56 protein-coding genes and 2 pseudogenes (1 of these 58 running past the window's edge) are annotated in these 57,671 nt (G+C 45.1%); 3 read left to right on the top strand and 55 right to left on the bottom strand.

Annotated features, from left to right (window positions below):
* Window positions 1-78: hypothetical protein (locus tag VP98_RS19295; protein WP_231584198.1), on the top strand; the 78-nt coding region annotated here is incomplete at its 5' end.
* A 208-nt stretch (window positions 79-286) separates the two neighbouring features.
* On the opposite strand, the gene VP98_RS15175 is transcribed toward VP98_RS19295, so the two are convergent.
* The 23 genes and pseudogenes from VP98_RS15175 to uxaC all read right to left on the bottom strand — a co-directional run bounded on the left by VP98_RS15175 (window position 287) and on the right by uxaC (window position 19,528).
* The gene (locus VP98_RS15175; protein WP_046176256.1) at window positions 287-910 is read right to left on the bottom strand and encodes a HoxN/HupN/NixA family nickel/cobalt transporter; all 624 of its coding nucleotides are present in this window, start codon (window positions 908-910) and stop codon (window positions 287-289) included.
* Window positions 911-923: 13 nt separating this feature from the next.
* Window positions 924-1,739: an urease accessory protein UreD gene (locus tag VP98_RS15180; RefSeq protein ID WP_046176257.1), complete on the bottom strand. Its 816-nt coding sequence runs from the start codon at window positions 1,737-1,739 to the stop codon at window positions 924-926.
* Entirely contained in the window at window positions 1,736-2,353 is a 618-nt protein-coding gene (gene ureG / locus VP98_RS15185) for an urease accessory protein UreG (RefSeq protein ID WP_046176258.1), read from the bottom strand. Before ureG ends, VP98_RS15180 begins: the two co-directional genes overlap by 4 nt.
* Before the next feature lie 22 nt (window positions 2,354-2,375).
* Window positions 2,376-3,062 (bottom strand): urease accessory protein UreF, encoded by a 687-nt coding sequence (locus tag VP98_RS15190; RefSeq protein WP_046176259.1) that lies wholly within the window; start codon window positions 3,060-3,062, stop codon window positions 2,376-2,378.
* Window positions 3,055-3,501 carry an urease accessory protein UreE gene (ureE, locus tag VP98_RS15195; RefSeq protein ID WP_046176260.1) on the bottom strand — a complete coding sequence of 149 codons (447 nt, stop codon included), beginning with the start codon at window positions 3,499-3,501 and terminating at the stop codon, window positions 3,055-3,057. Before ureE ends, VP98_RS15190 begins: the two co-directional genes overlap by 8 nt.
* Before the next feature lie 12 nt (window positions 3,502-3,513).
* The gene (gene ureC, locus VP98_RS15200) at window positions 3,514-5,223 is read right to left on the bottom strand and encodes an urease subunit alpha (RefSeq protein WP_046176261.1); all 1,710 of its coding nucleotides are present in this window, start codon (window positions 5,221-5,223) and stop codon (window positions 3,514-3,516) included.
* On the bottom strand, window positions 5,220-5,543 hold the full coding sequence (locus tag VP98_RS15205) for an urease subunit beta (RefSeq protein ID WP_046176262.1): 324 nt from the start codon (window positions 5,541-5,543) through the stop codon (window positions 5,220-5,222). The genes ureC and VP98_RS15205 overlap by 4 nt, the downstream gene beginning before the upstream one ends.
* Before the next feature lie 16 nt (window positions 5,544-5,559).
* Entirely contained in the window at window positions 5,560-5,862 is a 303-nt protein-coding gene (locus VP98_RS15210) for an urease subunit gamma (RefSeq protein WP_046176263.1), read from the bottom strand.
* Window positions 5,863-6,186: 324 nt separating this feature from the next.
* Window positions 6,187-6,885, bottom strand: coding sequence for an urea ABC transporter ATP-binding subunit UrtE (gene urtE, locus VP98_RS15215; protein ID WP_046176264.1), 699 nt, complete (start codon window positions 6,883-6,885; stop codon window positions 6,187-6,189).
* The gene (gene urtD, locus VP98_RS15220; protein ID WP_046176265.1) at window positions 6,879-7,631 is read right to left on the bottom strand and encodes an urea ABC transporter ATP-binding protein UrtD; all 753 of its coding nucleotides are present in this window, start codon (window positions 7,629-7,631) and stop codon (window positions 6,879-6,881) included. The genes urtE and urtD overlap by 7 nt, the downstream gene beginning before the upstream one ends.
* Window positions 7,606-8,670: an urea ABC transporter permease subunit UrtC gene (urtC, locus tag VP98_RS15225; protein WP_046176266.1), complete on the bottom strand. Its 1,065-nt coding sequence runs from the start codon at window positions 8,668-8,670 to the stop codon at window positions 7,606-7,608. Before urtC ends, urtD begins: the two co-directional genes overlap by 26 nt.
* 11 nt (window positions 8,671-8,681) lie before the next feature.
* Complete coding sequence (gene urtB, locus VP98_RS15230) at window positions 8,682-9,584, bottom strand: urea ABC transporter permease subunit UrtB (protein ID WP_046176267.1); 903 nt, start codon at window positions 9,582-9,584, stop codon at window positions 8,682-8,684.
* A 61-nt stretch (window positions 9,585-9,645) separates the two neighbouring features.
* Entirely contained in the window at window positions 9,646-10,896 is a 1,251-nt protein-coding gene (gene urtA / locus VP98_RS15235) for an urea ABC transporter substrate-binding protein (protein WP_046176268.1), read from the bottom strand.
* Window positions 10,897-11,224: 328 nt separating this feature from the next.
* On the bottom strand, window positions 11,225-11,536 hold the full coding sequence (locus VP98_RS15240; RefSeq protein WP_046176269.1) for an iron-sulfur cluster biosynthesis family protein: 312 nt from the start codon (window positions 11,534-11,536) through the stop codon (window positions 11,225-11,227).
* A gap of 75 nt (window positions 11,537-11,611) precedes the next feature.
* Window positions 11,612-11,878, bottom strand: a complete 267-nt coding sequence (locus VP98_RS15245; protein WP_046176270.1) for a phosphocarrier protein HPr — start codon at window positions 11,876-11,878, stop codon at window positions 11,612-11,614.
* A gap of 71 nt (window positions 11,879-11,949) precedes the next feature.
* Window positions 11,950-12,147, bottom strand: coding sequence for a phospho-sugar glycosidase domain-containing protein (locus tag VP98_RS18635; protein ID WP_082087951.1), 198 nt, complete (start codon window positions 12,145-12,147; stop codon window positions 11,950-11,952).
* 213 nt (window positions 12,148-12,360) lie between these two features.
* Window positions 12,361-12,474, bottom strand: a complete 114-nt coding sequence (locus VP98_RS18640) for a PTS transporter subunit EIIB (RefSeq protein ID WP_082087952.1) — start codon at window positions 12,472-12,474, stop codon at window positions 12,361-12,363.
* Between the two features lie 25 nt (window positions 12,475-12,499).
* Window positions 12,500-13,384 (bottom strand): annotated as a pseudogene (murQ, locus tag VP98_RS15255) (N-acetylmuramic acid 6-phosphate etherase); the annotation flags it as partial.
* A gap of 202 nt (window positions 13,385-13,586) precedes the next feature.
* Entirely contained in the window at window positions 13,587-14,441 is an 855-nt protein-coding gene (locus VP98_RS15260) for a MurR/RpiR family transcriptional regulator (RefSeq protein WP_046176271.1), read from the bottom strand.
* 123 nt (window positions 14,442-14,564) lie between these two features.
* Entirely contained in the window at window positions 14,565-15,077 is a 513-nt protein-coding gene (locus tag VP98_RS15265) for a DUF3231 family protein (RefSeq protein ID WP_046176272.1), read from the bottom strand.
* Between the two features lie 117 nt (window positions 15,078-15,194).
* Window positions 15,195-16,679, bottom strand: a complete 1,485-nt coding sequence (locus VP98_RS15270; RefSeq protein WP_046176273.1) for a UxaA family hydrolase — start codon at window positions 16,677-16,679, stop codon at window positions 15,195-15,197.
* Window positions 16,654-18,114: a tagaturonate reductase gene (locus tag VP98_RS15275; RefSeq protein WP_197076610.1), complete on the bottom strand. Its 1,461-nt coding sequence runs from the start codon at window positions 18,112-18,114 to the stop codon at window positions 16,654-16,656. The genes VP98_RS15270 and VP98_RS15275 overlap by 26 nt, the downstream gene beginning before the upstream one ends.
* The gene (gene uxaC, locus VP98_RS15280; RefSeq protein WP_046176354.1) at window positions 18,083-19,528 is read right to left on the bottom strand and encodes a glucuronate isomerase; all 1,446 of its coding nucleotides are present in this window, start codon (window positions 19,526-19,528) and stop codon (window positions 18,083-18,085) included. The genes VP98_RS15275 and uxaC overlap by 32 nt, the downstream gene beginning before the upstream one ends.
* 143 nt (window positions 19,529-19,671) lie before the next feature.
* Between uxaC and VP98_RS15285 the strand changes: the two genes are divergently transcribed.
* Window positions 19,672-20,655, top strand: a complete 984-nt coding sequence (locus tag VP98_RS15285; protein WP_046176275.1) for a LacI family DNA-binding transcriptional regulator — start codon at window positions 19,672-19,674, stop codon at window positions 20,653-20,655.
* 684 nt (window positions 20,656-21,339) lie between these two features.
* On the opposite strand, the gene bglB is transcribed toward VP98_RS15285, so the two are convergent.
* The 21 genes from bglB to kduI form a co-directional block, all read right to left on the bottom strand.
* On the bottom strand, window positions 21,340-22,440 hold the full coding sequence (gene bglB, locus VP98_RS15290; protein ID WP_231584197.1) for a beta-galactosidase BglB: 1,101 nt from the start codon (window positions 22,438-22,440) through the stop codon (window positions 21,340-21,342).
* Entirely contained in the window at window positions 22,412-23,818 is a 1,407-nt protein-coding gene (locus VP98_RS15295) for a family 4 glycosyl hydrolase (protein WP_046176276.1), read from the bottom strand. Before VP98_RS15295 ends, bglB begins: the two co-directional genes overlap by 29 nt.
* Complete coding sequence (locus VP98_RS15300) at window positions 23,808-25,784, bottom strand: beta-galactosidase (protein ID WP_046176277.1); 1,977 nt, start codon at window positions 25,782-25,784, stop codon at window positions 23,808-23,810. The genes VP98_RS15295 and VP98_RS15300 overlap by 11 nt, the downstream gene beginning before the upstream one ends.
* Complete coding sequence (locus tag VP98_RS15305; RefSeq protein ID WP_046176278.1) at window positions 25,777-26,466, bottom strand: rhamnogalacturonan acetylesterase; 690 nt, start codon at window positions 26,464-26,466, stop codon at window positions 25,777-25,779. Before VP98_RS15305 ends, VP98_RS15300 begins: the two co-directional genes overlap by 8 nt.
* A gap of 21 nt (window positions 26,467-26,487) precedes the next feature.
* Window positions 26,488-27,261: a carbohydrate ABC transporter permease gene (locus VP98_RS15310; protein WP_407919227.1), complete on the bottom strand. Its 774-nt coding sequence runs from the start codon at window positions 27,259-27,261 to the stop codon at window positions 26,488-26,490.
* Window positions 27,262-27,381: 120 nt separating this feature from the next.
* Window positions 27,382-28,281 (bottom strand): carbohydrate ABC transporter permease, encoded by a 900-nt coding sequence (locus VP98_RS15315; protein ID WP_046176280.1) that lies wholly within the window; start codon window positions 28,279-28,281, stop codon window positions 27,382-27,384.
* Window positions 28,282-28,347: 66 nt separating this feature from the next.
* On the bottom strand, window positions 28,348-29,655 hold the full coding sequence (locus tag VP98_RS15320; protein ID WP_046176281.1) for an ABC transporter substrate-binding protein: 1,308 nt from the start codon (window positions 29,653-29,655) through the stop codon (window positions 28,348-28,350).
* Window positions 29,656-29,811: 156 nt separating this feature from the next.
* On the bottom strand, window positions 29,812-30,594 hold the full coding sequence (locus VP98_RS15325; protein ID WP_046176282.1) for a response regulator transcription factor: 783 nt from the start codon (window positions 30,592-30,594) through the stop codon (window positions 29,812-29,814).
* Entirely contained in the window at window positions 30,569-32,359 is a 1,791-nt protein-coding gene (locus tag VP98_RS15330) for a cache domain-containing sensor histidine kinase (protein ID WP_046176283.1), read from the bottom strand. The genes VP98_RS15325 and VP98_RS15330 overlap by 26 nt, the downstream gene beginning before the upstream one ends.
* Window positions 32,360-32,386: 27 nt before the next feature.
* On the bottom strand, window positions 32,387-33,022 hold the full coding sequence (locus VP98_RS15335) for a YesL family protein (RefSeq protein ID WP_046176284.1): 636 nt from the start codon (window positions 33,020-33,022) through the stop codon (window positions 32,387-32,389).
* Between the two features lie 80 nt (window positions 33,023-33,102).
* Window positions 33,103-33,930 carry a sugar phosphate isomerase/epimerase family protein gene (locus VP98_RS15340; RefSeq protein WP_046176285.1) on the bottom strand — a complete coding sequence of 276 codons (828 nt, stop codon included), beginning with the start codon at window positions 33,928-33,930 and terminating at the stop codon, window positions 33,103-33,105.
* Between the two features lie 120 nt (window positions 33,931-34,050).
* Window positions 34,051-34,689, bottom strand: coding sequence for a bifunctional 4-hydroxy-2-oxoglutarate aldolase/2-dehydro-3-deoxy-phosphogluconate aldolase (locus VP98_RS15345; protein ID WP_046176286.1), 639 nt, complete (start codon window positions 34,687-34,689; stop codon window positions 34,051-34,053).
* Window positions 34,690-34,697: 8 nt separating this feature from the next.
* The gene (locus tag VP98_RS15350) at window positions 34,698-35,645 is read right to left on the bottom strand and encodes a sugar kinase (protein ID WP_046176287.1); all 948 of its coding nucleotides are present in this window, start codon (window positions 35,643-35,645) and stop codon (window positions 34,698-34,700) included.
* 15 nt (window positions 35,646-35,660) lie between these two features.
* A complete protein-coding gene (gene kduD / locus VP98_RS15355) occupies window positions 35,661-36,425 on the bottom strand; it encodes a 2-dehydro-3-deoxy-D-gluconate 5-dehydrogenase KduD (RefSeq protein WP_046176288.1) in 765 nt (254 codons plus the stop codon).
* Window positions 36,426-36,443: 18 nt separating this feature from the next.
* A complete protein-coding gene (kduD, locus tag VP98_RS15360) occupies window positions 36,444-37,199 on the bottom strand; it encodes a 2-dehydro-3-deoxy-D-gluconate 5-dehydrogenase KduD (protein WP_046176289.1) in 756 nt (251 codons plus the stop codon).
* 15 nt (window positions 37,200-37,214) lie between these two features.
* Window positions 37,215-38,192 (bottom strand): zinc-dependent alcohol dehydrogenase, encoded by a 978-nt coding sequence (locus VP98_RS15365; protein WP_046176290.1) that lies wholly within the window; start codon window positions 38,190-38,192, stop codon window positions 37,215-37,217.
* 30 nt (window positions 38,193-38,222) lie between these two features.
* Entirely contained in the window at window positions 38,223-39,533 is a 1,311-nt protein-coding gene (locus VP98_RS15370) for a TRAP transporter large permease (protein WP_046176291.1), read from the bottom strand.
* Window position 39,534: 1 nt separating this feature from the next.
* Complete coding sequence (locus VP98_RS15375) at window positions 39,535-40,041, bottom strand: TRAP transporter small permease (RefSeq protein WP_046176292.1); 507 nt, start codon at window positions 40,039-40,041, stop codon at window positions 39,535-39,537.
* Window positions 40,042-40,059: 18 nt separating this feature from the next.
* Entirely contained in the window at window positions 40,060-41,097 is a 1,038-nt protein-coding gene (locus tag VP98_RS15380) for a TRAP transporter substrate-binding protein (protein ID WP_052712267.1), read from the bottom strand.
* Window positions 41,094-42,062: a C-terminal binding protein gene (locus tag VP98_RS15385; protein ID WP_046176293.1), complete on the bottom strand. Its 969-nt coding sequence runs from the start codon at window positions 42,060-42,062 to the stop codon at window positions 41,094-41,096. Before VP98_RS15385 ends, VP98_RS15380 begins: the two co-directional genes overlap by 4 nt.
* 19 nt (window positions 42,063-42,081) lie before the next feature.
* Complete coding sequence (gene kduI, locus VP98_RS15390) at window positions 42,082-42,912, bottom strand: 5-dehydro-4-deoxy-D-glucuronate isomerase (protein ID WP_046176294.1); 831 nt, start codon at window positions 42,910-42,912, stop codon at window positions 42,082-42,084.
* A gap of 190 nt (window positions 42,913-43,102) precedes the next feature.
* Here kduI and VP98_RS15395 point away from each other — a divergent pair, with 190 nt between their 5' ends.
* The gene (locus tag VP98_RS15395) at window positions 43,103-43,864 is read left to right on the top strand and encodes an IclR family transcriptional regulator (protein ID WP_046176295.1); all 762 of its coding nucleotides are present in this window, start codon (window positions 43,103-43,105) and stop codon (window positions 43,862-43,864) included.
* 31 nt (window positions 43,865-43,895) lie between these two features.
* On the opposite strand, the gene VP98_RS15400 is transcribed toward VP98_RS15395, so the two are convergent.
* The 11 genes and pseudogenes from VP98_RS15400 to VP98_RS15450 form a co-directional block, all read right to left on the bottom strand.
* Window positions 43,896-44,714, bottom strand: a complete 819-nt coding sequence (locus tag VP98_RS15400) for a polysaccharide deacetylase family protein (RefSeq protein ID WP_046176296.1) — start codon at window positions 44,712-44,714, stop codon at window positions 43,896-43,898.
* 24 nt (window positions 44,715-44,738) lie between these two features.
* Window positions 44,739-45,359, bottom strand: a complete 621-nt coding sequence (locus VP98_RS15405) for a YesL family protein (protein WP_046176297.1) — start codon at window positions 45,357-45,359, stop codon at window positions 44,739-44,741.
* On the bottom strand, window positions 45,356-46,072 hold the full coding sequence (locus tag VP98_RS15410; RefSeq protein ID WP_046176298.1) for a DUF1961 family protein: 717 nt from the start codon (window positions 46,070-46,072) through the stop codon (window positions 45,356-45,358). The genes VP98_RS15405 and VP98_RS15410 overlap by 4 nt, the downstream gene beginning before the upstream one ends.
* A gap of 33 nt (window positions 46,073-46,105) precedes the next feature.
* Complete coding sequence (locus tag VP98_RS15415; RefSeq protein WP_052712268.1) at window positions 46,106-48,430, bottom strand: helix-turn-helix domain-containing protein; 2,325 nt, start codon at window positions 48,428-48,430, stop codon at window positions 46,106-46,108.
* A gap of 144 nt (window positions 48,431-48,574) precedes the next feature.
* The gene (locus VP98_RS15420; protein WP_046176358.1) at window positions 48,575-49,459 is read right to left on the bottom strand and encodes a carbohydrate ABC transporter permease; all 885 of its coding nucleotides are present in this window, start codon (window positions 49,457-49,459) and stop codon (window positions 48,575-48,577) included.
* A gap of 27 nt (window positions 49,460-49,486) precedes the next feature.
* Entirely contained in the window at window positions 49,487-50,392 is a 906-nt protein-coding gene (locus VP98_RS15425; RefSeq protein ID WP_231584201.1) for an ABC transporter permease, read from the bottom strand.
* Window positions 50,393-50,536: 144 nt separating this feature from the next.
* Entirely contained in the window at window positions 50,537-52,054 is a 1,518-nt protein-coding gene (locus tag VP98_RS15430; protein ID WP_046176300.1) for an extracellular solute-binding protein, read from the bottom strand.
* Window positions 52,055-52,211: 157 nt separating this feature from the next.
* Window positions 52,212-54,803: pseudogene (locus tag VP98_RS15435) on the bottom strand (exo-rhamnogalacturonan lyase family protein).
* Window positions 54,748-55,029, bottom strand: coding sequence for a hypothetical protein (locus VP98_RS15440; protein ID WP_046176301.1), 282 nt, complete (start codon window positions 55,027-55,029; stop codon window positions 54,748-54,750). The pseudogene VP98_RS15435 and the gene VP98_RS15440 overlap by 56 nt, the downstream one beginning before the upstream one ends.
* A gap of 18 nt (window positions 55,030-55,047) precedes the next feature.
* A complete protein-coding gene (locus VP98_RS15445; RefSeq protein ID WP_046176302.1) occupies window positions 55,048-56,232 on the bottom strand; it encodes an oligogalacturonate lyase family protein in 1,185 nt (394 codons plus the stop codon).
* Window positions 56,169-57,671, bottom strand: partial view of a beta-galactosidase gene (locus VP98_RS15450; RefSeq protein WP_082087955.1) — the 3' portion only. It continues 561 nt past the right edge of the window; only the last 1,503 of its 2,064 coding nucleotides appear in the window; its start codon lies beyond the right edge, outside the window — the gene reads right to left on this strand; its stop codon occupies window positions 56,169-56,171. Before VP98_RS15450 ends, VP98_RS15445 begins: the two co-directional genes overlap by 64 nt.

Here is a 57,671-nt window from a genome sequence, read left to right on the forward strand (position 1 = left end):
GTACTGGCTCGTGCGGTGAAGTGGCATTTAGAAGACCGCGTGATTGTTCACGAAAACAAAACGATTGTATTCCAATAAGAAAAAAAGCCGTTTCTTTCTAGAATGGCTTGAGAATGTAGACAAAGTTAGAAAGCAGGCTGATTGAAAACGTTTGTTCTTCCAGGAACGCCGCCGGCTGGGAAGCGGAGTGACCGTTTGGGGGTCATGAGCATTCACAGCCGGCAAGTGACGCCGAAAGCAAGCGTTTGTCAACAGCCTGAGACTGCCCTTTAAAGCAGCCTGCTTATCAGGAAATCAATCCTGAGCCTGTCTGTACCATATAATACAGACCGTATACAATACTGATGGCCGATGTCAGCCGAATAAAAAAAACAGGGAGCGACTTACGGGTGGAGACAAGAAACGGCAAGCCCAGCACTGCTGTAAACAGAAACATCCCTGCAACTGTTCCTGCCCCGAAAATAAGAATAAATTGAAACGCCTCTAAGCCGGTGTCAGCTGTTGATGCCGTCAGCAGTACCATAGCCGCACTTCCGGCAAGCCCGTGAATAACACCAATTGCAAATGACCTTTTATGAAAATGCTGCTGTTCTCTTTCTTTAAAGTCAGCCCTGGCTTTGCGAATTCCGTTTAGGCCCAAATAAACGAGCATCACGCCGACAAAAAACTCAAGCAGTGAAGCTACAGTTTCTGGAATATGGCGGCCAAGCGCCACGGCTGTCACTCCGATTACCAAAAGAGTTGCCGTATGTCCAAGTCCCCAGAATACACCGGCCAGCGAAGAGTGGGACCATTTTTTTGTCCGGCTTGCAATTGTAGAAACGGCAATGACGTGATCCGGTTCTGTTGCATGCTTGATGCCCAGTGTAAATCCGAGGAACAAAATCGATAGAAGTCCGCCCTGGATCATTTTTCTTCTCCCCTTAATACTTTCTTAACAGCACTGGCTTCTGATCAAGCTTGGCGCGCAGCCAATTGGTACACTTCAAAATGATCTCCTCGATAACATGGGAGGCATTGGCTAAAATCCGAATGGTGCATCCGCTGTTTTTCAATTCGGAAAATCCAATGCGGGCCTGATTATCGTATAGTTCCAGAAGCGGTCCCAGCTCTTCCTGCCAGTTTTGCCCAAGCTGTGGCGAGACAATAAACAGCGAACCGGCATGCGTGTAATTTTCCATCTGCATTAACGAAAACAAGCCATGCTCATCCGGCTTTAAAAAAAGATGATCATACGCCTGAAGAACACCCTGTTCATAAATTTTGAGCTTTGAGCGAATCCATTCGTATCGAAAAGGCCGGCCGCTTTCAGACCAGCCCGGCGTCATACTGTCACTGTAAAGCAGCGTGGCTCCTTTTTCCATGTGTATAATGGTTTCCTGCTGAAAACGTGCTCGTTCATAGGCAATCAGCGGGTCGGGCACATACATAAACGCGCTGCCCTGTGCGAGTGAAACATTCATCGATTGAAAAACCGGTGCGTTCGGTGTTTTGTAGACCTTCGCTGCTGACTGTGTGGTCAAAGTCATTTTGGCGCCCTGCTCAAGAACCACATCTGTATGGTAGCGGTCGCCGCCGACATAGCCGCCGCCGACATGCAGGCTGTAAACAGTCGGTTCACTTTCTTCAAAATAAATGGGCCGTGCCACTTTAAACGCTCCGTCAAAATACGTATCTGCCACGACCGTTTTATCGCCCCGGCAGACCGCTTTCATGCGCAGTGTGCCGGTTATGCTCATGCTTCGAGCCCCATCAGGAGCGCATTTTCTTTAATCCACTTTACTACGTCATCAAGCCCGGCTTCTTCTTTTAAGTTTGTGAAGAAAAACGGCTTGTCCGCCCCCCGTGATTTTTTGGTGTCTTCTGCCATGATATCCAGGTTGGCACCGACATAAGGCGCCAGATCGGTTTTGTTAATAATGAACAGATCTGACTTTATCATTCCCTGTCCGCCTTTACGCGGAATTTTTTCTCCCTGCGCGACATCAATAATATAGATTGAAAAGTCTACAAGCTCCGGGCTGAAGGTGGCTGCGAGATTATCCCCGCCGCTTTCTACAAAAATAATATCCAGGTCAGGATGTGCTTCGTTTAACTCATCAATGGCTGCAAAGTTCATGGATGCATCTTCGCGGATGGCTGTATGCGGGCATCCGCCTGTTTCCACACCGATAATCCGGTCCTGCGGCAGCACTCCGTTTTTCATTAAAAACTGCGCGTCTTCTTTTGTGTAAATGTCATTCGTTACAACAGCCATGCTGAATTCATTATTCATTGCACGCGTTACTTTTTCAACAAGCATTGTTTTGCCAGCGCCAACCGGGCCGCCGATGCCAATCCGTACTGGTTCCATTTTTTTCAGCTCCTTTTATAAGTTACGACATAAACAGCCGAACCGGCAGCTGCTCATGCCGCATCTGGGCAATTTCAAGGCCCGGCATATTCATGCCAAGCTCCTCTTCTGTCATCGTTTCTGTTCGTTCCGCAATCTCCTGAATCAACGGCTGAAGCGCCAGAAGAATCCGCTGTCCATCCGTTTGTCCAAGCGGAACCGCGCGAACCGCATTTTGGATAAGTGAATGAACGCCTGAAAAAAGGTGCGCGGCAATGGCATCCTTTTTGTCCGCCTGCAAATGGTGTGCCGCCAGTGCAAACACTATGGACGGGTGGCCGTTCACTTTTTTCTGGCGAATTTGTTTAACGTACGTGTCAATAAATGGACTTTTATATAAATCAGCACAAAGCTTTGCCATTCGTTCTCCAATCCGCCGCGTTCCTTCCCGCGTTTCTTTTGGCAGCGCCAGTGCGGAAAGCATATGGTCAAGCTCTCTTAAATGATCAAACCGGCCGCTTTCAATATCTTCATAGGCGAGCCGGCAGGCAAGTGCATCTGTATAAGCCATTTGGTTCGTCATATACATGCGCATGGCGGCCTCAAAGGTGGCCGAGTCATGGATGGCGCCTTCATAAATGTATGTCTCCAATCCGAAAGAATGCGAAAAAGCACCTGACGGAAAATTGGAATCACACAGCTGCATGAAGGACAGCATCGGATTAATCATGGCTGTGCCCGATATGGCGGAACGCTTTTTTTACCTGGCGCTCCTCACGGCGAAATGGGATTTCCAGCTTCTGGAGCAGCTCTTCTACTAAATAGTCATACTGTACAATCATTTCATCGCCTTCAAACTGGGCGGGCAGGTGGCGGTTTCCGAGCTGGTGGGCAATGTCTCCCATCTGCCCGATGGATTCCGGCATAATCGTCAGTACATCGTCTGCTAATACACTAATAACGATCATGTTTTTTTCATCACGGTATAAAATGTCCCCGTTTTGCAGATCTTTCGGCTCCCGCAGCCGGATGCCAAGCTCCCGGCCATGGTCTGTTTTGACCCGCTGAATCCGCTTGACCAGTTCATCACTCGCCAGAAAAACCCGTTCTGTATGCGGAGCGCGGATATTATCTGTTTCAACATTTCCAATTACTTTTTCAATAATCATGTTTTCCCCACCTTAAAATAAGAAATAGCGCTGTGCCATTGGAACGGTTTCCGCTGGCTCGCACGTAATCAGTTCGTCGTCTACTTTTACTTCATAGGTTTGCGGGTCCACGTTAATGTCCGGCGTTTCTCCGTTGTATTTCATATCGCTTTTTTGCAATGTGCGGATGCCGCTGACCGGGCGGATCATTTTCTCGAGCCCCAGCTTTTCAGGAACACCGCGCTCGATCGCCGCCCTGGACATAAATGTCATTGACGTCTGGTACAGCGCTTTGCCAAAGCTTGCAAACATCGGCCGGTACAATGCCGGCTGCGGTGTTGGAATGGAAGCATTCGGGTCTCCCATTACGCTGTGCGCGATCAGCCCGCCTTTTAAAACAAGCTCGGGCTTCACTCCAAAGAAAGCAGGCTCCCATAAAACCAGGTCGGCAAGCTTTCCTTTTTCAACCGAGCCGACGTATTCTGAAATTCCATGGGTAATGGCCGGGTTAATGGTGTATTTTGCTACATAGCGCTTTGCCCGAAAGTTGTCTCCTTCGCCTGATTCCTCTTTCATTTTTCCAAGCTGCTTTTTCATTTTATCCGCTGTCTGCCAGGTGCGCAGAATCACTTCGCCAATCCGGCCCATAGCCTGAGAGTCCGAGCTGATCATGCTGAACACACCCATATCATGCAAGATATCTTCTGCTGCAATCGTTTCTTTCCGGATTCGTGAATCGGCAAAAGCGATATCTTCCGGCACGGATGGATCAAGGTGATGGCAAACCATCAGCATATCCAGGTGCTCATCCAGTGTGTTGACGGTGTATGGCCGCGTCGGATTTGTCGAAGAAGGGAGGATGTTTGGATAGCCTGCCGCTTTAATAATATCCGGCGCGTGCCCCCCGCCTGCTCCTTCTGTATGATATGTATGAATGACCCGTCCGCCGATTGCCGCGATAGTATCTTCCACAAAGCCGCCTTCGTTTAACGTGTCTGTATGAATCGCCACCTGAATGTCATGCTTGTCGGCTGCTTTCAAAGCCGTGTCAATCGCCGCGGCCGTTGTGCCCCAGTCCTCATGGAGTTTTAAGCCAATGGCGCCTGCCTCAATCTGCTCTTCAAGCGGCTGGAGCCCCGACGCATTTCCTTTGCCAAGAAAGCCAATATTCATCGGAAACGCTTCTGCCGCTTCAAGCATGCGGAAAATATTCCATTCACCCGGTGTACAGGTTGTCGCGTTCGTACCGGTAGCCGGTCCCGTCCCGCCGCCAATCATTGTTGTAATACCCGAGGCGAGAGCTGTTTCAATTTGCTGCGGGCAAATAAAATGAATATGCGCATCAATGCCGCCTGCTGTGACGATTTTTCCTTCTGCCGCAATCACTTCCGTAGAAGCGCCGATGACAATATCTACATTGTCCATCAAAAGCGGGTTTCCGGCTTTTCCAATTGCCGCAATCATTCCATCCTTGATGCCGATATCCGCTTTATAGATGCCTGTATAATCCAGCACAATGGCATTTGTCAGCACAAGATCGGCGGCATCTGCACGTCCGGCAAGCGGATGCTGTCCCATGCCGTCCCGAATGACTTTTCCACCGCCGAATTTCACCTCGTCGCCATAGACGGTGTAATCTTTTTCAATTTCGATAAAAAGCTCTGTATCTGCCAGGCGGACACAGTCACCAGTTGTCGGCCCGAACATATCCGCATACTGGCGTCGTGGCATATGAAAGCTCATGCATCTTCCTCCTTATCAAGCGCACCGTTCACGCGGTTATTTAGCCCGTAGACATGGCGTGTTCCGGAAAATGATACAAGGCCAACCGGCTTTCCATCGCCTGGTTCAAAACGAACCGCTGTACCTGCCGGAATATTTAGCCGCATCCCGAATGACTGCTTCCGGTCAAATTCGAGCGATGCATTTACTTCAGCAAAGTGAAAATGAGATCCAACCTGTACGGGCCGGTCGCCTCTGTTTGTAACAAAAACCGTTACTTCTTTTTTTCCTTCGTTGCATACAACAGCACTGCTTTGCAGCCTGTATTCACCAGGTATCATCTTTGCTCCCCCTTGCTTATCGTATCGGATCATGAACGGTTACAAGCTTTGTACCGTCCGGGAATGTCGCTTCTACTTGAATGTCTTCAATCATTTCCGGGATGCCTTCCATCACATCATCCCTTGTTAAAATCGTCGTGCCGAACTGCATAAGTTCCGGAACCGATTTTCCGTCACGCGCTCCTTCCATTACTTCGTAAGTGATAAGCGCGATCGACTCTGGATAATTTAACTTGACGCCTCTGTTCTTACGCCGGCGTGCCAGGTCCGCCGCCACTACAATCATCAACTTTTCCTGCTCACGTGCTGTCAGCTTCACGAAAGACCCCTTCTTTCTTCTTAATTCACCACTCATGTTATATTTTATAACATCATTATAGCTGGTTTTATCCAAAAAAGGAATCAATCTTTTCTGAAAATTGTTTTTTCAATAAAAAAAGAAGGATTTTATCCTTCTTAGAGAGAGTGTAGACAAAGTTAGAAAGCAGGCTGATTGAAAACGTTTGGCTTTCTAGGAACGCGGCCGGCTGGGAAGCGGAGTGACCTTTTGGGGTCATGAGCATTCACAGACGGCAAGTGACGCCGAAAGCAAGCGTTTGTCAACAGCTTGAAAGAAGGATTTTATCCTTCTTACTTATTTCCCCTATACAACCAGATGTTTTTTCACCATGTCTTTGTGCACATTGTCCGTTATCCCTTCACTTACAATTGTTCCGTGATCCAGAATGTAATAGTAGTCCGCACAGGCAAAAGCGAGATCAAGGCTGTGCTCGACAAGAATGATGCCCATTTCCCCCGTTGAAGCAATGTCCACAATCACATCCTGTATCAGCTGCACAATCGATGGCTGAATGCCTTCCATCGGCTCATCCAAAAGAAGCATTTTCGGCCTGCCGACAATGGCTCTTGCAATTGCCAGCTGCTGCTGCTGACCGCCGCTTAAGTCACCGCCCTTGCGGTGCAGCATTTCACCTAAAACCGGAAACCACTCAAATATCTGGTCTGGCAGGCCCTTTCTTTCTTTACTTGGCAGTGCTTCAAGACCAAGCAAAAGATTTTCTTCCACTGTTAAAGAAGGAAATATTTCTCTTCCCTGCGGCACATACGCAATACCGCTTCTTGCCCGAAGCTCCGGCGCTTTTTTTTGAATTTTCTCTCCCATCCATTCGACCGATCCCGCAGCCGGTTTCAGGAGGCCGGCAATTGTCTTGATAAGGGTGGACTTGCCGACGCCATTGCGTCCAAGCAGTGCGGTTACTTTTCCTATCTCCGCTTGAATGGACACGTTATTTAACACCATGCTTTCATCGTATCCGGCCCGGATTGATTCCACTGTCAGCATGCGCTTTCTCTCCTTCCGAGGTATACTTCCGCCACCTGCTCATTCTGCTGGATTTCGGCCATTGTTCCCTCACAAAGCACCCTGCCTTCATGCATAACGGTTACCTGCTTTGAAAAATTCCGAACAAATTCCATATCATGCTCTACAATTAAGACCGAGCAATTTTGCGAAATTTCATGAATAAGCTCTCCAGTTTTATACCGCTCTGTTTCACTCATTCCGGCAATCGGCTCATCAAGAAGCAAAATCTCCGGCTCCTGCATCAGCTGCATGCCAATTTCAAGCCACTGCTTTTGTCCATGGGCAAGCATTCCCGCCTGCTGATGCCGCTGATGCGCCAGCCCAATGCGGCCGAGCATGGCCTCCATTTTTTCTTTGTCTTCTTTTATTAATCTGGCGCGCATTACTGCCCAGAGGCTGCGTTTTTGTTTAAGTGAAAGCTCCAGGTTTTCCCACACAGTCAAATTGGCGAAAATAGAAGGAGCCTGAAACTTGCGGGTAATGCCCAGATGCACAATTTGATGCTCCTGCAGCCTGCGGATATTTTCCGTTTCCCGGTATACTACTTCACCATCGCTTGCTTTTGTTTTTCCGCAAATCACATCAAGCAGTGTTGTTTTTCCGGCTCCATTCGGCCCAATTAAAAAGCGGACTTCCTGCGGATAAACCGTTAAATCGACTCCTTGAAGAGCTTGAAACCCGTTAAACGAAACTTTCACATCACGACACGACAGAATCGGCTGCATCGGCAGTTCCTCCTTTTTGCCTGGATTTCTTTCTGCTTTTTTTCCATGACTCTATTGCTCCTACAAGACCGTTTGGCAAAAACATTACTACAATAATAAATAGAAGACCCAGGAAGATTGACCATATGTCAGGATACGACTCACTAAAAAAGCTTTTGGCACTGTTAACGATAACAGCTCCTAAAATAGCGCCTATCAATGAATGCCGGCCGCCGACTGCTACCCATAGCACCATTTCAATCGACGGAATAATTCCCATCATAGCCGGGGAAATAAGTCCGACCTGAAGAACAAACAATGTTCCGGCCAGTCCAGCCAGTGCCGCAGACAGGCTGTAAACAAACACTTTATAAGACGTTGGGTTAAACCCTAAAAAGCGCACCCTGTTTTCTCCATCCCGCACTGCTGACAATACCCGTCCTGCCCGGCTTTTCGTCAGAGCAGCGGCAAGCGCGAAGGAAGCGCCCAGAATCAAAACGGTAATCAAGTAAAGGGCGATCTGCACAAGCGGAGAGGCAAGTGAAAATCCGAGAAATGTCGTGAAGTTCGTCAGGCCGTTTGTGCCGCCGGTCCAATCCTGTTTTGCTACAAAAAGCGTCACAAACACAACGACCACAGCCTGGCTGATCAATGAAAAATAAACGCCCTTAATTCGGTTTTTAAATGTTAAAAACCCGAGCACTGCTGCAAGCAGTGCGGGAACAAGCAAAGAGGCACCAAGCGCGAAAGCGGGATTAGCAAATGGCCGCCAAAATGCGGGGATTCCTGTTACGCCGCTCCATTCCATAAAGTCCGGAAGACCTCCGCCCGCTGCTTCAAGCTTTAAATACATCGCTGTACAATAAGCGCCGAGACCGAAATAAACACCGTGCCCGAGGCTTAAAATGCCGGTGTATCCCCAGATAAGGCAGATGCCGAGTGCCACAAGGGCAAAACATAAAAACTTACCCAGGAGCGCCAGGCGGAATTCAGTTAAATAAAGAGGGCCTAAAAACAGCGCGATAAAAAAAAGCCAATAGCCCAGTTTTTTCTTATCCATTTTGTTCCCTCCTATTCCAATGACCGCGTGCGTGCTGACAGCAGCCCGGCCGGTTTAAATTGTAAAAAGGCAATAATCGCCGCAAACACGATAACCTTCGCCATAGAAGCACCCGTCCAGAACTCGGCCACTGTTCCAAGCATGCCGATACTCAGCGCACCAAACACGGTGCCGACGAGGCTTCCGATTCCGCCTAAAATAACGATCATAAATGCATCTACAATATAGTACATACCAATGGTTGAGCCGATGGGTCCCAGAATGGTCAGTGCACATCCGGCGATTCCGGCAAGTCCCGAGCCGATGGCAAACGCCGCCGCATCTACTTTTTTGGTTGAAACCCCCAGGCTTGACGCCATGCTGCGGTTCAAAGTAACTGCACGCATTTTCCGGCCTGCTGCCGTTTTATCAAGGTATAAGTAAAGAGCAATCATGCAAACGGCAGCAAGCGCGATAATAAATAAACGCTTATAAGGAAAAACTGCTCCTGCGATTGTTAATCCGCCGTCAAGCCAGGACGGCGCCGTAACCGCCACATTTGGCGCACCGAAGATAGAACGTGCCGCCTGCTGTAAAATCAAGCTGACTCCCCATGTGGCCAGCAGGCTGTCAAGCGGCCGGTGATACAAAAAACGAATAAGTGTTTTTTCAAGAATAAAGCCAAGCAGGGCACCAATTAAAAATGAGAGCGGAATTGCAGCGATATAATAATAATCAAACAGCGCCGCCGGAACATAATGTGAAAATGCCTGCTGAACCACATATGTTGTATACGCGCCGGCCATAATGAACTCGCCGTGAGCCATATTGATCACATTCATCAGGCCAAATGTAATTGCCAGTCCAAGGGCAATTAAAAGCAAAATAGATCCAAGACTAATCCCGTTAAACAGCTGCGTGAAAACGACTGCCATGCAGTTCACTCCTTTTTTAAAAAACAAATAAGGGAGAAGTCCCCTCCCTTATTTGCAGCGATTAATTTAATCCTTCCGCCCATGGGTACGTTTCTAAGTATGGATCTGGCTTGACAGGCTCTCCGGAGTTCCACACTTCTTTAAACTGGCCGTCCGCTTGAATTTCACCAATACGGGCGGTTTTGTACGTATGCTGGTTGTCTCCATCAATCGTGACTGTTCCACCCGGCGCTTTAAATTCAATGCCGCCCGCTGCTGCTTTTACTGCGTCAACTTCAAAAGACCCGGCTTTTTCAACAGCTGCCGCCCACAGGTAAACGGCGTTGTAGGCTGCTTCAATTGGATCCCCGGTTACGCGGTCATCTCCATACGCTTCTTTGTAAGACGCAACAAACTTTTCATTTTCCGGCGTGTCGGTTGTTTGGAAATAATTCCACGCCGCATAATGGCCCGTTAAAATATCTGTGCCAATGCCGCGAATTTCTTCCTCGGCAATACTAACAGAAAGAACTGTAATATCATCCGCTGTAATTCCTGCATCCTTCAGCTGCTTAAAAAATGCAACATTGCTGTCGCCATTGAGCGTGTTATAGATAACTTCCGGTTTTTTCTCTTTGATTTTACTGATCAGCGTGCTGTAATCAGTGTGGCCAAGCGGTGTATATTCCTCGCCTGCGAGTGTGCCGCCTTCCGCCTCAAGCTGCGCTTTAATTTCTTTATTCGCTGTGCGCGGGAATACATAGTCAGAACCAATCAAGAAAAAGGATTTTCCTTTGTTTTCAAGAAGCCATGTTACAGACGGTACAATTTGCTGGTTTGTGGTGGCTCCTGTGTAGAAAATATTCGGCGATGATTCCATTCCTTCGTACTGAACCGGATACCAGAGCAGGCCGTTATTCTGTTCAAATACCGGCAGCATTGCTTTTCGGCTCGCAGAGGTCCAGCCCCCAAAAACAGCTGCTGCCTCGTCTTTTTGAAGAAGCTTTTTCGCTTTTTCTGCAAATGTCGGCCAGTCCGAGGCACCATCTTCTACGATTGGCTCAATCTGCTTGCCAAGAACACCGCCGTCTGCATTAATCTCTTCGATTGCCATCAATTCTGCATCACGCAGCGATACTTCACTGATTGCCATCGTTCCGCTTAATGAATGCAGAACACCGACTTTAACCGTGTCTCCTCCTGTATCGGCAGCTGGCTTTTCTTCTCCTTCATTTAAAGCACTTGATGCCGCACAGCCGCTTAGTGCAAGTGCGGCAGCTGAAACGGCTGCGATGATTGTTTGTCTGCCCCAAAACTTTTTTATCCCTGTCATATAAACACCCCTTCAAAATGATTGACGGCCATTGCAGCGAGAACCGCATTCAACCGAATTGGCCTCTGCTTTCGAAGCAATCTTTTTATCCGCGCGAAATAATGATAATTTTTCAAATATTTATCACGGTATGTAAGAAGACCTTACTAAAAAAGAATTTCTCTCTTCCCTCCTTTTAAAATGAAGCTTTTCAAGATAAAAAACATGAAAAAAACGGATAATACCAAAAAATATCTAACAATATATTCGTACTTTTCTGCTTGTTTGTATGGATTTTTGTCACATAATCTGACAAACAAAAAAAAGACCTTCAAAGGTGAAGGTCTTCTCAGGCTCTTTCCAGTTTCAAGTTATAACGGTATGTTTCTTCGGCCGAGGTCAGCTTGTAGCCCATTGCTGGATTGAAGTCGAGTGAAATATGTTCATGTAAATTGTTCTGGCTTTCTTTTGAGATGATCAGCGGAATTCCTTCCACAACAAATAAATCATCGTCTTCTTTTTTTCGGTCAATTTTCAAATGATATTCGGAAGCAATAGAACAGCTGCCGATAAAAATCGACTCGATCCGTACGCCCTCATTTTCCTGATAGTCGTATTTTTTTAATTCCGCAGCCGCGGCGGGCTTAAGTTCAATATTCATTGTTATCACCTCACTGTTCTTTTCCCCAAACCGTATAAAAAAAATCACCGAACTTTGTCCGGTGATTTCTCGATATTACTCGCCAAGTCCTTGAGACTTGATTGTTTCAGCTACGCCTTCAATTGCCTGGTCTTCATCGGAGCCGGAAGCCGTTACTTTGATAGACGCGCCTTTTGGAATACCAAGAGACATAACGCCCATGATTGATTTTAAGTTCACTGTTTTGCCATTATACTCAAGGTTTACATCTGAGCTGAATTTTGAAGCAGTTTGAACAAGCACTGTAGCCGGACGTGCATGGATACCTGTTTCATCAGTAATTGTAAATGTTTTTTCTGCCATGGTATGAAAGCTCCTTTATCATTAAAATTAGACATCGTCCTTATTATAAAATAAAGCACACGCAAATACTACTATAGTTCTCCATCCCATTCAATTAAAAAAGACTGCCCTGGCCCAATATGCGTCAAAAGCGGTACATCTTCTTCCCCCACATGGAGCATAACGTATACTTTCTCGTCAGCCGGCAGGCCGCGAAGGATAATTTGCAGCTCACCCGCACAGCGCAAATAGCACTCATTATCGACCGTTATGGTTCCGTTCTTCCGTATGCAAGGGCACTGGCGGCATTCCGTTCATTTTTCTTAATTCGACAGAACGGATGCAGTCACGGGCCGTATCCAGGCGATTCGTCTGAATTCCTTTATAGCGGGAAATATCTGTACCAGCAGAATTCACCCTTACTAAAATATACCCTTCCTTGTAAAAAGAAAACTATTTCATTGCTTTACACAACAGGTCCGGGTCTCCAGCAAATACCTTTATCACCCGGGACAAACCGGCCGCAGCCTGGTCATACAGTATGTAATGGAACGGATATTTTCTTTTTCACCGGCATGCTCCAGGATGCTGACTGCCATTCGCTTTTCTTTGTTCATGCCGGTTCACTCCGCCCTGGTAAAATGCGCTCCTTACAATCCCGCTTGATTGCTCAAGCTTTTTCTCTGCTGTTGACAAATCGCACTGCAGAAGTGCCATGGCAATCGCTTTTTTTACATGCCCATTTGCTGTTTGATAATACTGTTCGGCTGCTGCCGGATCAATTTCCGCCGCTTGAGCAATAATTCTTTTAGAACGTTCAATCAGTTTTTCATTCGACTGCTGCACATCGGCCAGTAGATTTTTATACACTTTTCCAATACCAATCATCGATGCGGTAGAGATCATATTTAAGATCATTTTTTGTGCAGTCCTTGCTTTTAAGGGGGTCGTTCCGGTTAATACTTCTGGCCCTGCATCCACTTCAATGGCCAGGTCCGCAAAACGGCTCATAACTGCCCGCTTGTTACAGGAAATGCCGGCGGTCATTGCGCCGTGCCGCTTCGCGTACTTCAATCCGGTTATAACATAAGGTGTGCGGCCGCTTGCTGAAATTCCAATGATCATATCCCTCGGGCCGATTTCCAGCCGGCTTAAGTCTGCTTTTGCGAGCAGTTCGTTGTCTCCCGTGCCTTCTACAACTGAAAAAACGGCTTTTTGGCCTCCTGCAATCATGCCTTTAACCATTTCAGACGGCGCACCAAATTTCGGTATGCATTCTGCTGCATCAAGCACCCCGAGGCGTCCGCTTGTTCCCGCTCCAATGTAAATAAGCCGGCCTTTTTGCCGGAATGTATTCACTGCTGCAATGACTACTTTTCTAATCGCAGAAAGCTCCTGCTTTACCGCTTCTGCCACCCTGGCATCTTCCGCATTCATAACGGCTAAAAATTCAGCAGCCGGCTTATTGTCCAGCTGCATAGTGGCGCAATTTCTCGATTCGGTTATTAGATTGCTTGTATTCAGCATCTTTCTCACTCTTTCTTCTCAGATCAGTTTACTGAAGCCTGAATATACCCGCAGCGGCACCAGAATTTTATACAACTGCCAGGAAATTAGGAAATAAACCTTTGACCCTTTCATTATAATACGCCTGCGAAATAAAAAAACAATTTTTTTATTGGATTAAATGAAATAAAGTTTCTTTTCCGCATACAAAAAAACAGGCCGATTACCTTTTTAACCGGTCTGCCGTTTCGCCTGCCTTCTTGCAGGGCTCTTCTAAAGACAAACCAATTCGATGGAAAACAGCTACATAAAGCGCATCAATCATATTCATCTGAACCATTTTAGAAGCAATACTGCCAATACGGTTTTCATGCTCCACCATCGGGGTGCCGAGTACAATGTCCGCTTCTTTGTACAGCGGAGATTTGCCGACATTAGTGATGGCTATTACTGTTGCTCCTCTTACCTGCGCGAATCGGGCAAGCTCCAATACGTCTTTTGTTTTGCCAGACGTACTAATGCCAACAAATACATCGCCTTTTTTTAAATGGGCGGCAACGGAAAGCATAAAATGAAAATCCGGCGTCATTGTTGTACGGAAGCCAAGCTTTGCAAACTTATAATGTCCATCAGCTGCCGCCGCTCCTGAACCGCCTACTCCGTAGAACAGTATCGAGTCAGCTTCCAAAAAAACATCAATCGCCTTATCTAACTCGCGCCGGTCCAGGGCTGAAACTGCTGCTTCAAGTGCTCCGCGGTTTACATGAGTCACTTTATTAAATAACTCGTACGGCGAATCTTTTGACTGGAGCAGTGAAAAATCATTTACGTCAATAGAGGTATTTGACAGCTCTTTTACAAGCATCAGCTTAAAAGATTTATAGCTTCCAATTCCGATGGTTTTGCAAAATCGAATCACTGTCGCTTCGCTTGCACCTGCTTTTTCGGATAAATCCTTCGTTGTCATATTTGGAACGAGATGGGCATTATTCAAAATAAAGGAGGCCACTTTCCGCTCAGCCTCACTCATTTCGCTTTTTTGCCGGTCTATTTTTTTTAAAATTGTTGCGTCACTCATGCTGCTCCTCCCGCCTCTGTCCCTTTTATCTTATCTGAGGAGTCTAAAAAGCGTCAATCGCCAAAGAGGCCTGGTTGAAAAGACTGAAAAAGCAGGACTGCTTTTCTGCAGTCCTGCCCAATTTTATTCATTTCCCTGGTTTGTTGTATGAAGCGGCGGTACGACAAGCCAGCCTTTTTCTTTTAATAATTTTAAATTGCTTAAGCCAATTTTGGCTTTCGCAGCATGAAACTGTCCAAATAAAGCAGCGACATCTTCACGAATACACTGCGCCATGGCCTGGCTGTGAGCGACCAGCCCCATTCCTATATCTTTTGACAAAGCGGAAGCAATCTCAGGGTCCTGAAAGCGGGCGCCTGCCGGAATTTCATCAAGGCTCGCTTTTGGCCTTTCAGGCGGCGCCGGCGGAATCGCAATGCCATTTTCTCTTAAGATTTCATCAAGCCCTTCAATTTCCGCTTGTCCAAGCGAGATAGCTTCCTCGATCAGATTTTTTAAATCCTTGTCTCCCGCGTGATTTAAAAGCGTACTGTATGCTGCTGCCATGGCTTTGGCTGCAAGAGACGCCGCCCAGACAGCTGACACTTCACCATAATGAAGCGGTTCATCCTTTGGATTTCCACTTAAAATACCCATCTTTTCCCTCCATAGAAAATAAATTTTGTGCGCTTACCTGCACAAGAGTAGTATTTTTAAATGGAGGGAATCCTATTCAGAAAGTTCAGCTTCGCCGTTTTTTAAAGCAGTATCGGATCAAAGCGTTACACCGGTTTTAAAAATAGCGAGCTCGCGGAAATTGTTTTTCTCATTGTTCACCCATTCTCCGCTTGCAACACGGATAATATACTGAATAAAGTCTTCAAGCACCAGATCTTCTGATATGTCTTCGATCAGGGCACCGGCATTGTAATCGATCCAATGCCGTTTTTTTTCGTATAGCGGTGTATTCGTGGCAATTTTAACAGTCGGAACAAATGACCCGAATGGTGTACCCCGTCCGGTTGTAAAAAGCACCATCTGGCAGCCTGCCGCAGCAAGTGCGGAAGACGCGACAAGATCATTACCGGGGGCACTCAGCAAATTGAGCCCTGGCTTCTTCAGGGTCCCGCCGTACGGCAGCACATCCACAATTGTCGATGTTCCCGCTTTCTGCGTACAGCCGAGCGACTTGTCTTCCAGGGTGGTAATTCCGCCGTCTTTATTGCCGGGAGACGGGTTCTCGTAAACCGGCTGTTGATGATCCATAAAATACTGTTTAAATTCATTAATCAGCCGGACAATTTTTTGGAACACTTCTTCATTTTCGGCACGCTCCATCAAAATGGTTTCAGCACCAAACATTTCCGGCACTTCCGTCAGCACAGTAGTCCCGCCCTGCGCAGTTAAAAAGTCCGAGAACCGGCCGAGCAGCGGATTAGCCGTTATACCTGAAAACCCATCCGATCCGCCGCATTTTAAACCAATTTTCAGCTTAGAAAGCGGCACATCCTCACGTTTGTCATACTTTGCTGCTTCATAAATCTCATGCAGGCACTGAACTCCGGCTTCAACCTCGTTTTCTACATCCTGAGAAAGCAAAAAGCGGACACGGCTTTTATCATAGTCACCGAGTGAATCCCGCAGTTCATAAATATTGTTATTCTCACAGCCAAGCCCCAGTACAAGCACTCCTCCCGCATTCGGGTGGTTGATCGCATCGGCTAAAATCTGCTTTGTTTGATCATGGTCATCACCAAGCTGGGAGCATCCGTAATTATGCTTTAAAACAAGCACATTTTCAAAAGGGGCAATGTCTCCGCCCCGTTCATTTTTAAACTGCTGGATCATTAAATCGGCGATGCCGTTTACGCAGCCAACGGTCGGCACAATCCAGAGTTCATTACGGATGCCGGCATCTCCATTGGCACGCTTGAAGCCTTTGAACGTTACATTCTTCTTTTTGTATCGGTTTTCATTTAATTTTTGGGTAAATGAATATGATTGAATGTCGCTCAAGTTTGTTTTCACATTATGGGTATGAACTACACTTCCCTGCTTAATCAATGTGGTTGCATGGCCGATTGGAAACCCATATTTAACAACGTTGTTATTCTCCGGTATATCGACAAGTGCAATTTTATGTCCTCTGCCCACTTTTTCCAAAAGCTCAATTCCCGGCTGAATTTGCGTGCCCTTCTCCAGGTCCCGCAGCGCGACTGCCACATTGTCACCCCTATTGATGATCAGCGTATCTTTCATGGACGCCACCTACTTTGCTTAACGTTTCCATTACACCATTCTGTTCAATGGCTGCTGTAAAATCAAACACAGACTCTGTCAAACCTCGGATATCATTTAAATTTTGATCCCAGAGCGCTTCATACCCAAGTACATTCTCAACCATCTGCCGGAGCGACTTCTCTGTTCCATCATACTCTCTCCACTGCTCTCGAAAAAAAATAACAATATGCGCTTCATCCGTTTCGCTTTCCTTGTAAACGTGAATCCAGGCGGCAAGCGCAAGTGCGATCCGTTCCGGCACTTCACCGAATTTCTCGACATGCTTAACTAAAACGGGCACATTTCTTGTTTTAAACTTCGGCATTGCATTTAAAGCAATGCTTTTTACATAGTGATGAATAAACGGGTTGGCAAACCGGCTCAACACCTCGTTCGCAAAGGAAACCGCTGCTTCCTCCGGCAGGCCGCTTGCCGGGATGATTTCTTTAAAAATAAGGTCTTCTACAAATGCTTTTGTTTCATGCTTCGTGACGGTTTCTCTGACGGTGCCAATGCCGGCCAGCAGCGCCACCGGTGTCAGCGCGGTGTGAGCCCCATTTAAAATGTACACTTTGCTCAGCCGGTATGAAGCCAGGTCATTGACAACTTTCACATTTAGTCCTGCCAGATGCGTTGGAAGTTCTTCTTTAAGCCATTCCGGCCCTTCAATTGCCCACAGGTGATAGTGCTCGCCCGCCACCATGAGTTCATCCCTATATCCAAGCTCTTTTTCCAGTTCTTCCGCTTCATCTTTCGGATAACCGGGGACAATCCGGTCTACAAGACTGTTGCAGAATGTGTTCGCTTTTTCTATCCATTCACTAAATGCGGTATCCAGCTCCCATGCTTTTGCATAGCGAAGAATGATTTCTTTTAAAGCCTCGCCATTTTGCTCGATTAATTCACACGGGATAATGATAAGCCCCTTTTCTTTATTTCCATTAAAATGAACAAAGCGTTCGTACAATAAGGCCGTTAATTTCCCCGGAAAACTGTTTTGCGGCCGGCTGTCAAGCCGGTCCTGCTCATCAAACACAATTCCGGTTTCTGTGGTATTGGAAACTACAAAGCGCAAATCCGGGCTTTTTGCAATGGCCATGTATTCATCATATTGGTCGTGTACGTTTATTGCCCGGCTGATCGACTCAACCACTTCATGGCGGCGAACCGGACGGCCTTCCAGCATCCCCTGCGAGAAAAGAGTATACAACCCGTTCTGCCGGTTAATCGCGTCAGCCGCCCCGCGTTTTGTAGACTGCACAACAACAACGCTTCCGCTAAAGCCGGCCTCCTTATTCATCCGATGAATCATCCAGTCGGTAAATGCGCGCAGAAAATTGCCCGTTCCAAATTGAAGCACTTTTTCTGGATAGGCCTGCTGCTTATTGTGCGCTATTCGGTTTAGCTGCTGCAAGAACGCCGCCTCCTTCTTCCTGAAGTCCAAAATCAAAGTAAGCAGCTGCATTCTCGTAGCAAATTCCTTTGACAATCCCGCCAAGCAGGTCCATATCATTTGGCACTTCACCCTGCTCCACCCATGAGCCAATCAGGTCACAAACAAGGCGCCTGAAGTATTCATGCCGTGTGTAGGATAAAAAGCTGCGTGAATCTGTCAGCATGCCGATAAACTGGCTGAAAAGCCCGAGATTTGCCAGCGCTTTCATTTGATCAAGCATGCCGTCTTTTTGGTCGTTAAACCACCAGGCTGTTCCAAACTGGATTTTGCCCGGCACGCCGCCGCCCTGAAAGCTCCCTGTTACGCTTGCAATTGTATAGTTGTCTTTCGGATTTAATGAATACAAAACCGTTTTCGGCAAATTCCCCGCATGATTAAGGGCATCCAGCAGGCCGACAAGCGGTTTGGCAAGCGGCTCGTCGTTCATGCTGTCATAGCCTGTATCAGGGCCAAGACGTTCAAACATATATTTATTGTTGTTCCGGTGCGCATGCATATGATACTGCATCACCCAGCCGCGCTTTGCATATTGCTCACCGAGAAATGTCAATGTGAATGTTTTATATTTCGCTTCTTCCTCAAGAGATACACGTTCACCTTTTAATGCTTTTGCAAAAATACCGGCTGCTTCTTCTTTTGTTGTTTCTGCAAACATAACTTGATCAAGCGCATGATCTGAAACACGGCCGCCTGTTTCATGGAAAAAGTCGATTCTTGATTCAAGTGCACCTAAAAATGAATCATAGCTGTCGATTGTTATCTGTGCCGCTTCTGCCAGCTTCCCAACCCACCCGGCAAAGCCGCTGCGGTTGATTTCAAGTCCTTTATCCGGACGGAATCCCGGCACGACTTTCACTTCAAAATCGCCTTCCTGAAGAAGTTTTTGATGGTACCCCAATGAATCTGCAGGGTCATCCGTTGTGCAGACTACCTTTACATTCGAATTTTGGATTAAGTCCCGCGCCCCCATCTGACCGCTTGTCAGCTGTTCATTTACTTTTTCCCAGATGGCCGGCGCACTTTCTTCATTTAAAATCTCTTTTACTCCAAAGAATCGCTGCAGCTCTAAATGCGTCCAGTTATAAAGCGGATTGCCGATCGTCATTGGAACCGTTTTGGCCCAGGCCAGAAACTTTTCATAATCATCGGCATTCCCTGTAATATAGGCCTCCTCTATCCCGTTTGCTCTCATTAAACGCCATTTGTAATGATCTCCATACAGCCATGCTTCGGTTATATTCGCAAACTGCTTGTTTTCATAAATTTCCTTCGGGCTTAAATGGCAGTGATAATCAATGATCGGCATGTCTTTCGCGTATTCCTCATATAATGTAACCGCTGTCTTATTTGTCAATAAAAACTGGCCATCCATGAATGCTTTCACTTGTTCTGCCTCCTTTTTCTTAATAACAACGTTGTTATTATAATAATTGATATGGTTAAATAATGCAATATTTTATTGATAACAACGTTTTTTTATTGTACCATGAAGAAAAAATACAATAGGTGATTTGAATGGCCGTTACAATAAAAGATATCGCAAAAGCCGCAGGTGTCAGTTATTCCACTGTTTCAAAAGCATTAAATGACAGCCCGCTCGTCCAGCCGAAAACAAAGGAAAAAATTCATCTGGTCGCGCGTGAAATGGGGTACGAACCGAATTTTGCTGCCAAGCAGCTGGTCACAAAACAATCGAAGACAATTGGGTTAATATGGCCGACCCTTGAGCGGGCCGCTCACTCAACACTTGTTACCCAGTTAAACAATGAAATTAAAAAAAGAGGCTTTTCCATGATTCTATCGGTCAGCCCGGTTGAATCTTCCCTGGACTTATTCAAACGATTCCACGTAGACGGGGCCATCGTTTTTGACGAAGAAAACAGTTCTCCTTCTCTGACTGCTCCCTTTCCGGTTGTTTCCTATGGCGCCGGGCAGAGCAGCGGTTTTTCATTTATTAATGTAAATTATCAGCAGGCAATGTTCCTCGCGGTTGAGTATTTGCAGAAGCTTGGCCATCAGCTTATTTCGTTTATCGGCGACTTTTCCCCTGTTGATTCCCGGCAGCAGGAAAAGTATCTGGGCTTTCAAAAGGCAATGAACCATTTTAACCTGCCGATCCGCCAGCAGTCTTTTATTAATTCGGCTGGATTAGAATGGTTCGACGGCTACCAGGCGACGAAGCGGATGCTGCAGGGACCCTCGCGGCCAACCGCGGTAATTGGCGCAAGCTATGATATCAGTGCCGGTATTATCCGGGCGGTCCGGGAAACCGATTTGATTATCCCAAAGGATATTTCTATCATTGGCTATGATAATATTCCCCAAATGGCCACACTCGAAGTGCCGCTGACCAGCGTCGGCGTTCCGGTTGAACTAATTGCCGGACAGATTGTCGGCCTGCTTTTTGAACAATTGGGAACGTCTCCTTTTGATCAGCTGACCAGAAGGCTGGAACCTGTTTTAGCCGAACGAAACTCCTGCGCGCATGCAAATATTTAATTGAGAAGGAGCTGTTCTTTTGAACAGCTCCTTCTGGACTGTCGACAAACTATATAAGTTGAATGAAGCTTTTCACATGGCGGTTTGCTGTCCTGTAAGAATTTTTTTTAAAACAGCATAATGGGCTGGCGGCTTCGCCCGTTCCGTTTCAAAAAAAAAGGATATACATGAACGAGAAAGCTCTCTTTCTTTTGAACAGAGAAAAAACCAATCCTGTTGTTTTTCCTCCCCACAAAGACGGCAGGCGCGGGGCGCAGACTTCTATGGGACCAGCGGGCAGCTAAGAGACGAGCTCAGCGCCTGCCCCATAGAACGCGCACTCACCCGGGTCAAGCTCTGTTCTCGTACGCTTTTTCTGAGAAACAATAGGTAAAATCATTTGTTCAATTATGAAGTGAATGACATTGTCTACAAGCTGAAAGAGGCTGGGACAAAAGTATTTTAGCCAAATAAAAACCCGAACTATCAAGCGGAATTCTAATTTAGAGTTTCGCAATAGTTTGGGTTTTTATTTAATATCGCTTCATTAAACTAAAGGTTCTTCGGCTTTAAGAATGGTCAATTTAGTTATGGCCCAGCCTCTTCTTTGTGTTTAAACTGCGGCGTGATTCTGCAGCCGGGCGGTTTTTTCTTAGGAGGTATTGGGCCTCTATGCGTGTTAATCACGCCCGCTTCCTTCGCTTCTTACAATTTTACATATAGATATTCTACTAAACATAAAATCGCCATCGACTGGCCATATGGCATGGCCGTAACCGGAATTTGCTTGTAAAACTCAAGCGTTTCGCCCATAGCGGTGCCGGCAGACACATGCTGCAGCGCGCCGGTTTCATCAATGTTTTCAATAACAGCTTCGACCGCTTTTAAGCCCATTTCTTTATACTTTTTCCCGACATACCGCTTACGGACGGCTTTTAATGTGCCAAAACCGAAGCCGGCTGTACAGGAAGCCTCCACGTATGAAGTCGGATCAAGCAGCAGTGTGTGCCAGAGCCCGTTTTCATTCTGGCACGTCTGCAAGGCTTCCAGCTGCCGTTCCAGTGTGTCAATCAGCACCTGGCGGACCGGATCATTAGCCGGAAGCTCGACCAGGTCAAGGAATTCCGGAATCGCGATCGTAATCCAGGAGTTGCCGCGTCCCCATAGCGCTTCCGCGAAGTTATGATTTCCTTCAAACGTCCAGCCGTGGAACCAGAGGCCGGTTTTTTTATCAAATAAGTACTTGATGTGCACAAGAAATTGCTTTTTCGCTTCTTCCACATATTCGGGCTTGTCCAGCAGCAGGCCAATTTTTGTCAGCGGAAGCACACTCATCATCAGTGTATCATCCCAGAGCTGCTGGTTGTTTTCCGAACCGAAGACAACATGCTGAATGCCGCCGTCTTTTGTCCGCGGCATATCATGATACAGCCAGTCACCCCATGACTCCAGATACGGCAGGTATGTTGGGTTTCCTGTTTCTTCATACAAATAAGCCATCGTTAACAGCTGCACCATTGTGTTCACGTTTTTCTCAACAGGCTGCTCTTTAAACTGATCCTCAAACCACTTGACGACAATATCAAGAACATGCTGCTTTTTTGTCAGCTTATAATATTTCATCATGCCGTACAGGCCAACGCCTGCCGTCCATTCCCAGTAGTTAAAGCTCTTGTTATCAATCTTCCGGCCATCCGCAAGCGGAATCGCGTATTTACCGTCCGGATCGTTTAAATTTACCAGATTATCAATAAGCAGCTCAATGGTTTGTTCAATGTCATGACGATGCGTATGCGTTGCGATCACGAACAAAACCTCCTCCAACATGTGATTTTGTATTCTCAATCATTTCCTCAAATAACGCTTCCGCCTGCTCCAGCCCAATTGGTGCAACAAGTGGATCATTCACAAAAGCATTAAAAGCCAGCTGTCTGTTTTCTTCAAAAGCTGCTTTCAAAACGGCTTCCTGGTTTGCCACGTGACGGCTGATCATTCCCTGCAAATCAACCGGAAGGCTGCCGGCCAAAACAGGCTGTACACTGTTGAAGCGAAGAACCGCATTGGTTTCTACGACTGCGCCATGCGGCAAGTTCGCAATCTGCCCGTTGTTTGGCATATTCACATTCGTCACCAGCTCTTCAAGACCGAGAAGAGCGGCAATAATAGCTACTCCTTCTTCTCCCGATGGTGCAAGCTCGAAATTCTCTTCCCCGGCTGCCACTTTTTGATTCCGCTCAACTTTCATTTGTTGATCTTTAACACGAAAGTCAACCGGTGTTAAATGAAACTTCCACTCTTTTACTTTTTCCGGGCTTTCCAAATAAACGGGCGGCATAAATTCTGCCAGATGGCGGTCACCGGCTGCGGCAATTAAGCCATAGCGGTTAAACAGGTCAAATTTCACCCGGTTCGCCGATGAAAATACGCTGTTCACCCAGCTGCCCGGCTCCTTTTCGTAGCCCGTTTCTGCATACTTTTGTACGAATTCTTTATAAAGCGGCATCAGGTCGATATTTTGATAGCTGGCCCGGTCAATCCAGGTGAAGTGATTAATGCCGAGCACATTTACATGAATGTCCTGCCGGCGTTCAACTGCTCTTCCTGTCATTTCTTGCACCATGTCAGCGAGCAGGTGCTGCACTTCAAACACTTCGTGGCAGCAGCCAAATGCTTTTATTTCAGGAAAGACTTCATATAGTGTTCGGGTGCATAACGTCATTGGATTTGTATAGTTAATCACCCACGCATCGGGAGCATATGCTTTAATATTTTGGGCGATCTCTTTGTAAATCGGAATGGTCCGCAAAGCGCGAATCATTCCGCCCGGGCCCACTGTATCCCCAACGGACTGGTAAATGCCATACTTCTCGGGGGCATGAACATCTGAAGCCATTTCATCGAATGAGCCTGGCAAAATCGAGATAATAACAAAGTCCGCATCGGCCAGTGCTTCTTTTATGTCACCGGTTGCTTCGTATTTCCATTTGCCAGCAGCTTCTGGGCGTTCTGATACGCGGTTGCCGATTTCCGCATTTTTTCGGGCCGCTTCTGGATGAATATCGTATAACGAGACCATGCCGCTTATTCGCGGCTCAAGTGCCAGATCGTTCATTAGCCGCTTTGCCCAGCCCTGTGAACCGCCTCCTATGTAAGCAATTTTCACATTCTCGACTTTATGATTCATGCAAAACACCTTCTTTTTTGAATTCGATGACTTTATATTCGTACGGCTCAAACGTTATCGTTCCTTCTGAGGGAACTGTGACCCTGCCGCCTTTTCCGTCCATATTGACGACCACCCAGAAAGTCTGCCCGTCTTCTGTTTCGCGCGGTGCTGCAATCGTGCCAGGGGATACGTCTGTTTTAACAGTCACTCCCGCTTCACTGGCATAGTGGCGAATGATCTGCGCCATCAATTCTTTTCCTTCTTCACCTCTTGGCAGAGATCCAAGCATGATGACTTTGCCTTTGCCCGCTTTATACTCGGTTAAAAAGGCTTTGCCCGATGTTACGCCTTTTGTGACGGTGCCCACTGCCTCTGCTCCCTCCGGCTCAAAAACCGCGCTCCATAATCCAAGCGGCGCTTCCTTGCCAAACGCTTCGCCTGCTGTTGTTTTCTCATCCATGGGGAATGTAAATAATGTTTTGACGCCGGCCCATTGCTCCAGTTTTCCCAGAGCCCGATCCGTGTGAATGGTATGCTCCTTTGTCCGCCCGCCTGTCATCGGGCCGGCAATCCAAATGCCGCCGGCTTCCACAAAGGCTTTCGCTTTTTCCAAATAGTCGTCTGACGTGTAGGGAAGAAGCGGTGTAAACAGCAGTTTATAACCCGTGAGGTCCCCTCCTTCAGGCAATACATCACGATGAAAACCTTCTGTTACAAAGACGTTATACAGCTCAGTCATCAAGTCTTTATAATGAATACCGTTATGAGGCTCAGTCAGATGGTACATACGGGCGCGGTCGGAATACGTAATGGCGATGTCGGCTTGAACCGGTTTGGTCCGAAGCATGATCGGCTCAAGTTCTTTTCGAATTTCTTCGACCTGCAATACATTCCGGTAGCCGACAGACGGCTCGCCCCAGGCACTGATGACCGCACTGTGCGGCTGCTCAGAACCAGAGCGCTGCTGGCGCCACAGCCAGTAGCAGAACCCCTGGCCGCCGAGTGCGTAAGCGGCCACAGCTTCTGCCTGCAGGTAGCCATTCGCATGCGGATTCGCGTAACTTTCAAGTGATGCTGCGTAGGACGTACTCGTTTCCATTACCCAGTAAGGCGTGTTTTTCTTTAATCCCCGCCATACATCGCAGTTTAATAGGTATGATTCCATTTTTTCCTGCGGGGTGTACGTATCGAAGGAGGCGAAATCCAAATGCTGAAACAGCCGTTCATTATCGACAGAAAAAAAGAGTGTACTGTTATGCGTAATAGGTGCATCCGAATACTGCCGAATAATTTCGGCCTGCTCATCTGCAAACTCGGCGATTTTTTCTGATGAAAAAATCCGGTACATCGTCTGCAGAGATGAATGATGAAGAAAAGGTGTCGCAACCGGCTGAGGAATTTGTTCAAATGACTGATAATACTCACTCCAAATGTGCGTGCCCCATTCTTCATTTAACTGCTCAATTGTTCCGTAACGTGCCCGCAGCCAGTCATGCCACAATGTTTTGCATGTGCCGCACATGCATTCCGCAATATGGCACTTAAACTCATTATCCAGCTGCCAGGCAATCAGGCCCGGCAGCCGTCCTGCTTCTTTCGCCAGCTCTGCCGTAATAAGAGCTGACTTTTCCCGAAAATACGCATTATTTGTACAGGCGTGCTGCCTTGAGCCGTGGCTCATGACACGCCCTTCCTGATCAATATGCATACGTTCCGGATGGCCGTGCGAAAACCAGATCGGAGGTGTTGGTGTTGGCGTGCAGAGGACGGTTTCAATTCCGTTTTCATATAGCCGGGTAATCATGTTTTTGAAAAAGCTGACGTCGATTTCCCCTTCTTCCGGCTCCATTTTCGACCAGGCAAATTCACCGATGCGGACAACGTTAATGCCCGTTTTTTTCATTAATTCGATATCTTCAGCAATCGTTTTTTCATCCCATAATTCCGGGTAAAAGCAAGCACCATGATACAGCTTTTCAGCCATTGGGAATGGCCTCCTTTATATATGCCTTCAGCGGCAAATTCAACTCTTTAATTCCTTCTGCAACAAGCGCCGCGACTTTACGTGCACCCGTCTCGCAAAAGTGGGTATTGTCTTGAATGCCCTCGGGGTAATTATCATTTTCACCCGGCTCAAACCAGGTGAACAGTTCTTTGGAGCGTTCAGGTCCGTATGCCTCGTACAGTTCCTTTGTTTTCACCCACATATCAATAAGCGGCACATCTTTTTCATCGGCCAGCCTGCGCATGGAATCCGGATAATCACCGAGCGAATTTTGAATTGACCCATCTTCCCCAAACGTACGGCGCTGCACAGATGTTAAGAGCACCGGCAGCGCTCCTCTTTCCCTGGCTCCGTCGATGTACTGGGCCAGGGAATGAGGGTATGTGGTCCATGGCTCCGTTCCATAGTCCTTTTGATCGTTATGGCCGAATTGAATAAACAAATAATCTCCCGCTCCAATGGTTTCCCAAATTTCTTCAAGCAGCCCTTCTTCAATAAAGCTATTAGAGCTGCGGCCGCCTTTAGCGGCATTAACAACCTTAGCTTTATCAGTGAAAAACTCGGCTGCCACCTGGCCCCACCCCGCCATTGGAGCTTCATGGGGCGGGCAACTGGCTGCGGTAGAATCGCCGGCAATAAATAAACAAATCTGTTTTTCCATCTGGCCGCTCCTTTTTGTTTCTTATTTCAACCCGCTTGTACTGATACCTTCAACAATATATTTTTGGAACAGGAAGAAAATCAAGATAACCGGCAGAAGCGATACAACAGACATTGCGAACATCGCACCCCAGTTAGAAGCAGTTTCTGAATCAAGGAACAGCTTTAACGCAAGAGAGACTGGATATTTGTCCGGACTGTTTAAGTAAAGAACCGGGTTGATCAAGTCCTCCCATTTCCAGTAGAACGAGAAGATGGCAGCCGTAGCCATGGCCGGTACAATCAATGGCACAATAACTTTGTAGAAGATACCGAACCGGCCGCATCCATCAATACGTGCAGCTTCATCCAGCTCAATTGGAATGTTGCGGATAAACTGAACCATTAAAAAGATAAAGAACGCATGACCGAAAAACTGCGGAACAATGATTGGCAAGAACGAATTCAGCCAGCCAATCTTGGCAAAAATGATGTACTGCGGGATCATGACGACTTCATGCGGCAGCATCATAGATACCATCATACAGGCGAACCAAAAGGCTTTTCCTTTAAATGAAATCCGTGCAAACCCGTATGCGATCAGTGCTGAAGAAATGACCGCGCCGATGGTGGAAAACCCAACAATGATCAGTGAGTTTTTAATAAAAGTGCCAAATGACTGGCCGGCAATCCCTTCCCATCCCTGTGTATAATTGCTTAAAATGAATGGGTCCGGGATTAATGAGTGTGCTGTGACAAACACCTGTGAACTTTCTTTAAACGAACTCATTAACAGCCAGATAATCGGATACAGCATCAGCAGGGCAAATGCGCCAGTAACAAGGTGATACAGCCATTTTCCCCATTTAAATTTTGGTTTTTGCACTTGAAGTTGCCGGGGCTCCGCCTGCGGTGATTCCTGTAATGCTTTCATTTGTTACCCCTCCTTCGACTCGTAATGCACCCAGTACTTGGATGTTTTAAATAAAATTAAGGTCAAGATTCCAACGATCAGCAGCATGACCCATGCCATTGCAGATGCATAGCCCATTTGGAAGAAGTTAAACGCTTTTTGGAACAAATAAAGTGAGTAAAGCAGCGTTCCATCAAGAGGGCCGCCTTCCCCTTTTGAAATGATATAAGCCGGTGTAAAAGTCATAAACGCTGAAATCGTCTGCATAACCAGGTTAAAGAAAATAATCGGGCTTAGCAGCGGCAGTGTAATTTTGAAAAACTTTTGAAATGGATTGGCTCCATCTACGCTGGCTGCTTCGTAATATTCCGGTGAAATATTCTTCAAGCCGGCAAGGAAGATCAGCATCGATGAACCGAACTGCCAGACCGACAGCAGAATAAGTGTCCAAAGAGCAGATGTCGGCTCCTGGTACCAGTAGATTTTTTGATCGATTCCCATAAAGAAAAGCAGCTGGTTGATCGTCCCTTCATTCCCGAAAATGTTGCGCCACATAATCGCAACCGCAACACTTCCGCCAATGATGGACGGCAGATAAAACAGTGTCCGGTATATACCAACCATGCGGGAAGCACGGTTCAAAAGCATTGCAACAATCAATGCAAATGTCAAACGAAGCGGCACTCCAGCAAGAACATATGTGAAGGTAACTTTAATTGTTGTCCAGTACTTTTCGTCTCCTGTAAACATTTCAATATAGTTGCCGAGCCCAACCCATTGAGGAGTCGAAAACAGGTCATAGTTTGTGAAAGACAAATAAAGTGAAACAACCATTGGGATAATAGTGAAGGCTAGAAATCCAATAATGAATGGAGAGATAAATGCATAACCGGCCAGATTATCTCCTGACGGGCGTAATTTCATTGGGGTCACGTCCTTTCGTGTTTTAAAGAAGCAGGAGTACGACCAATTCGTACTCCCGCCCGGCTCTTAACCATTTCTACTTAAAATCTCATCAGCCTGCTCGCGGAATTTCTTCGCTCCTTCTTCAGGCGTGATTTTTTCAAACAAAATTTGGTCCGAGATATCTTTTAAAGCTTTCATCACTTCTGCACTGCCAAGCGGATCTGGCGGATCAGCAGGGCTTGCGTTTTGTGACGCGCGTTCTACATATTCGAAGATTTTCACTTCATCTTCTGACAACTCAGGCTTTAATGCTTCAAGTATTTCAGAAGAAACCGGTACACCGCGGTCGCCTTTGATCAATTTGTTTGCTTCTACATCATTTGTCCAGAAATCAATAAATTTGGCAGCTTCTTCTTTATGCTCAGAGCTTTTTGGAACAGAAAAGAACATACTTGGACGCAGGAACAGCGCTTTGTTTTCTGTTTGTTCAGGCGGCAGATTGATCGTAAGCGGCGCATCTGTTAATTGAGCAAAGCCAAGGTACTGATTGGAGTAGTTCCATGTCATGGCTGCTTCGCCTTTTACGATAAAGTCATCCTCAAGCCCCTTAATTTGTGCTGAAACATCCGGCGTTGGGAACGCTTTCGCTTTAATCAAACGTACCTGGCGCTCAAAGAAATCAACGAATAGCTGATCGTCTTTGTAAGCAAGGCCTGTTCCGTCTTCATTGTAAAAACGCTCACCCTGTGTACGTAAATAATACGGGAAGAAAACATCCGGCGGATTCATTGGGTTTGTGCCGTATTTGCCCGTTGCTTTTTGTACATCAATGGCTGCTTTCTCAAAGTCATCCCATGTCCAGTTTTCTTCGTTCAATTCAACCCCGGCTTCTTTTAGCATGTCATCATTTGTAATAACGGATAATACGTTGGAACCAAGGTTAAACCCATACATCTTGTCACCGATATTGCCGCCCGCAAGCGTTGTTTCATCGATGTTGTCAACATTGATCGTGCCGTCTTTTGTATAAGACGTTAAATCTTCCAGCTGGCCTTTCTCGCCGTATTGCGATAAATAAGCTGTATCCATTTGAATAATGTCAGGAAGCTGATTCGCTGCGGCCATTGGCGCTAGCTTTTTCCAGTAATCATCCCAGTTTGCAAATTCCGCTTCAATGTTTACATGCGGATTTGCTTCTTCATACATTTCGATAACTTTCATCGTATAATCATGACGCGGCTGTCCGCCCCACCAGGCAACCCGAAGCGTAATATCTTCTTTTGCTCCATCCTCTTTTACTTCACCGCTCGTCCCGCCGCTGCTTTCATCTCCACAGCCGGCAAGTCCCGCAGCCAGCATAAGGCTGCTCAGTGACAGCATTAATTTTTTCATCCCAATCCCCCGCTTTCGCTTCTTTATTGAAAGTGCTTACAACCTTTATTTTATTGATTTCTCGGATAATTTAAATACAAAAACCCGATAACAATGTTTAAAAAACAGTGATTACCAAAATAAGAAAAAAAATAACCTGACCAGAGTCAGGATGGGTTAAATCGCTTTTCGGTATTCTGTTGGTGTAACGCCTGTATACTTTTTGAATACCTGGCTGAAATACTGCGGATTGTCTCCAAATCCGGTCCGTTCCGCTAAATCGGCAACCCGGACATCATCCATCTGGCCGATTTGCTTCATCGCTTCTTCTATACGCACCTTTGTTAAATAACCAGAAAAACGCTCACCTGTTTCTTGCTTAAACAGCTTGCCAAGATAATCCGCATTCATATAAAGCATTTCCCCTGCAACCCATTTCAATGACAGGTGTTTATCACTAAAATGTTCATAAATAATATTAACTACCTCATTGATAATAGACGAATACTGCTTACATGGTTTTCTGGCTGTGTCAATGGTCTGTTCATACCTTATTTCTTCAAACAGCTGCCGTTCCTGCTCTCTTTGCTTAAGCTCGTTGACAGCGTCAGTGACTGTTTCGATAATATCTGCTTCATTACACGGCTTTAATAAATAGTTTTTCACACCGTGCTGCATGGCACACCTTGCATATTCAAACTCTCCAAATCCTGACAGCACAATAAACTGGGTGTCCGGAAAGTCAGCCCGGACCTTTCCTGCCAGTTCCAGGCCATCCATTCCCGGCATTTTAATGTCACTGATCACAATATGCGGATGATGTTCCACAATTTTGTCGTACGCTTCGATCCCATTGCGCGCTGTTGCTACAAGCTCTGTTTCAAGCGATCCCCAATCGATCACGCTTGAAATCCCTTCCAAAATAATGCGCTCGTCATCCGCCAGCAACACTTTGTACATGGTTTTCATCCCCCGTTTCGTAAGGTAAAAAAACTGTTACAGCTGTTCCGCTTTCCGGTGCACTGTGAATAGAAAGTCCATACTTTTCCCCAAAAAACAGCTTTGTCCTCTCGTCAATGTTTTTTAACCCAATCCCCGTACCGCGTGTTTTCACTTCACCTTTTTGCAGCTTTTCAAGAAATTGCGCATCCATGCCGGGTCCATTATCCTCAACTGTTACAAAAACAGCTCCCTGTTTTCTATATGCTTTAATTGTAATTGTACATGGATCAATAATTTTTTCCAGCGCATAATGAATCGCATTTTCAATCAGCGGCTGGATCGTCAGCTTGGGAATACGGCACTCATATACTTCCTTTTCCACTTTAATATGAAAATCCAGCCGTTCCTCAAAGCGAAACTTCTGAATAGTCACGTAATGGCTGACCAAATCTACTTCCTGCCGGATTGTCACGATATCTTCTTTTAAATTAATAGAGTTTCGCAGCAAATAGGCGAGTGATTCAACCATTTTAGAGATCTGGGTCTGCTTGTTTGCTTTTGCCAGCCAATTTACCGATTCCAGTGTGTTATACAAAAAGTGCGGATTAATCTGGGCCTGAAGCGCTTTGAACTCTGTTTCCTTTAACAGAAGCTGCTTTTCATAATTTTCCTTAATAAGCTCATTAATGCGCTGTACCATAAATGTAAAATCGCGGTGCAGTATCCCAATCTCATCATGATGCCTGGGAGGAGGGGGCAGTGTTTCCGCGATTGCAAAATCCCCTTTCTGTATGTGATGCATTGTTTCCACCAGCTCTTCAATCGGCGTTGTAATTTTCCTCGTAAAATGAGCAACCGTCGCAATAACTGCCAGCAATAAAACAATTGAAGCTGCGATAATAGAATATTTGACTTTTGTAATACTTGAAAACACCGCATCGAATGGAATAAAGTGCCAGTAAGTCCAGCCTGCAAACGATGTTTTTACATATGTTACAAAATATCGTTTTTTATCCAGCTCCGTAATGGTATATCCCTGGCCCGTCTGTCCGGAAAATGAAAAGTCCCGAAACGGCTTTATGCTTTCTTCTGAAAAAAAGACATGATCGCCATTGGAAATCATCATGTTGCCTTTTGTGTCTTCCCATTCTTCGGGCAATGAGGCGACAATCTTGGCAAGATCTACACGGATCACAATTGTTCCGAGGTTTTCCATACTTAAATTTTCATAGGAACGAATTTGCCGGGCGGCGGTTAAAAAACGGTTCATACCGTCTGCCGTCACCCATACATTCGAGCCTTTCGCCTGCTCTGCACGCCGGATCAGCATCGCTTTTTCTTCCTCTGACGCCGGGGCCAGCGAATTGCCGGCCGAGTACATTTTTCCGTTTGAATCGATTAAGTAAATAGAGTGGATGTACTTCTCTGAACTGATATAATCGCCCAGCCTGTCGCTGATGGCTGTCTGAATACCGTATTGCTCATAGCGGTTTGTTTCTTTCTTTGTATTGGCGGTCTGTTTAATAAGAGAAGGGTCGGTCACAATTTCAAAGGAAATGTCTTGAATGCGCTGCAATTCATTTTCCACACTGTCAGACGACATGCTGAGCACCTGAGAGGACTTTCGATAAATTTGCTGATCATATGTTTTAAACGTATACTGCAGGCCGACTATCGTAAATACCAAGAAAATAAACATGATGCCTGAAACAAAAACAATAAATTTATACTTAATTTTTAAGTTTTCAAACGTGTTGACAAGAAACTGCCATACCCACTTCAATAATATGCACCCTCCCCGGCGCACTGGTTACGTTTGCTGCAGAGACGCTTCTCCCTGCTTCTCGGTGACTTTGCTAAAAGCTTTCATGGCAAACCACATAAGCACGAATCCGAAAGCGCTTCCACTGAAAAATAAAACAAACGTAATATGCTGCACGATAATATACGTCATTCCGATTAAGCTGGCGATCATTATGACCGTTTGAATCGGCCGCAATAGGCCTATCGCAAGGGCGTACTTGACCGTCTGTTTCAGCGTGACGTTATAGTGAACATACACTGGAAAGAGAAATAATGCAACTACCCCATAAAGCAGAAAAAAACTTGTTAGCAGAAATGGCATAAATGGAAGCGGTGCTCCATATTGCTCAAAAATCATAAAGTTTGCCAGGAACAAAACGGCCGGCAGCACAATGATTAATCCAAGCCGGTTCGCCCGCCAGAATTCTGTTTTATACGTTGTCCAGAAAGTCCGAAAAACAGGTATATCCCATTCTCCCATTGTCCAGCGCCGGGTAACGGAAAACAGTGCAGCCGTGGCGGGGAAAAATCCAAAAAGAAGCAAACCGGCCATCGAGAAAGTGATCCATAGAATATTTAAATAGGCGAGACGGGTCACCCATTCACAAAAACGATACACGCCATTGGTCATCATTTGAACCATCTGATCATCCCCTTTTTCTTCAGTTTATAAGAATCAGCCAAAAATTCGAATAGAATTTTACCGGGGATTTTGTTTAAAAATCAGTGATTTTGATTAACAAGAAACTGGCGGCTTTCTTCAATGAATGGATCACGTACATCCTCAAGCAAAACCGGAATGGACCTTCCCGTTTCCTTTATCAGGCTGAACACCTTTTTATAGTCGATCAAGCCTTTGCCTACTGGCACTGCTTGAAGCTTTCCATTCTGGAGTTCCACATCTTTGGCATGGAGAACCGCAATTTTATCGCCAAACAACTCAAATGCTTCCTCATAAATTTCCCCTTGCTTTTCCCATGTATCAGCCGTCAGCAGATTTACTGGATCAAAAATCACCCGCACGTATTCGGAATCTACAAGATCAAGAAGGCGCTTCATCGTTTGCGGAGAATAAATCGGATGGTTTACACCCGCCTCCACTCCAATAAAGGCTTCATGCTTTTCCGCTTCTGCAGCCAGTTCTTTCATGCTGTCCACTACTGCTAAAAAAGGCTCTTCCTCGAAGTTATCCGTTGTATAAGCGATTTCGGCGTTCACATTGCCGGTTTCGGTGCCGACAAACAGGCAGCCGAAGTCCCCGGCAGCCGCCAGATGCTCTTTAAAGCGCTCCAGCTCTTTCCGGCGGATATCCGGGTCAGGATGGATCATTTGAATATAGCAGCCGAGCACCGTGATTTGCACATCATGCTTTTGAAATATTCCACCTATTTCCCGGGAAATTTCTTTCGTTAAACTGCCGGGACCGGTGTAGAAATCGAATGATTTTCCGACCGCCAGCTGAACGGCGTTAAAGCCTTTTTCCGATATTGTTTTTGCCAGCTGCTCCGCCGGCATTTTTTCTAAATCATGTCCTCGAATTCCGATTTTCATGCTTTTTCCTCCCTCATATTCAAAATGAAAAACGGACCGAAATAGCTGCCCCTGCGTCCGAAACAGTGAAAAATTCGGTCATTGGGCTGGATTTTCCGGTCCCTGTTTTATTATCTGGCTTCAGCCCATTACTCTGTTTCCGCTTACTGCAGCAAGCCATTGCTCGGTTTCTTTTTTGAGGCCTTCCCAATCCTCAGAAGCAATCAGCTCTTTTTTTAGCAGGGCACTGCCCGTTCCAACGGCTGCCGCACCTGCTTGAATATAGTCCGCTGCTGTTTCCAGCGTGATTCCGCCTGTTGTCATGATGGGAATATGGCCAAGCGGTCCTTTCACATCTTTAATAAATGCCGGGCCAAGCACGGATGCTGGAAATAACTTAATCGCTTCTGCGCCAAGCTTCACCGCCCGCATCATTTCGGCCGGTGTAAATACACCTGGAATAATAGGAACCCCTTTTTCAACCGCATAGGAAACGACTTCTTCATCAAGCGCGGGTGTCACGATAAACTGGGCCCCTGCTTCAATCGCACGGCGGCAGTCATCAACATTTAACACAGTGCCGGCGCCTACCAGAACCTGCGCCCCATACGCATCAATCGCTTCTGCTATAATATCTTCTGCCCGCTCCGTTTCCATTGTCACTTCAATCGATGCAACACCGCCATCGATAAGAGCTTTCACAATCTGGGCACTTTTTTCATAAGGCACTTTCCGTAGAATCGGCACAATCGGTGCTGCTGCTAACTGATCAACTATCATTCTATTCCCTACCTTTCAATGGTCTCCCGCTGTCCTAAAAATCCTTCGACTTCTTCTAAGTAAGGCAAGCCCTCATTATCACCGTTCACCTGCACAACCATGGCTCCAATCGCATTGGCGAATTCGAGCGAGCGCTCTACCGGCCAGCCCTGCAGTGTGCCGTATAAAAATCCGGAATCAAACCCGTCTCCCGCACCGACTGTATCGACCACTTTTGAAACCGGAAAGCCGGCAACGTGCTTCCATGAGCCATTTTGAAGAACGGCTGCTCCTTTTTCTCCATCTTTCATAATGACCTGCTCAAAGGAAAACCCGCCGAGCGCATGACGCAAAAAGCTATCATCCTCGGAATCAAATACTATTTCCAGCTCCTCGCGGCCGGTCAATAAATAATCTACATAAGGCAAGTAAGATAAAATTGTTTCCCGCGCTTCTTCTTTTGACCACAGGCGAAGGCGGATGTTTGGATCAAAGGATACTTTCACGCCATTTTCCTTCGCAATTTGAACTGCTCGAAGGATCACCTGCCGATTTTGCGGCTGAATGGCCGGAAAAACGCCTGTTACATGAAGGATTTTCGCCTGTTTAATATATTCTTCCGGAAGTGCATCCGGTGTCAGCGTTTCTGTTGGAGACGGCAGGCGGTAATAAAAGGTCCGCCCTGCTCCTGATTCCTGTACTTCTTTGAAATTCAGCGACGTCGCATATTTCTCTTCAAGCTTTACTTCAGAAATATCGACGCCTTCCCCCCGGACGGTATTTAAAATATGCCGGCCAAATTCATCTTTGCCGAGCCGGCTGATCCAGCCGGAACGAAGACCGAGCCGGGCACAGCCAAGCATCACATTCAGTTCAGCTCCGCCGATTTTTCTTTGAAACTGGCTGACAAAGCGAAGCGGCCCTTTTGAAGCCGGATCAAACGTAATCATACCGTCACCAATTGTAATAACATCCATCCCTTTTGCCCCCTTTTATCGGCCCATCCAGCCGCCGTCTACCACTAGAACATGACCATTTACATAATCAGCCGCTTTTGAAGAAAGAAACACGGCAGCTCCTGCAATATCATCAGGCGACCCCCATCTTCCTGCTGGAATCCGGTCCAAAATGGACTTGCTCCGATCCGGGTCATTGCGAAGCGCCTCCGTATTATTGGTTTCAATGTAGCCCGGTGCAATTGCATTGACCTGCACCCCTTTTGCAGCCCATTCATTCGCAAGTGCTTTTGTCAGGCCGGCCACTGCATGCTTGCTTGCTGTGTAAGCCGGGACGAACACACCGCCCTGGAAAGAAAGAAGAGAAGCAATATTAACGATTTTCCCGGCACCCCGTTCGACCATGCCGCGCCCGACTTCCTGCGACAAAATAAAGACGGCATTAATGTTAACATCCATTACCCTGTTCCATTCTGTCTCGCTAAACGCCACAGCCGGCTCACGGTAAATAACGCCTGCATTGTTTACCAGAATATCAATCTGGTGATCCTCGAGCACCGGCTTTATTTGCTCCCGGATGCTGTCCGTCTGGCTTAAATCGATTAAAACGGTTTCACATGTGCCGTCAACTTCTGCAATTTTCGCTTTCGTTTCATCTAAATTATCACGATGCCCAAGCAGCAGGACGTGCGCGCCGGAAGCGGCAAGCCCGACAGAGATCGCCTGCCCGATTCCCGTTCTTGCTCCTGTCACAAGAGCGGTTTTTCCTTTCAATGAAAAGAAACCTTGTTGAAATCCCATTTTTTATTTCCTCCTTTGTTATCGTCCAAGCCATCCGCCATCAACGGCTATGGTATAACCGTTAACGTAATCTGATGCTTTCGATGCCAGAAAAATGGCAGCTCCCTGTATATCCTGGCCTGTTCCCCACCGGCCAGCAGGTATTCGCTCTAGAATTTGTCTTGACCGCTGTGGATCAGCTATTAAGGCTTCATTCATTTCAGTAGCCATATAGCCAGGCGCTATCGCATTCACATTTACACCAAGCGGAGCCCATTCATTGGCCAATGATTTCGTAAACTGCATAACGGCTCCTTTACTGGCCGCATAAGCCGGCACGGTAAGACCTCCTTGAAATGATAAAAGAGAAGCCAGATTAATAATTTTCCCAGATCCTTGAGCCAGCATTTTTTCCCCCGCAGCCTGGCAGAGAAAAAAAGCAGCATTCACATTAACATCCATAACAAAATCCCAATCTTCTTTGGGAAAATGGACAGATGGATGACGCCTTTGAACACCCGCGTTATTTACCAGGATGTCCACACTGCCCATTTCCCCGTCAATATGCTCAAGCAATTGTTTATACCCGTTTATATCTTGAAGATCATAGGAAAGACCCAGAATACGGGTACCTTCTTTGCTCAGTTCTGTTAAAACTTCTTCGGAAATAGAGCGGGCAATTACTACAACGTTCGCTCCTGCCGAGGCAAGCCCTTTCGCTATTTCCTTCCCGAGTCCCCGGGTCCCGCCTGTGACAACGGCCGTTTTTCCCGTTAAGTCAAACAAATCGTTCATTGTCCACCGCACCTTTTAGTTAAATTGAAACATAACTTTTACTGCGTCAGAAGGGGTAGTTAATAACTGAAACCCTCCCTGGGCTTCTTCAGGCTCAAGCACATGTGTAATAATTTTTTCAAAGTCTGGGTCGGAGTGAATGATTCCCACAGCCAATTCAAAATCTTTCGCGGTGTAAACCCGGACAAATTGGAAAGACAATTCTTTAAACATTCCCTGAAGCAAGTTCACTTCGGCCGGCTTTTTGTAGGCAGCAACAATTACTATATGCCCCCGTACTTTAACTACGTCCGTTACTTGCTGAATAACAGCTGGATGCCCGGCACAATCAAATACTATATCTGCGTTATACTTCATGGAATCCTGCATTGGATTGACTGTTTGAAAGCCAAGTTCCTCAGCTTTTTTTATCCGTTCCCCGTTTGTTTCCACAACCGTTACGTCATCTGCACCGAACTTACGAAGAACCATCGCAGTACAAAGACCAATAGTGCCGGCTCCAAATACGACCACCTGATCACCAGGTTTGTATTTTCCCTGTCTTACCGCGTGCACCGCAACAGCAATCGGCTCAACTAACGCTCCTGCCGCAAGCGAGGTGCCCTCGCGAAGCGGAATAATGCTTTCTGTCGGAACGGATACATACTCAGCCATGCCACCATCCGTATCAATCCCGATAAGCTTCAACTGTTCGCATACATGGCTTTCCCCGTTTAAGCACGGCCGGCATGTGCCGCATGTAAGAAGCGGATTAACTGTGACAGGTGTTCCTTCAGGTAATTTTGGATGCTTGGATGCAATAACACCGGAAAACTCATGACCCATTACTAGTGGCGCTTGAGCTCTTGGGTGAGTACCGGCAAAAATATTTAAGTCTGTTCCGCAAATCCCTGCATGCGCCACTTGGATAAGTGTTTCTCCATCTTTAGGAATAGGGCTTTCTTTTTCAACGGCTTTTACGTTTTCCGCTCCCTGGTAAACAATAGCTTTCATTCTAATACCGCCCCTTCCTTCATTAGTATTTTAATTGCCCATCAAACCAAACAACTCAGGAATGTACAATGACAAAGATGGGATATACGTCACAAGCATTAAAACCGCCACTGTTACCACAAAGAAAGGCAAAAGCGGTTTGACTACCTGTTCAATCCGCAGCTTAGCCACTTTCGTTCCAACGAATAAAACAGGACCTACTGGCGGTGTGATAGTTCCAATACTCAAGTTAAAAACAACCATAATGCCGAAATGAACAGGATCAATACCAAAGCTTTGAGCAATCGGCAGGAAAATCGGTGTAAAAATCAACACAGCTGGAGTTGGATCCATGAATGTCCCCACAATTAGCAAAACGATGTTCATAATCAGCAAAATCAGAAACATATTGTCTGTTAAACCGAGCAATGCATCAGCAATAATGCCTGGAATATTTGTAAAAGCCATTACCCAGGACATAATAGAAGAAACACCGATCAGAAAGATAACAATAGCCGTTGTCCGGGTGGATTCAAGTAAAATACGGGGCAGGTCTTTTATTTTAATGGTGCGGTAAATAAACGAAAGAAGAAGCGAATAAACGACTGCAATCGCTGATCCTTCTGTTGCTGTAAATACACCTCCGATAATCCCGCCGATGACAATAACAATGAGCAGAAGGCTTGGAATAGCATCTAAAAATACTTTTAAAGCAAGTTTAAATGTGACTCCATCATCATGTTTATATCCATATTTTTTGGCCAAAATGAAAGCAACAGCCATACAGCCTAATCCCCAGAGAATACCTGGCAAGTAACCCGCCATAAACAAAGCGGCAATAGACGTTCCTCCACTGACGAGAGAGTAAACAATTAATGTATTGCTGGGTGGAATCAGCATACCTGTTGGAGCGGAAGCAATATTAACCGCTGCACTGAAAGTCCGATCATATCCTTCTTTTTCCTGAAGCGGTGCCATCGTTCCGCCAACCGCTGCTGCAGCGGCAACTGCCGAGCCGCTAATTGAACCAAACATCATGTTTGCTACCACGTTCGTATGGGCAAGTGAACCAGGAAGCCTGCCGCTCAACACTTTGGCACAATTAACAAGACGAATGGCAATCCCGCCATTATTCATAATGACTCCGGCCAAAATAAAGAATGGAATGGCCAAAAGAGCAAAGGAATTCATACCTGTGAACATACGCTGTGCAGCCGTAAGCAGCCCATTATCAAAATCAAGAATAGAAAAAACGGCCAGAACCGAAGCAAATCCTACGCTTACACTAATAGGGGCCCCGATAATTAATAGAACAGCAACCCCCAAAAATAAAATTAATGCGGCTAATAACGCTGGATCCATATTATTCTCCCTCCGCTTTCAAGTGCATTTCTTCAAGCGGTTTTTTTCTTTTTAAAACAAGGTAAATATTATTTAAACAGTAATAGACAATAAACAAGCCGCTTAAAGGCATGGCTGAGTAAAGATACCCGACAGGAATTTGCAGGGCAGCTGACATTTGGGTCCACGCTAAGCTTGTTGCGGATAACCCGCCTTTGATGAGAACCAGTGCAGCAAAGGCGATAATAATCAATTCAATTAAAATCTCTACACCCATTGTCATCTTTTTCGGAAACCGTTCTTTAATAAACTCGATTGACATATGACCGTTCTCGCCAAAAACAAAGGCGGCGCCGAATAAAACCAGCCAGACAAAACAATATTTGGCTAACTCTTCGGAAATCATACTCGGTTCGTTGAAAACGAACCGAGTAACAACCTGCCATGTGACGAGTACAACAAGGAAGCCAAACAGTATCATACAAATCGTGCCAAGTATTTTATCCAATAATGTTTTGATTAAATTCATCGGATATCACTCCAGTAGTTATTCGGCAGCTTCGCGCACTTTTTCATAAAGCGCTTTTGCGTTATCTGTCGTTAATTTTTCATCAATCACAGGCTGCACTGCTTCCTGGAATACCTTTACATCAGGCTCATTGAATTTTGCTCCTGCCGCTTCCGCTGCTTCAATCGCTGCCTTCACATCTTCATCCCAGAGCTCAACTTCCGTATCAATAGCCGCTGCCAGCTCTTCTTTAAAGATGTTTTGATGCTCTTCTGACATGCCATTCATCAAATCATTATTGATAATTAAGTAATCTGGAATCATCAAATGCTTTGTATAAGAATAGTAGGGAGCAATTTCAGCATGCTTAAGGTTAGAATAAATCAGCTCATTGTTTTCTCCGCCATCAATAACACCGGACTGAATCGCCGTATACACTTCACCCTGTCCCATTGGAGTGCCGACGCCGCCCATTGCTTCCATCATTTTAATGTTTGTGTCACTTTCGATAATGCGAATTTTCATACCTTCCAGATCTTCTGGTGTTTCAATTGCTTTTTCCTTGTTATATACGTTACGAACGCCGCTGTGGAAAGCTCCAAGCACTTTCATGCCCTGACCTTCAACAGACTTGTATAAGTCTCCAACTACTTCTTCGTCATTTAAAATACTCATCTGGTGCTCCCTTGAATCAAAAACATATGGAAGATTGAAAACGGAAAAATCTTCATTAAAGTTTTCCATTAAGCTTCCCGCTACAATTGACATCGCGATAGTTCCGGATTGAACCAGCTCAATTGTTTCACGCTGCGCACCTAATAGCTCATTTGGGTAAATTTCAACTTCATAAGCTCCATCTGTACGCTCAGAAAGCTTCTTGCCGAACTCTTCCATTGCCTTGTACTGCGGATGGTTTTCTGGCTGGTTAAATGCGACTTTCAAGGTTGTTGTTTTTCCAGAGGAGGACTCTCCTCCTGACTCATTTCCCTCTCCGCTTCCGCCGCCGCAGGCAGCCAGCAGCGACATCACGAGGAAAACGGTTACAGCAATAGATAATGATTTGAATGATTTTTTCATTTTTTTACTCCCTTATTACTTAATTGATTGACCGGATAGTAAACTGGCTCATTCCGCAGAAAACGAATCGCTTCCTCGGCTGCTTTCCTTTTTAATTCCAAAGCGGCCTGCTCTGAATACCAGCCCATATGCGGTGTGCATAAAAAGTTTTCATGCTGCAGCAAAGGTGTATCCGGAGAAAGCGGCTCCTGTTCTGCTACATCTGAAGCAGCCCCGGCAATCCACTTTTCTTGAAGCGCTTCATGTAATGCCTGCTCATCAATAATCCCGCCTCTGGATACATTTATGAGATAAGCAGTTTCTTTCATCTTTCTCAGCTCGGCAATACCTATTAAGTGGTACGCTGTATCAAGCGGACAGTGGATGGAGATAACATCTGATTGATCAAGGATGTTATCCATTGTAACTTTTTCAATAAAGTCAGGGATTTCCCTTGATTCTTCTTTTAAATCATAGCCAATTACGCGGCATCCAAGCGCATGGGCTTTATGGGCAAAAGATAATCCAATTCTCCCAAGACCGATAATGCCAACCGTCTGATCTCCATGCCTGAAAATTGGAATGCTTTTTTGATAATCCCATACACCTTTTTTCACATAACTATTCATGAGTGGAATTTTCCTTGTCAATGACAGCATTAACGCTAATGCATGGTCTGCCACTTCATTCGTACCGTAATCAGGCACATTGCAAATTTGCACTCCATATTCTTCCGCTGCCTTAAGATCTACATTATTGACTCCTACTCCGTAACGTACAACCAGCTTTAATTCTGGCAGCGCCTTCATAACTTTCTCTGTAATAGGAGCATACTGATTAAGAAAAACAGAAGCATGCTGGCCATGCTGTATTACCTCATCTTCTGTTTTGCATTGCTTCAGCTTAAAAGGAATGGATTCCGTATTAAAAAGGGATGATTCGATTTCAATGTCTTTATGGTCGCAATCGGTAATAATAACTGTCATTTCTACTACCATCCTTTAATTAGCGCAAATCTTTCATATCAACGAACTGCATATCATCAAAATCAATATTTTCGCCGCACATTCCCCAAATGAATGTATAGTTGTTTGTTCCGGCTCCAGCGTGAATAGACCAGCTCGGGGATAGAACCGCCTGCTCATTTGCCATTAAAATGTGGCGCGTTTCCTGCGGCTGCCCCATCATATGAAATACGCGTGTATCTTCTTCCATATCAAAGTAGAAATAAACCTCCATGCGGCGTTCATGTGTGTGGCATGGCATCGTGTTCCAGCCGCTTCCTTTTTCCAGCATGGTCATTCCCATGCTCAGCTGGCATGATTCTAAAACATCCGGATGAATAAATTGATAGATTGTCCGTTTATTCATCGATTCATCTGCACCAAGCGGCCGTGCAATCGCATTATCAAGGCCGACTTTCACTGTTGGATAAGAATGATGGGCCGGGCAGGAGTTAATATAAAACTTGGCCGGGTTCCCCGAGTCGTTTGATTCGAAGACAATTTCTTTTGTTCCTTTTCCAACGTAAAGGCCGTCACGGCTGTTGATTTCATATACCTTTCCATCAAGGGTTACCTTGCCATCTCCTCCGACATTAATAACTCCCATTTCACGGCGTTCAAGAAAGTACTCTGCTGCCAATTCTTCGCCCGCCTCCATTGTCAGCGCTTTCTCAACAGGCATGGCACCACCGTAAATAATCCGATCAACATGGCTGTATGTTAATTCAATGCTGTCCTGGACGAAAACTTTTTCCATTAAAAATTGTTCACGCAGCTTGTCAGTTGTGTAATTTTTTACATCTTCCGGATGATGGGCGTAAAGCGTTTTCATATTAATATGCACTCCTTTTTATTTTGTTCCACAATGCGGAACATTGTTCTGTTTTTCATAACTTTATTATAAAACGCTTTTTTATTTTTGCAACCCCTATTCAGAAAAATATAGAAAATACATTGGTTTACAAAAAAAATTTCATTCCCTATGATAGATAGAAAAAGCATTTCTTTGAAGGAGAGCAAATATGTCCAATGTCCAATCACTTGAGCGCGCACTAACCCTTTTAAATATCATGTCAGACTATCCGGACGGCATCCAGATCAGCCGCCTTGCGGAGCAAGCCGGCCTTTCGAAAAGCACCATTCACCGGCTGCTCAGCACATTGATCAATATGAAATACGTCACACAGGATAAAAAAACGGAAAAATACCTGCTTGGCTATCAGATTTTATACTTGTCGCGTAATATGACGACTAACAGCGGTATTATTTCCGCTGCCCGTCCATTGTTGGAGAAATTATGCGAGGATATTAATGAAACTATTCACTTGTGCATTGAAGATAACGGAGAGGTTGTTTATATTGATAAAATTGAAAGCAACCAGACGATTCGAATGTATTCCAGGGTTGGCAGCCGGAATCCAATGTACTGCACAGGAGTAGGAAAGGTTTTGCTTTCAGGAATGTTGGAAAAGGAGTATGAACAGGCTGTTTCTTCCATCGAATTTGTAAGACGAACAGCCAAAACAATTGGGTCACTGGAAGAGTTAAACGAAGAAATTGCTATTGTAAAAAAGCAGGGCTATGCACTGGATAATATTGAAAATGAAGAAGGCATCCGCTGTATTGCCGCGCCAATCCGTGATTTTCAGGGTAACATTGTTGCCAGTTTCAGTGTCTCCGGCCCGGTTCACCGTATCACCATGGAGCGGGTCAACGATGAGCTCGTCCGGAAGGTGCGTGAAACATCAAACGAGATTTCCCGGGAGCTTGGATACCGAATGTAAAAAAAGCACTTCCTGACCACTAAATGCGGCTTCAGGAAGTGCTTTTTTTACTTGTGAGTCCGACCTGTTCCCCGCCTCTTACTTCTACAATTTTTTCATCTACAGAAAGCCAGACAGAAATAGCAGACGGATTGTAAACAAAGCTGCTGTCTGCGGAAAATTTCAACGCCCGGAATGCGTTCATATAGTCAACAATTTCAATATTTGTCGCATACCAAATATCCTCGCGCCCTCCGATAAATTTACAAAACCCCTCCATCATTCCCCAGTTGTTATCGTGATCAAATTCATAGCTGTGGCCCCACACATACATCATGTATAAATACTGTGTTTTATGAAGGCCCGCAAACATTTCTGCTTTGCCCATCAAATTATGTTTGTGATGGCAGGTTGGGTTCCATTCATGAAAATCATCCGGCATTGAAAACAAACCTGTGCTATTTACTGTTCTCGCATATTCTATTCCGAGAAAAGGCAGCATGGATTTAATGAATGAATTGTATGAGCCATTCGGGTAAGACATGCCTCTCACTGTATAGCCGGCGATCTGCTCTAACTGCTTTCGATCCTCCATCACTTCACTGGCCAGCTGCTCTTTTGGAGAACGCTCAATCGTTGGATGCGTGCATGTATGAGCGGAAATCTCATGCCCTTTATACAGCGCGGAAATTTCTTTTTCCGGAATCCGGTCTCCTGTCCCAAGCAGTCCTGAATTCAAATGAAATGTGCCCTTAAGCCCGCACCGGTTAAACAGTTCTACTAACCGGCGGTCGGCTGCTTTTCCATCATCGTAGCTTAGGGTCAGCACTTTGTGTTTTCCTTTCGGGAACGTTACGATTACTTTCGCCACTTTTCCACTTCCTTTTATTTTTTATCAGGCTGCTGCTTTTTGTTTTTCTTCCGCTTTCGCAAAAGCAAGCAGTGCCGCCCACATTAAAACAAAAGCCATTCCGCTTACACTAAAAAATGGGATCAGCCCCGGAATTGTGACAAGCAGAAAAAAAAGCGTCACCGTTCCGGCTATCATTAAAATCGTTGAAAGCGGATGAAGCACCATGATCCAGAAAGCATTTTTCACAGCTTGAAAAACCGTTATTTCATAATGAACAAAAATGGGAAACAAATAAAAAAGCGTTAAAATGAATCCACATAATACTATTAAAATAGGATAATAAATAAATCCTAAAATACCTTCAGCCCCTCTTAAATACATTACATCGAAATAAAGCATATAACCTGCCACAGAAACAATGATTCCTAATCGATTGCTTCTTATAAACTCCTTTTTATACATCTGCCAGAACATCTTGAAAATCGGCTGTTCTTCGTTTCCCATGATCAATTTTCGAATGACGCCAAACATGGATGTAGTTGCCGGAAAGAAACCGAGAACAAATCCTCCTGCCAGTGTAAACAGCAGCCACAACAGGTTTAAATAAGCGAGCTTCATTAGCCATTCCGCTATCCGGTACATACCGCCCAGCATACTGTTCATCTTTTTCCGTTCCTTTCATCGTTCTTTAAAAGGGCTTCATGTATAGTTAAATTCGAATAGGCCGCTTTCATCGGGGCCATTTGCCGAAAGCCAATTTTCCCTCCTCTGAATACAGGCCCTGCTGCCTGGCCGTCATCGGTCCATGACAGTACAGGAAAATCATTGATGTAAAACTCGATAAAAGCATCGTATTTAATGACTTTCATTCGATAAGCTTCCAGTGCATCTTCTGCGGGTGGAAGCGGGTCAGCTGCTTGAGCCGCCAGGTGAAATCCATAGCTTTTGCGCAAGTTGCACGTTCTGAAAGCACGCTCTTCTGCATGCTTATGACGAAAGTAAGAAAGATGAAGAGCATTGACAGCGCCTGAATGATACTCTGGATACCTTCCAGTACGAACCGGGAGAGCGGGGTCGAACAAATCTTCACCATGCCTGCCTGTTGCCGCGAAAAAAACCATGCATAAACCAGGCTCCCTTACCGGATAAAAATCCCACTCGATGATAATTTGATCAGGAAAATTTTCTGGGCACCAGTAAACAAAATGGGCATCATCTCCGTACTCGTCTGCATCCAATGCATTTTCAAGAATAAGCCCTTTTTCTTCGAAGGAAATAACAGCCTCCCCTTCCATCCGCCATCCTGCCAGCTGCTTTTCAGATTGCAGGGAATTTTCATACAAGCAACGCCCCTGTTCAAATAATTTACTGCTCACACGCAGTCCTCCTTTAAACCAATTTCCATGTGACTAGCTTCCATCCGCTGCTTCCCTTTGCTTTCGAAATTGACTGGGCGGAATCCCCATCTGTTTTTTGAAAATCCGGTTAAAATAACTGTGGCGATATCCGACGCTTTCTGCCACATCATTAATTTTCATATCTGTATTTGCGAGCAGCTCTTTTGCTTTCTCCATTCGCAGGTCCGTTAAGTAATCGATAAAATTGATGCCCGCTACTTGTTTAAACGCTTTACTTAATGAATAAGGGTTTGTTCCCACTTCATCGGCACAGCTTTCAAGTGAAATATCCTGCATATATTCTTTTTGTATCTTTACTATGACGGATTCGACGAGCCTTTTTAGCTCTACATTCATGCGTCCTTTTATTTGTTCTAAATACGGCATAATCACCTGATTCATAAACCACTCAGCAGTACGGTTTAATTCGCGGATTTGTGAGAGTTCTTCAATCATGTTTTTTCCATTGAATAATTCATGAGGGTGAATGCCTGAATACAATATTTCATGTTGAATGCTGCTGTACAGCTGAATAATACCCTGCTGTACATAAATTCCGTTGGCGCTTTTCTCTTTCAGCTCCATTAAAAATTGATAAATCAATTCATGTATCTCTTCTACTTCACCCATTCGTATTGCTTGAATAATCTCTTTTTCAATCGGGAATGGGTAGCGAACTTCTTTTACAGCATTTTCTTCCGTTGTATGCAGCAGGTCAATAATCTGATTTTGGTTATCAACTGCCCGAAGCCGGCTTCCCATCCTTATCTCTTCAAACAATTGGGGAATCTGTTTAATCGTTTCAGCCGGTTTGCTTAACGTAACCGTTACTTGCACATTCATAATCTCATTGACTGCGTTTGTCACCTGCTCAGAAAAGTGGAGCAGTTCGCTGCGGATATTTGTTTCCGCGGGATAGATAACGAGTACACCTGCTGAAAGATCCGAGAATCGTATAACCGTATAGGAATTAAAAAAATTCTCGCCAAGCTCCTCCAGTATATTCGCGGTCATAAACGCAAGAAGACTCTCATCCTGATTAGAAAAATTCCCGGCTGAATCATGAATGCCGGTCAGCTGTACACCCAGGGCGGTGAATGACTGTCCCCTTACCTCCCATCCGTAACTTTCCATTCTTTTTTGTAAATCCTGTTCATTGTAATAATAAAAGGAACCCTGCATGAGCTGTAAAAGAAAGCTTGTTTTAATATCATCGACTTGTTCCGAAAGGCGGTTCTGCAGAAGGGCACTTTTTTCCGAGAGAGCTTCCCACTGCTGTTCAATCATAAGAAATTCATCTTTTCCATCTACATTCAGCTTTCGGTCCTGTTCTCCTAGTAGATTTTGAATTAAACGGTTAACGGGTGAATAAATTCTCCTGGATGCGATCCACGAAAGGATCCAGGCAAGCAATAAAGCACTTGCACTAATAAAAATAATCAGCCTTGAAACGAATAGCAGCGGTGCCGTAATCGAAGACATCGGGGCAGCAGAAACATACGTCCACTGGTCATTGATTCGTGAAAACGCTCCTAATGAAACAGAATACGTATTTCCGTTGTACTCATATAAAAAAGCTTTCTCGTTCTTCTGGTTTTCCTCTAAATACCCTTTTAAAGCGCTTACAAATTGATCATTATGTGTGCTGTTGGATGCCAGTATGATCTCTCGCTCTTCATTCATAATAAAAGTAGCACCTTTATCATACGGGGTTAATGTTTTCAGCAATTCGAGTGATTTTTGGCGGTCTACTGTCACAATAATAGAGCCAAATGGCCGGCTGCTTGCAGCAGGAATATTCTGCACAAGCGCCAGTGTGCCATTGCTGTCTGGCAGCTGTACCCACTGAATCGATTTTCCTTTTTCTAAATTTTTCTCGTAAAAAGAGCTTCTCTCATCAGTTAATACATTGTACTCATTGCTGAATAAAATCGGCTTGTCTGTGTTTAAATATAAACTCACTTTGTTTATCAGCACATGATTGCTTTGCAGCAACAGAAGTGTTTTGGTTATATCATAAGTTTCTTCAAAGTCTTTTACAAAGTCAATTTCCTGCAAGCTATCGCCAAAGCGAGGTTCAAACGCCCAGCGGGAGGTTGAATATTCAATGTAATTAAACTGTTCATCCATGTTTTTCGCCCGCTGGTCAATTTGGTTTTCATGGAGTGTTTGAAGCTCTTTCTCTACATTTTGAATCACAAACCAGTACATACTCAGTCCGGTAATTAATCCAGGTATGCTGGCGATGAGCAGAATGAGAATAAAACTTTTCCGCTGAAAGCTTCCTTTCAATCGGAGTTTATTTATTTTTTTCAAAATAAAGTTATTATTCTTCATAACGCCGCCCTCCCCTGACATAATTTTCATATGCTTTACAAATATTATGTCATAATCACACCTTTTTATGAAAGCGCTTCAAAATTAAGACCTATTTTTTTCACTGAATTTTAAACAATTTCAAGAAAAAACACTGTTTATTTATCATCCTTTTACGGAGCCAAGCAGCATTCCTTTTGCGAAGTGCTTTTGCAGAAATGGATAAATAATTAAAATAGGCAGTGTGGCAATAACAACTACTGCCAGTTTTAATGACTGATCCGGCGGGGTCACATACTCTGCACCCGTTGCAGCCGTATCACCTATTGTGGACTGGGACAGTAAAATAATCTGCTGAAGCAGTACCTGTACCGGCCACTTCGAGCTATCACTAATATACAGGAGCGCACTGAAGAAATCGTTCCAGATGGCAACAGCGTAAAACAAAGCAAATGTTGCAATCACTGGCTTGGATAGCGGAAGCATGATACGCCAGAAAATACCCAATTCCGTGCATCCATCCACCTTTGCTGATTCTTCTAACTCAATCGGAATGTTTTGGAAAAATGTTTTTACAATAATTAAGTTAAACGGATTAATTGCAATTGGCAGAATTAACGCCCAGTAAGAATCAAGCAGGCCAAGTGATTTAACAACGATGTAAGTCGGAATCATTCCTCCGCTGAACATCATCGAAAAAACAACCATGTTCATAAACAAATTGCGCCCTGCTAAATTCCTTCTCGATAATGGATACGCCATAGAGAAAGTAAAGAATAAGCAGACAATCGTACCAACAACTGTTACACCAATTGAAACCAAAATACTGCGTATAAATCTGTCAGTTGAAAAAATATACTCATAGGCTTCCAGGGTGAATGTCTCCGGGAAGATAAAAAAGCTTCGGCTCGTTAGTTCCGCTTCCGTTGCAAAAGATCCTGCAATCACATAAAGAAAAGGAATAATCATTAAGATGCCGATCACGCCGAGAACAACAAAATTGACGACATCAAATATTCTTCCGCCCGGCGTATTATGCATTTTAGGCATTCCCATTTCTCTGCACCTCCTGTTTTGTTAAAAAATTCCCTCTTGACCCATTTTCTTCGCTAATTTGTTGGCACCAAGAACGAGAATAATCCCAACAACAGACTTAAACAGCCCCACCGCCGTACTGTAACTGAATGCTCCCTGTGTAATTCCGACAAAATAAACATACGTATCAAATACATCCGCTACATCACGATTTAATGAATTAGTCATTAAGAAAATTTGCTGAAATCCCGTGTCTAAAAAGTTGCCAAGCCGCAAAATAAGCAAAACAATAATTGTACTTCTAACTGCTGGAAGGGTCACATGCCAGAGCCGTCTGAACCGGCCGGCACCATCTACAATTGCTGCTTCGTACTGCTCCTGGTCAACTGTCGCAAGTGCTGCCAGGAAAATAACTGTTCCCCAGCCTGTTTCCTTCCAAATTATCTGGCCCATGATAAGCGGCCGAAACCAGTCGGGAGAAGACAAAAAGTTAATTTCTTTTCCATAAAAATGGGCAACAATTTCATTCGCCACACCACCGCTTGTTGTAAAGAAAATATACGTAATACTGGCAATGATGACCCAGGACATAAAATGCGGTACATAAATAAGTGTCTGGACCGTCCGTTTATACAAATTAATTCTAAGCTCATTTAAAAGCAATGCTAAAATGATCGGTGCTGGAAAGAAAAATACTAAATCCAATACCGCCAGGATAAATGTGTTTCGCAAAAGCCGGAAGAAATCCGGGTTTTGAAAAAAGTTTTTAAAATGGTCAAACCCAACCCATTCGCTTCCAAGAACTCCTTTGAACGGCGAATAGTCCTGAAAAGCAATAATAAGCCCCCACATCGGCGCATACTTGAAAACAATAAAATACAGCAGCCCGGGAATCAGCAGCAAATACAGCCATTTATCTTTTTTTAAGCGTTTCAGAAATGTTTTCATAGATGAATCTGCGGGCTTTGCCTGCGGCACATCAACAGCCAGTTCAGTTTGAGAAGAATTTGATTTAAATAAAGACATGAAATCCCTCCTTTTCTTTTAACTCAATCGGGCAGGCAGCTCATCACCCCCTGCCCGATTGTATACTTACTTTTGTGCTTCTTTATAAAGTTTGTTAATCTCTTCAATATAGTCATTTCCGCCTGATGTTTTCCAAAGCTCAATGGCCTCTTTGAAGCCTGCTTCATCAATTTGGCCGACGATAAATTTAATTCGGGCATCATTGATAATATTGTCAAGCTGCTGTCCTTTTTGAGCATACACTTCAGATAAAAGAGCTTCTGCCGGATTTGGTACGACAATCTCTTCGTTTTCCACTTTTACCTGTTCTTCTTTTTCAATAAGAGGTGTTAGTTCCTCTGTATAAAAACGATTTTCAGGGATTCCTGTCTGGAATTGATTCAAATCAACAAATTCATTGGCACGCGGGTCCGTTAACTCAACAAGCGGCTTATACTGATCTCCTTCAAGCTCATAATGAGTCCCTTCCACACCGTTATAGGCAAGGACTTGTGCTTCCTTTTCACTTAACTTATCGATAAATGCAAGTACTTCTTTCAGCTCTTCCTCGGTTTCAACACTTGCTTTCGGAATAGCCAGCATTCCTGAATAGCCCGATGTCGGCAGATTAAACAAGCCATTTGGCCCTTCCACCGCTCCGAATACATCAAGCGGCTCTTTCAACTCCGGTTTCGCCTGCAGCATTGTTTCCTCTGCCCGGTGAGCACGGTCCAGTACATCCACAATCGTTCCTGCCTGGCCGTTTAAAAGCGGGTCTCCCCATTTCTGTGGGTCCATCACAGCAAAGTCTTCATTGATCAGCCCTTCATCATAAAGCTTTTTAAAGAATTTTTGCGCTTCAAAGTATTCATCCGTCATAAAATCCGGCTGAAGCTTTCCATCTTTATCTTCACCCCATTTGTTTGGAGCGCCGAACCATGTCTGCATAACATCAAAAGGACCCGTATATTTAGAAATAACCATTCCATATGTGTCATTCTTGCCGTTTCCATCCGGATCTTTCTCTGTAAAGGCTTTCATAGTGTTGTAAAATTCATCAATTGTTTTTGGGTTTTCCATTCCTAAATTTGTAAGCCAGTCTTTTCGAATGATTACACCATTTCTGCCAAGCGGCCTTGCACGGTAGATGCCGTAAATCTTTCCATCGATTGAACTGTTTTGCAAGGTAATTTCGTTTGCCTGGCTTAAATTAGGATAGTCCTTTAAATACGGACCTAATTCCCAGAATGCATCATCTCGGACAGCGCTTACAAAACTAGGCAGCTTTGTTGGGATCATAATAATTTCAGGAAGGTTCCCCGATGCAAGCGTAATGTTTAATTTATCTGCATAAGCACTATCAAGCACCCAGTTCATTGTAATGTCTTTTCCGGTAAATTCTTCCAGTTCTTTCAAAGCCGGACTGTCCTCCGCCGGCGGTTCAGTTGTGTAAGCAGTTGTCATGATGGTAATAGAATCTTCTGATCCTTCGCCTGAAGCATTATTTTCTTCATTACCGCCACAGGCAGCTAAAGAAGCGACCAGCATAGACGAGAGAATGGGAAAAGCAATTTTGTTTCTTGACCATTTCTTGGATTGTTTCATAACCTGTGCCCCCTATTTTATTGTTTAGTCCATCGTGCAGCTCCCATGCCGAAGCGGGTTGATGTCTAACCTAAACGTACTCGGAAAAATATTTTCTGACAATTATCATTTTTTGTAACGCCTAAAACATTGATTTAACAAGGTTTTTAAGCTTTTTTCACTTTATTGCCGGCATTGTCTTTTCTTGCAACTGGACTTCCGGGAGCGAATCTCCGATCCATTCAAGAGCCATAATTGTGTTTAGTGCCCACTGTGATGCAGTATTTGTAGTGATGGAAGGAATCTCCTCCATCTCCCTCCACGCCTTCACTTTATTTGATATAATTGGAAGCTGCATCTCACTGATAGCCGGTGTAAGCAGCAGCTCCCATGCTTTCGCAGCAAGCTGTTCATCTTGTTTATAAGCTGCCGCATATGCAACCATTCCGGCAGCGAGCATAGGCAAAGGGAAGAAATCATTATGCAGTACTCCATTTGTGCGGTTTCTTTTTTCTTCATCGCTTAGCACATAAAAAGCACCGAACTCTGCCAGCATGGCTTCCCACTCTTTATCTTCAAAAGTATCTGCCATCTCCATCCATACTTGCGGTGCACCGAATGCGATCGTCATATGATAGCTGCCTGCCGTCCCGTCGCCTTTATGATGAAGCACGGAGGTTTTTGGATCGTAACCGAATGTTGGCCCTGACAAAAGCCGAAGCGGCAGGCTTTTCAACTTATTCATTCCTGTTTTTATTTTTTCTTCGTACATTTCATTCTCGGTATGTTCCCATTCAAACAGCCAGTTCGAACAAAAAGCAGCCCAGTCCGGCCCGGTTCTGGCGTGTGTTTTATATTCATCGTCCGGATAAAACTCCCTCATCGGATCCAGTGAAGCAATCGCTTCATCGGCATCTTTTACACTTTCCAGCAAATCGCGGGTCCGCTCGTCAGTTGTTAAAAAATAATAATATTTATGAAGGCCTGCCATACTAATCCGGGCCTCTTTACAGCCGCAGCCCCAGTGTGAAACATTATGACGTGAGCCGAGGCCTTTATATTCGCCGAAATGATAGCGGTCCACTTCACTTGTATGGCGTGTCATTGCTTCTGCCATGCTGAAAATATCACTTCTTCCCGACCGCAAAAACGCATACCAGAGCCATATATTCGGCACAAGCTCCGTGTTCTGCCAGGCAAAGCCTCCCAGGTCATAGCGCCATTGATGGCGAACCGCATCATACGTGTGCATAACATCCCCATAATTCCAATAACCGTACCATTTTCTTTGCTCAATTTCGTTCTGGTAAAATGCAATCGCTCTGTCAAGCTGCTCTTCTATCTTCACTTTTTTTGGGTTTTCTCTATCCGGCAAGCTCCATCTGCCCAGTGATTTGTTCTGGTGATAATACTCGGGTTCGCAGACAAGCAGCTGCGGCTGCTGCCATTCGTTTAGTGTATTCATTAAGAAAGAATGCTCTGGATTCTGGCTGAAGCATTCAATAACGATTTCACTTGTATTGGCTACACCGTAAGGAGTTGCTCTTAGCTCATCAAATCCTTCATACGCACTTACAACGTGGGTTTCGTCCGTATAATGACGCAAATCCATTGCTTCTGCATCAGGTGCCCAGAACCAGGCAGTCAAGGCAGCTGCGGATTGGTTCAAACCATTCACTTCCAGAGACGACGGATGCTTCTGCCAGAAATTTTTAAAACGGATAACCAGGCCGTTTTCTTCACTGCCTGCATACATCAATCCTTGAGCCCTTGAGCCTTGGGCCGCATCCAGCCACGCATGTCCTTCTTTTGTCCGTTTTTTTATAAAATACGTATCTGATGAGGTTTGTGAGATTTTAAAATCGTTCCAAATTGAATTCTGCCGAACATTCTCAAGCAGCGGACCAGTGATATTTACTTTCTCTCCACGAATTTGTTTCTCAAAAAGGCCGCCTGCATCCCGATGGCGTCTTGTCAGCAAAAGCTGGGCCGGCTCTGAAAAAATCCCTTCATCTCCTGCAAAACGGACATTCCTGTTCCATGGCTCACCGGACATTGGCACTGAAAAAGTCATTCCAACTCCTTTTATAAAATCCTTATTTGGATCGCCGTCATAAAAAAAAGTGTGGACGATCCGTAAGGAATTCATGTTTTTATATGCATATAAACGGATGACAAATGGCCAGACGGCGGAATGTCCCAATTGTTCCTGGTGAACCCCTTCTATTTTAATTACACAGCGGATCGGGCCTTCTTGTTCGATACTGGCACGCTGAACCCGGCTGCAAAGTGTTCTTTGCTTTTGAATAAAAGTTCCCTCATTTTGTTCTCTTGTTTCATGAACAATGACCGCTTTCCCGTTTTCCCCAATGATTTTGTCATTAAGTTTAATAGATTTGATAACCTCTTCTCCCTGCTTCATTACTTGAACCTGAAGCGGGCCGGTACTTATATAAATTTCACTTTCTGTTTCTGTAACCATTTTTTCTTTATCCGCCGGCTGCCGGCCGCTGCTTTTTTCAAGCTGATATTCACTGGCTGCCGTTTTGAATACAGCAGACTGTCCCGTCCATTTAATGCTTCCATCCGGCCAGTATGCCATTGGCCATGATTGGACCGGAATCTCCTTCCCTTGCTCGTCTGTTAAAGAAAGAGCTTCCCCTTTTTGCAGCTCTCCTTTTTTTCATGGCACTCCCCATGAAATACCAGTTTGATCAGTCGGTTGTTTGTTTAGCCAGTGCAGTTTCATCCTGTTCCTCCTTATCTTCATTTAGTAAAAGAGCGGAAAGAAAAATAAGCGCAAGTCCCTGTCCCCAGCCCTGAATTCTTTTTTTAGGTGTTTCTTTGTAGCCGGTTTTATCACGCATAACCGCTGTTCCTGCTAAAACACTTAATACTGCGCCGTCATGTGCTGTGTGATCCATTAAAAAAGTCCGGTCAACGATCTGGTCAATCGTTTTTGTTATTTCTGGTTTATCTATTATCAGTTTTGGCATTTCTTTTCCTCCAACCTATTAGTTCACAGCTTCTGTACCCGGAAGCATTTCAAACTCCGGCACTTCCGCTATGTAGACATGTCCATATCCGCTCATATCACTTGTAAACAGCACTTTTGAACTGTCCGGACTGAAGCGCGGATGTATATGAACATGCTGCGTTTGAAAGCTGCCGCGATGACGGCATAGTTTTCGAGGTCCCTGCATCTTCCCATTTTCCTTTTTCCAGAGAAAGATATAATCCTGTGCAGTACCGTCGGGGTAAGCACTTGACTGCTGCCCATCCCCAACAATAAGCTCAGTATTATTTGAATGAATATGCATATTTTGATAAGGAAACGCATACTCTTCCGCATCGGTGTTATCAAAACGGATGGAGCCAATAAACTTTCCGTCTTTTCGATTCAATGATTCCGTAAAGCCATGATAGCCAATCCTCACTCCATCAGCGTGCCAGTATTCATGGCCGGCATACTCTCCTTTCTGTCCGTTCCTTACTTTCCATGCCTCTCCTGTTTTTAAATTCAGTGCCCAAATCCGATGATCGACATTTTCCCATGGGCCCTCATGACAAAACGTTAATAAGTCTTTCTGTGTTGGAGAAGTATTGACATGGCCAATCCAGCGTTTTTCTTCACGGACTATACGTGCTTTTTTTGTCTCCAGCTCTACTGTCCAAATTTGACTGTGTGGACGGGCTTTTTCTATTTCTTCAAATCCAACATAGCCCTGCCCTAAATTGGCGGCGATCAAATCACTGACATCTTCACTTATGCCAAAGCAAAGCGACTCTCCATCAGCGGTCACGGACAAATTGCTGAACTGGAAGCCTGCCGGCAGCTGAAACAAGCTTTTTTCTTCATATGTGTCCAGGTTGAGCGCAACAATAGATTCATTTAAAGTAAAATACGCTTCATTTTTTTTTGGATTGATATAAGTGCCCTGAATCCCTTTTTTTGCTGCTGGATCCAAGTCTGTCAGCTGCACGAGTTCACCTGATGAGATATCAATGCTGTATAAATTCAGTGCATTTTCACGCTCTGAGCCAATTAATAGCTTTTTTCCATTGTCGTACCAGCCGTCGTTTGTAAAATACAAATGAAAGTGATGGCTTAAATAACTGGTCAACTGTGTAATTGTTACACCTGTTGCCGAGTCCCGAAAGACCTGCTTTTCACTTGCCCACACTCTTCCTTTTCCCATCCTGATTCCCCGCTCTCTGTTTTAAATTGAATAACTGTGTATTCATACGGACCGACTTTTAATGTTCCCTTTTGGATATTTTTTCTCTTTAACAGATCAATACCATCCTTTGGCAGTGTAATGCTGCCCCCTTTGCCATCCATGTTGATAACCACCCATACTATTCCCTCATCATTAAATCGTGGGGCAACGATAGTTCCATTTTCAGCATCCGTCTGTAAACCTAAGCCTGCTTCTTCCGCATAATGATGAATCAGCTTTTTAAGCATCCGGTCTCCCGGCTCTCCGGCCGGCATAGAACCGAGCATGACGATTTTTCCTTTTCCGATCCGGCTTTCGGATAAAAATGATTTTCCGACACTCATTCCCTGCTTGATGTGTCCCATTGCCCGACTGCTCTTGTCGTCAAAAACTGCACTCCACATGCTGAGTACGGCTTCTTCTCCAAAAGCGGAGCCGACTGAATCCGTTCCATCCATCGGATACGTTTGAAGCACTTTTACATTCGCTGCCTGCTCTAAACAGCCAAGTGCCGCTTTTGTATGAATGGTATGCTCTTTTGTTCTGCCGCCGGTAAGAGGGCCTGCAAGCCAAATGCCGCCTTGCTCTGCAAATCGCCGGGCGCGGTCAATATATTCGTCTGATAAATAATGAATAAATGGAGTAAATAAAAGCTTATATCCCGATAAATCAGCTTGTTCTGGGATAAGATCACGATGGATGCCCATTTTCAGCAATCTTTCATAAAAGTCAGTAATCAAACTTCTATACTGAAGCTTCTGGTGTGGTTCCGTCTGCAAAAATACCTTTGCCCGATCTGAATACGTAATCGCTGCTTCAGCTTGAAGCGGTCTGGTATGAAGCAGGATTGGCTCTAATTCCTGCCGGGCTTCTTCAACTTCAAGAACATTTTTATATCCAATCGCCGGTGTGCCCCACGCACTAATAATGGAGCCATGCGGCTGCTCACACCCGGTTCTTTGCTGGCGCCATAACCAGTAGCAAAACCCTTCTGCACCCAGAGAATAAGCCGCTGCCGCTTCTGCTTTTACATAGCCGTCTGGATGCGGGCTTGCATACCCGGCCAGTGAACCGCTGTAGGAAGGGCTGGTTTCCATCACCCAGAAAGGACTGTCTTTTTTCACATTTCTCCAATAATCGCAGTTGATTAAATAAGCTGCCATATTTTCCTGAGAGGCGTACGTATCATACGAAGCAAAATCCAGCTGCTGAAAAAGCTCTTCATTATCCACCTGAAAAGCAATACTGCTGTTATGGGTAATAGGCTGGTCACAACACTGCCGAATAATGGCCGCCTGCTCATTCGCAAATTCGGCGGTTTTTTCCATTGAAAAAATCCGGTAATTGGTTACAAGAGAAGAATTGTGCAGGAACGGTGTTGCAGCCGGCTGCGGAACTTGTTCAAATGATTGATAATG

The sequence above is a fragment of the Domibacillus indicus genome, from assembly GCF_000970685.1.
Classification (GTDB): domain Bacteria; phylum Bacillota; class Bacilli; order Bacillales; family Domibacillaceae; genus Domibacillus; species Domibacillus indicus.

Coding starts and splice junctions, on each gene's coding strand:
- ureC (WP_046176261.1), bottom strand. CDS start 5,223: ATGAGCTTTCATATGCCACGACGCCAGTATGCGGATATGTTCGGGCCG.
- kduD (WP_046176289.1), bottom strand. CDS start 37,199: ATGAACGATTTGTTTGACTTAACGGGAAAAACGGCCGTTGTCACAGGC.
- VP98_RS15295 (WP_046176276.1), bottom strand. CDS start 23,818: ATGAATCATAAAGTCGAGAATGTGAAAATTGCTTACATAGGAGGCGGT.
- VP98_RS15350 (WP_046176287.1), bottom strand. CDS start 35,645: ATGGATGTTATTACAATTGGTGACGGTATGATTACGTTTGATCCGGCT.
- VP98_RS15315 (WP_046176280.1), bottom strand. CDS start 28,281: ATGAAATTACGCCCGTCAGGAGATAATCTGGCCGGTTATGCATTTATC.
- VP98_RS15325 (WP_046176282.1), bottom strand. CDS start 30,594: ATGTACAAAGTGTTGCTGGCGGATGACGAGCGCATTATTTTGGAAGGG.
- VP98_RS15285 (WP_046176275.1), top strand. CDS start 19,672: ATGGCCGTTACAATAAAAGATATCGCAAAAGCCGCAGGTGTCAGTTAT.
- VP98_RS15365 (WP_046176290.1), bottom strand. CDS start 38,192: ATGAAAGCTATTGTTTACCAGGGAGCGGAAAACGTAAAAGCCGTTGAA.
- VP98_RS15265 (WP_046176272.1), bottom strand. CDS start 15,077: ATGGGTATTTTAAGTGGAAATCCAAAGGATGAACCGCTTCATTATGGT.
- VP98_RS15395 (WP_046176295.1), top strand. CDS start 43,103: ATGTCCAATGTCCAATCACTTGAGCGCGCACTAACCCTTTTAAATATC.
- VP98_RS15385 (WP_046176293.1), bottom strand. CDS start 42,062: ATGACAGTTATTATTACCGATTGCGACCATAAAGACATTGAAATCGAA.
- VP98_RS15440 (WP_046176301.1), bottom strand. CDS start 55,029: ATGCCAAAACTGATAATAGATAAACCAGAAATAACAAAAACGATTGAC.
- VP98_RS15190 (WP_046176259.1), bottom strand. CDS start 3,062: ATGATTAATCCGATGCTGTCCTTCATGCAGCTGTGTGATTCCAATTTT.
- VP98_RS15380 (WP_052712267.1), bottom strand. CDS start 41,097: ATGAAAAAATCATTCAAATCATTATCTATTGCTGTAACCGTTTTCCTC.
- VP98_RS15415 (WP_052712268.1), bottom strand. CDS start 48,430: ATGAAGAATAATAACTTTATTTTGAAAAAAATAAATAAACTCCGATTG.
- VP98_RS15305 (WP_046176278.1), bottom strand. CDS start 26,466: ATGGAAAAACAGATTTGTTTATTTATTGCCGGCGATTCTACCGCAGCC.
- VP98_RS15300 (WP_046176277.1), bottom strand. CDS start 25,784: ATGGCTGAAAAGCTGTATCATGGTGCTTGCTTTTACCCGGAATTATGG.
- urtB (WP_046176267.1), bottom strand. CDS start 9,584: ATGGCAGTCGTTTTCACGCAGCTGTTTAACGGGATTAGTCTTGGATCT.
- VP98_RS15320 (WP_046176281.1), bottom strand. CDS start 29,655: ATGAAAAAATTAATGCTGTCACTGAGCAGCCTTATGCTGGCTGCGGGA.
- VP98_RS15335 (WP_046176284.1), bottom strand. CDS start 33,022: ATGGTTCAAATGATGACCAATGGCGTGTATCGTTTTTGTGAATGGGTG.
- VP98_RS15240 (WP_046176269.1), bottom strand. CDS start 11,536: ATGAATATTGAACTTAAGCCCGCCGCGGCTGCGGAATTAAAAAAATAC.
- VP98_RS15375 (WP_046176292.1), bottom strand. CDS start 40,041: ATGAATTTAATCAAAACATTATTGGATAAAATACTTGGCACGATTTGT.
- VP98_RS15420 (WP_046176358.1), bottom strand. CDS start 49,459: ATGCCTAAAATGCATAATACGCCGGGCGGAAGAATATTTGATGTCGTC.
- VP98_RS18640 (WP_082087952.1), bottom strand. CDS start 12,474: ATGAACAAAGAAAAGCGAATGGCAGTCAGCATCCTGGAGCATGCCGGT.
- VP98_RS15370 (WP_046176291.1), bottom strand. CDS start 39,533: ATGGATCCAGCGTTATTAGCCGCATTAATTTTATTTTTGGGGGTTGCT.
- VP98_RS15425 (WP_231584201.1), bottom strand. CDS start 50,392: ATGAAAACATTTCTGAAACGCTTAAAAAAAGATAAATGGCTGTATTTG.
- VP98_RS15205 (WP_046176262.1), bottom strand. CDS start 5,543: ATGATACCTGGTGAATACAGGCTGCAAAGCAGTGCTGTTGTATGCAAC.
- ureE (WP_046176260.1), bottom strand. CDS start 3,501: ATGATTATTGAAAAAGTAATTGGAAATGTTGAAACAGATAATATCCGC.
- VP98_RS15345 (WP_046176286.1), bottom strand. CDS start 34,689: ATGATAGTTGATCAGTTAGCAGCAGCACCGATTGTGCCGATTCTACGG.
- urtA (WP_046176268.1), bottom strand. CDS start 10,896: ATGACAGGGATAAAAAAGTTTTGGGGCAGACAAACAATCATCGCAGCC.
- VP98_RS15270 (WP_046176273.1), bottom strand. CDS start 16,679: ATGAAAGATACGCTGATCATCAATAGGGGTGACAATGTGGCAGTCGCG.
- kduD (WP_046176288.1), bottom strand. CDS start 36,425: ATGGGATTTCAACAAGGTTTCTTTTCATTGAAAGGAAAAACCGCTCTT.
- uxaC (WP_046176354.1), bottom strand. CDS start 19,528: ATGGATGGCCAGTTTTTATTGACAAATAAGACAGCGGTTACATTATAT.
- VP98_RS15180 (WP_046176257.1), bottom strand. CDS start 1,739: ATGAGCATAACCGGCACACTGCGCATGAAAGCGGTCTGCCGGGGCGAT.
- urtD (WP_046176265.1), bottom strand. CDS start 7,631: ATGCAGCCGATTCTGTCGTGTCGTGATGTGAAAGTTTCGTTTAACGGG.
- ureG (WP_046176258.1), bottom strand. CDS start 2,353: ATGGAACCAGTACGGATTGGCATCGGCGGCCCGGTTGGCGCTGGCAAA.
- urtE (WP_046176264.1), bottom strand. CDS start 6,885: ATGCTGACAGTGGAATCAATCCGGGCCGGATACGATGAAAGCATGGTG.
- VP98_RS15445 (WP_046176302.1), bottom strand. CDS start 56,232: ATGGGAAAAGGAAGAGTGTGGGCAAGTGAAAAGCAGGTCTTTCGGGAC.
- VP98_RS15310 (WP_407919227.1), bottom strand. CDS start 27,261: ATGCTGTATCCGATTATCTGGCTGTTAATGAGTTCGTTTAAAGAAAGT.
- kduI (WP_046176294.1), bottom strand. CDS start 42,912: ATGAAAACGCTTTACGCCCATCATCCGGAAGATGTAAAAAATTACACA.
- VP98_RS15245 (WP_046176270.1), bottom strand. CDS start 11,878: ATGGCAGAAAAAACATTTACAATTACTGATGAAACAGGTATCCATGCA.
- VP98_RS15405 (WP_046176297.1), bottom strand. CDS start 45,359: ATGAACAGTATGCTGGGCGGTATGTACCGGATAGCGGAATGGCTAATG.
- VP98_RS15175 (WP_046176256.1), bottom strand. CDS start 910: ATGATCCAGGGCGGACTTCTATCGATTTTGTTCCTCGGATTTACACTG.
- urtC (WP_046176266.1), bottom strand. CDS start 8,670: ATGGATAAGAAAAAACTGGGCTATTGGCTTTTTTTTATCGCGCTGTTT.
- VP98_RS15260 (WP_046176271.1), bottom strand. CDS start 14,441: ATGAGTGACGCAACAATTTTAAAAAAAATAGACCGGCAAAAAAGCGAA.
- VP98_RS15340 (WP_046176285.1), bottom strand. CDS start 33,930: ATGAAAATCGGAATTCGAGGACATGATTTAGAAAAAATGCCGGCGGAG.
- VP98_RS15430 (WP_046176300.1), bottom strand. CDS start 52,054: ATGAAACAATCCAAGAAATGGTCAAGAAACAAAATTGCTTTTCCCATT.